The sequence below is a fragment of the Bradyrhizobium forestalis genome, from assembly GCF_002795245.1.
Lineage (GTDB): Bacteria > Pseudomonadota > Alphaproteobacteria > Rhizobiales > Xanthobacteraceae > Bradyrhizobium > Bradyrhizobium forestalis.
The window spans coordinates 1-57,671 of the sequence record NZ_PGVG01000019.1; the positions used below are offsets into that span (position 1 = coordinate 1).

The window sequence follows — 57,671 nt, forward strand, 5'->3', positions numbered from 1 at the left end:
GAAACCATCGCGCCGTTGAGCGATGATCCAACCGTCAGCCTCCCGGCTATTGCCAGCTGACCAGTCCGGCTCTTGCCGGCGAACGCGGTGTCCCACCGCCAGTTACACCACGCTCAGGGACACGATCCTCAACACACGCGATGATTCTGGACGTGCATAACCGGGATTGCTTCGGCCACTCGCAATGCGCGTGTGGCAGGGTCATTCTAATTGCGTTACGTGAATAGGGAGCTCAGTGATGGCCCTGTAATTTTGTCACTTGGATTTTTAATAAACACAAGGCGAACTACGCGCAGGCTCGACAGAACCTGATCGATCACATCTCACGCTACAGTCACACTAAGGGCCTCGATTCCGTGTGGTTCATCCAAGGAGCGTCGACAGCTGTGGCGTTAGATGCCACATCCGATGATACATGGACAAAAACGACAGACTTATTGTCAGAGGCTGGAGAGCGGTCAGCATGAAGGATGGTTGTCAAAAGAGGTCTGGGACTGCAACCCCCGCATCTAAGCCTTCACGCCTCACAAACTCTAATCGCAACGCAAAGCAAGAAAATGAGTTCATGGGACAGACTTAGCCCCGGCCAGTTCTTGGCTCGAGTGGCATTTTCAGTCGCTATCACGGCCGCCGTTGTCGTCGGGACTTTCGTCGCAACCCGCTACATGGTGGGCTTTTATCGATGATCACCACGCCCAGTGCTCAAGCATTCCGGCCCGCGAGTGTTACGGAGACTCAATTCCGAGTGACTTAAAAACAGGATCTCCAATATTGCCAATGGTTCGGGACATGGAGTGTAGGCGATGGGAAGGAACCTGACGATCTCGGGCGTATCGGAGAGATCGAAATCGACGAGTCGGCTGCGATCGCAGTCGAGCAGATTGGCGACGAGATCCCCGTCATCATCGCGAGTGTTGTGGGCGTTCATTGTCAGGTAACGGCGGATCAGGCGCTTGAACTTTCTCGCGTCCTGGCTGTTGCCGCGAAGAATGCGGAGAAGTTCCGTGTCACCGGCTGACTTGACAGATTTGCCGATCGGCGGACAGAAATCGCCGATTAGCCTTACGGTTTCGCCGATAGCTTAAAGCCAGCGGCGATATTGTCTCGAGAAACCTGGATTGCACGCCTTGGCAGGTCAGCGGATGCCCTGGACGCTGAGGCAGATGGCTGTTGCGTAGAACAGCGCGACCCACTCGCCCTGGACAAGAACACCTGCGCAGATCAGGTCGGCGAACACGAGGACCGGAAGCGAGGCCCGGCAACGGAGGCTAACCCAGCCGGACCTCGCCGCCGCTGATCCCGGAGGGGATCGAGATGAAGTATCGCATAGAAAGCGTGCCGTTTTCCCTCTTACTTACGGATCGTTTCGCCGGAAAGCGCCGCTTGAGGTCGGCTAGGCTTCGGCAGTATCCGCCTCAACACGGACACCACGCATCCGAAGTCCCAGCAGCGCCAGCCTCGGCTGGGGCTTGGGCGCACACGGCGGCGGAGCTAGGCGGCCACGGGCGCGAGCTATGATCCGCAAGCCAAATCATGTTCGAGCTGATTCTGATAATGGCGGCAATCGGCCTCGCGACGGTCGAATCAATCGTCGGCTGGTTCGAGACCAAGGCCGTGCTTGAGCGAAGGCAACTCTCAGGCCAGTCAGCACGGCCTGACCCGTCACAGGACAGCGGATCATCATTTCTGACATATCGAACTCGTGCTGCAACTAAGCCTATGCCATATATTTATGACAGCGCGCAGAGATGAGAAAGAGCGGCGTAGTATGTTCCTGCTGCGGCGCCGGTTTTCGTCGCTTCGAATTATCATCACAGCCCGGGAAGAAGGCGAGTATCGCTGCCCGGCCTGTGATAGCTCGCTAGAGATTCTCGAGCGTAGCAAGCTGGTCTGCTACCGGCTCACCATTGAGCCGTCCACCAGGGCTATGCGCGATTAGGACAAGGGCGCGTGCTTGCGTTTTGGTGGCTCGAGCCCTGCTATCCTGCTCGCACTATTGGCGTCCCTAGAGAGCTGTTAACAGAGGCCGCTTCAGCTGGCTTGCGCTCAGGGCTTGCCCACCGTTCGCCCTGGTCGCGGACAAAGCTGGTGGCTCGGCATTCGCGGTTCCGGCACTTGCGCACGCGACCCTCACACCTCGGATTTCCGTTTTTGGCTGCGTCCGTCGCCGCTCGGTCGCGGGTGCGATATCAGGCAGTGCAATCACTATGATGGTGCGGCGAATGCCACTATCGGTCGGATAAGCAGTGAGGTGCGACCAGTAAGTCATTGATTGTTCTCAACCCGGGGCTGACTCTTAATCAGCGGGTCCCAGGTTCGAGCCCTGGTGCGCCCACCAAAGGAAAATCCTTGTTTTCCAAGACGCGCGATATAGATCGAGAACAAAACGAGGCTCGTGTGACGCTTTTTTTGTGGTCGTATGCTCGCGGTAGTAGAAAACTGTCTTTCGGCAGCAGTCTGGTGAAAGAGATACCTATCGATGGTTTCTTGACTGTCGTCTCGCGAACGTGTGTGTGGGTGAGAGTTTTTAGGCACGCCGCAACAAACGAACCGTTTGTTGAGAATCTAGAAAAACGAGTTTCTCAGACGCAATGAAAAAGAGTTGGTCTTGGACTCGCAAGCACGTTTCCTCTCTGAGAGTATTGAGCGTCAATCAATGGTGATTGAGAGAGGGAAACGCTGATGATTTGCAGTACTCTCGTCGATGAGGCGGGAAGTTTTTGTGCGCTGGCGATTCCCTATCGCGCGATGCGCGCGTCACTCTGTTGACAATCTCAATCCCGCCTTCCTGCGCTGACGCCGCAGATCGCGAATACATCTCTCGCTTGTAGCCTGGCATCGGATCCTAGCAATCGCGTCCTTGCTCGTCTCGAGCAGGGGCGAATGCGAAGCGCTGCCTGCTTCAAACTCCGCCGACCATTCATCGCAAGCCAATTCATGTGAGGTGACAGCATGACTACGAACAACGCCCCTATCAAATTTGCCTACTGGGTCCCGAACGTCTCCGGGGGGCTTGTCATTTCCTCGATCGAGCAGCGAACGAGCTGGGACATCGACTATAATCGGAAGCTCGCGCAGATCGCGGAGAAGGCCGGCTTCGACTACGCTTTGAGCCAGATTCGCTTCACCGCAGGTTATGGCGCCGATAACCAGCACGAATCTGTCAGCTTCTCGCATGCGCTGCTCGCCGCGACCGAAAAGCTCAAGGTGATTGCCGCGCTCCTTCCCGGGCCCTGGAACCCAGCCCTTGCTGCAAAGCAGATCGCAACGATCAGCCAGCTGACCAATGCCCGCGTGGCGGTCAACATCGTCTCGGGGTGGTTCCGTGGCGAATTTCACGCCATCGGCGAGCCCTGGCTCGATCACGACGAGCGCTACCGCCGCTCGGAAGAGTTCATCAACGCGCTGCGCGGGACCTGGACGCAGGAGAGCTTCACCTTCAAGGGCGACTTCTATCGGTTCAACGACTACTCGCTGAAGCCGAAGCCGCTCGAACCGCTGCCGGAGATCTTCCAGGGTGGCTCCTCGCGCGCGGCCCGCGACATGGCGGCCCGGGTGTCTGATTGGTATTTTACCAACGGCAATACGCCGGACGGTCTGACGGCACAGGTCAATGATATCAAGGCCAAGGAAAAGACCTTCGGCAAGAATTGGCGCACGAAGATTGGAATCAATGCATTCGGCATTGTCAGGCAAACCGAAAAGGAAGCCAAAGACGTTCTGCAGGAGATTCTTGACAAGGCGATTCCGGAAGCGGTTGGCGGTTTCCACCACGAAGTCCAGAATGCCGGCAATGCCAGCCCCGAGCGTGAAGGGAATTGGGCCAAATCCACCTTCCAGGATCTCGTTCAATACAACGATGGCTTCCGCACCAACCTGATCGGCACGCCGCAACAGGTCGCCGAACGCGTCATTGAACTAAAGCGTGCCGGTGCCGACCTGATCCTGCTCGGCTTCCTGCATTTCCAGGAGGAGGTCGAATACTTCGGTAAGCACGTGATCCCGCTGGTCCGCGAGCTTGAAGCAAGCCGATCGCCGCGCGTTCAGGCGGCGGAATAGCAGGGGGGCGGGGCGACACATGAGCCTGGTTGCGACATCGGGCGGCGACGCCCTAGTCCTGGCGCGCACGCACGAGCGCGCTGCCGAGGCCGCCCGGGAGGCGGAGGCGGCGCCTCCCGCGGCCGAGGCGGCGCTGGTGGGCGGCGCCCCCGTGCCAGTCCTGCAACTTGAGGGAATCTCGCTGAGCTTTGGCGGGATCACTGCGCTCGACGGCATTGATCTTGCGGTTGCGAACGGCGAGATCCGCGCCATCATCGGCCCCAACGGTGCCGGCAAAAGTTCTCTGCTCAACGTCGTCAGCGGGCTCTACCGTCCCGATCGGGGCATGGTGCGGCTCGGTAGCGAACGGTTCGCCCATGTGCCGACCTCGCGCCTTGCGGCGCTTGGCGTGGCGCGCACGTTCCAGAACCTTGCCCTGTTCAAGGGTCTGCCGGTGCTTGACAACGTCATCACGGGCTTTGTGCACCGGAGGCGGGCCGGCTTCGTGCGGCAAATTCTGTCGACGCCGCAGGCGCGTCGCGAGGAGGCCGAAAGTCGCGCGGCTTCCGAGGACGTGATCGCGTTTCTTCACCTCGACGCGGTCAAGCATCAACTCGCGGGCGGGCTCCCATACGGCGTCCAGAAGCGGGTGGAGCTGGCGAGAGCGCTTGTCGCGCGTCCGCAGCTGTTGCTGCTCGACGAGCCGCTCGCCGGCGTGACGCTGGGCGAGAAGCAGGAATTGGCGGCGCACATAAGCAATACGCGCGACGCGTATGGCACCACCATCGTCCTGATCGAGCACGATATCGGCGTCGTCATGGGTCTCTCCGATCGGATCGCGGTTCTCGACTACGGCCGCAAGATTGCCGACGGCACACCGGATGAGGTGCGGTCGGACCAGGCGGTCATCGACGCCTATCTCGGCGTGGCTCATGAGGGTGAGACGGAGCTCGTGGTCTGATGTTCGACTACCAGTTCTTCATCGAGGTTCTCGTCGGCGGGCTGTTGTCCGGCGTCATGTACTCGCTGGTCGCGATCGGCTTCGTGCTGATCTACAAGACATCAGGCGTCCTCAACTTCGCGCAAGGCGCGATGCTCTTGTTCGCGGCGCTCACCTTTGTGAGCCTGGTCGAGCGCGGCGTGCCGTTCTGGTTGGCCCTCTCCGCCACACTGGTGATTATGGTCGTGCTCGGCATCACCGTCGAACGCACAGTGCTGCGGCCGCTCGTCAACCAGTCGCCGATGACATTGTTCATGGCGACGCTTGGCCTGTCCTATATCATCGAGGGCGCCGCGCAGCTGTTATGGGGCACACAGGTCCACGGCCTCGATCTCGGCATCGACGACGTTCCGTTCGAGGTCGGTGGCGTCCTGATCAGTCAGTTCGACCTGTTCGCGGCGGCGATCGCGGGCACGCTGGTCACAACCTTTGCGCTGTTCTTCCGTTACACCCGAACAGGCCTGGCGTTCCGCGCGGTCGCGGACGACCAGTTCGCCGCGTTGGCGGTCGGACTCCGCCTGCCTCGCGTGTGGGCGGCGGTGTGGACCGCGGCCGGAATCGTCGCGCTGGTCGCGGGCTTGTTGTGGGGGGCGCGCCTTGGCGTGCAGTTCTCACTATCGCTCGTCGTGCTCAAGGCGCTGCCAGTGCTGGTGCTTGGCGGCTTCGATTCGGTCGCGGGCGCCATCGTCGGAGGCCTCCTGATCGGTGCAATCGAGAAGCTGGCCGAGGTCTACGTCGGCCCGTTGTTCGGCGGCGGCATCGTGGCCTGGGCGGCCTATGTGGTCGCGCTCGGGTTCCTCTTGGTGCGTCCGTCCGGGCTGTTCGGCCAGAAACTGGTGGAAAGGGTCTGAGCCGATGACGACAGCTGCTCACCCTGTTGCCGGGCGCCGGCTCACAGCTAATCATCTCGGCATCGCGGTTCTTCTGACCGCAGCCTATGGCGTCATTCCCTTCGCAGGCTCCGATTACCTGCTCGATGCCGTCCTGACGCCGTTCCTTGCGCTCGCGCTTGCCGCCTTGGGCCTCAATCTGCTCACCGGCTATGCCGGCCAGGTGTCGCTCGGGTCGGCCGCCTTTCTCGCGGTCGGCGCCTATGCCGCCTACAATTTCAACCTGCGTGTGCACGAATTGCCGTTCCTGGTGAGCCTTGTGGCCGCGGGCCGTGTGGCGGCGGCAGTCGGGGTGGGTTTCGGCCTGCCCAGCCTTCGGCTGCGGGGCTTCTACCTCGCGGTCTCGACGCTCGCGGCGCAGTTCTTCGTGCAGTGGGCGCTCACCAAGTTCGGCTGGTTTTCGAACGACAGTCCCTCCGGCGTGATCGACGCGCCACCGCTGGCAGTGGCGGGCATCACCTTTTCGGGCGCGGTCGGGCGCTACCTCTTCTCACTCACCGTCGTCGTCATCTCGACGCTGCTCGCGATCCGGCTGCTGCGCTCACAGGTCGGGCGGAATTTCATTGCGTTGCGCGACAATGAGACGGCGGCCAAGGTTATCGGCGTGCCGCTGCTCCGCACCAAGCTGCTCGCGTTTGGGGTGTCCTCGTTTATCGTCGGGATCGCTGGGGTATTGTGGGCCTTCGCCTACTTGCGCACGGTGGAGCCCGCCGGGTTCAACCTGGATCGTTCGTTCGGGATTCTCTTCATCATTATCATCGGCGGGCTGGCCTCGATCCGGGGTGCGGTTCTCGGTGCGGCATTCATGGTCGTATTTCCGCTCCTGCTTTCGCGCCTTGGCGCTGCGCTTCTCGGCGACATCTTCAATTCCGGTGTGCTCGAGATGAGCCAGCGCATCGTGATCGGTGCGCTCATCATTGGCCTGTTGATCGCGGAACCGCGCGGCTTGATCGCGCTGGTCGACCGCCTCGCGGAGCCGATCTTGCGGCGGTTTTCTCGTCCGCTTTCCCGCTCCACCCAGTCTTGAAAAGTCTCTCGAACCAAAGGACAAACGTCATGCGTCTATCAAGATCTCTTCGGGCTGCGGCGCTCGCCGCCGCCATTGCCGTCGGAACTGTGCTGCCGGGCCACGCCGATGAGCAGTTCTTCCCGTTGCAGAGCTACCGGGTCGGTCCGTACGCAGCGGGCGGCACCGGCTTCTTCGGCGGCTTCATTGACTATCTGAACCTCATCAATATCCGCGACGGCGGCGTCAACGGCGTCAAGCTGACCTGGGAGGAGGGCGAGACGCAGTATGAGGTCGAGCGCGGCGTCGAAGTCTATGAACGGTTGAAAAGCCATACGGGCGTCGCCGCCTGGAATCCGCTTTCCGTCGGCATCGCCTATGCGATGATCGATCGCATCACCAAGGACAAGGTACCGCTGATCACCGTCAACCACGGCCGCACCGATTCGACCGACGGCCGCGTATTCCCTTACGTGTTTCCCTTGCTGCTCAATCCATACAGCGAGACGTCCGGCATCGTGAACTACGTTGCCTCGCGCGAGGGGGGCGCCGACAAGCTCAAGGGCAAGAAGATCGTCGTGCTCTATCACGGCTCGCCGTACGGCAAGGAGACGATCCCGATCTATAAGCTGCTCGCCGACAAGTATGGCTTCTCTCTCGAGCAGATCGAGGTGCCGCATCCCGGCAACGAACAGCAGTCGCAGTGGCTCTCGATTCGGCGCGCCAAGCCGGACTATGTGGTGCTGCGTGGCTGGGGCGTGATGAACCCGGTGGCGCTGAAGACGGCGCAGAAGGTCGGCTTCCCGGTCGATCACATCATCGGCAATGTCTGGTCGAATTCGGAAGAGGACGTCATTCCCGCAGGCGATGCGGCCAAGGGCTATGTCGCGATCACGACGCAGGCGTCCGGCGCCGAATACCCGGTCCTGCAGGAGGTCATCAAGACCGTGTACGGTGCAGGCAAGGGAAATCTCGAGGACAAGAAGCGGATCGGCAGCGTCTATCACAACCTCGGCATCGTCAACGGCATCCTCAATGTTGAGGCGATCCGGATCGCGCAGCAGAAGTTCGGCAAAAGGACGCTCACCGGCGACGAGGTGCGCTGGGGCTTCGAACATCTGCAGCTCGACCCCGCGCGGGTCGAGGCGCTGGGTGCCAAGGGCCTGTTCCATTCCATCAACGTGACCTGGGACAATCACGAGGGTGATGGTCGCGTGACCTTCCAGCAGTGGGAGGGCACCAAGTGGAAGGTGGTGTCGGATTGGATCGCACCCGACTGGGCGTTCCTGCGCCCAATCATCGAGAAATCGGCGGCGGCTTATGCCGCTGAGCACAATATCAAGATCCGTACGTCCGACGACCCACCGGTCAGCCAGTAGCAGCATTCGAGACGGCTTGGGAGCGGGCAACGCCCGCTCTCGTCCTAGAAAACCCGGAGCATCGCAATGAGCGATCTTCTTGTGCTTGAAGGTCTGGCTGCGACCTACAACCATGCCATTCGCGCGCTGTCGGACGTCTCGCTCACGGTGCGACGAGGCGAGATCGTTGCGCTGCTTGGCGCCAATGGCGCCGGTAAGTCGACGACGCTGAAAGCGGTCTCCAATCTGTTGCATGCTGAGCGTGGCCAGCTCACTCGTGGCCGCATCGTGTTCGACGGGCGCGATGCGACTTCGCTCCCCTCGGCCAAACTGGTTCGTCTGGGCCTGGTCCCGGTGCTGGAGGGCCGCCACTGCTTTCGTGCGCTTAACGTCGAGGAGAACCTCGTCGCCGGCGGCATTGGAGGCGGTTTGTCGCGACGCGAAATCGCGGCAGGGCTTGAGCGAGTCTACACATTGTTTCCGCGTCTGAAAGAGCGCCGGCGGTCCGCCTCGGGCCTCACCTCGGGTGGCGAGCAGCAGATGTCGGCGATCGGTCGCGCCTTGATGGCGCGCCCGCGACTGTTGGTGCTGGACGAGCCGTCGATGGGCCTGGCCCCCCTCGTGGTCGAGACGATCTTCAGCACCTTGAAGGGGCTTAACCGTGAGGAGGGATTGTCGATCCTGGTCGCCGAGCAGAACTCGACGGTGGCACTGCGCTACGCTGACCGCGCCGCCGTGCTCGACGCCGGATCGACGGTGCTGGCGGGCGACGCCGCGGACTTGCGCGGGCGCGCCGAGATCAAGGCGCTCTATCTCGGAAGTCCCGGGGAGAGCGCAGCCCATCTTGCCGCATTGCGCCGCCCGTCGCCCGCCGATCATGCGGCCGCTTGAAAACAGCTTCATCCGATAGAAAGAGGAGAATACCCATGAGCAAGGACAATCTCGCGCGTGTCGCGCAGGACGACATCTATTCTCGTCTCGACAGTGCGATCGAAACAACGGTCAAGCTCCATGCCGAGCGCAACGACCTCGAAGGCCGATTTCCGAGAGAAAACCTGCAGGCGCTGGCGGCAGCGGGTTGGACGGGAGTTCTCAATGAGCTGCGTTTCGGCGGGCTTGGGTTGAGTCATGGAGACTTCGCGGAGGCAGCCTATCGTATCGGCCAGCATGATGCTTCGACAGGGCTCGTCTATGTCATGCATGTCGGCGCGGCCCAGACCATCAACCTGTTCGGCAATGACGATCAAAAGGAGCGTTGGCTCAAGGCGAAGGGCGGCACTCTGCTCGGCACCTATTCGACCAGTGAGCGGGCCTCCGGTGGGCATTGGTGGTACAATTTCTCGGAAGCCGGACGCGATGGCGAAAACTACGTTCTCAATGCCGAGAAGTCCTTCACGACAAGCTCAGGCCAGGCCGGCTTTTACGTGGTCCAGACGCGCTCTCCCGGCGCCAAGGACCCGACCGACATCTCTTTCTTCATCGTCGATGGCAAGGCGGCTGGAATCTTGCCCGGCCGCTGGGACGCGCTGGGCGTCAAGGGAAACCACTCCGGACCGATCCGCTATGCGGGCGTCAAGATTCCGAGTCGCGACCGTCTGGGCGCCGAGGGACAGGGTAAAGAGATCATCTATGACGGCGTCTCTCCGGTCTATCTCATCGGCCTCGGCGCGGTGTGGGAGGGTGTGGCGCGCGGTGCCCTCAATGCGGCTGTCGCGCACACATCGAGTTTCGTTCACAAGGACAAGAACAAGAACCTGTCGGACTATCAGGCTATCCGCCAGGAGCTCGGGGCGGCAAAGGTGCTCGTGGAGACCTTGCGTCCGTGGCGCAACGAACTCGCCGCCAAGCTGGATGAGCTGTGGCGCGCCGGCAAGCCGCAGAGCGAAATTCTGATTCCTCTGACGGAATTCAAGGTTCATGCTGCAGAAGTTGCCAATAAGGTGGCCGCCGCGGCGCTGACCGTGACCGGCGGTTACGGCTATCGACGTGGGCCGATCGAACGGTCGTTTCGGGATGCCCGTGCCGCCATCGCGATGGGTCCCTCCAATGTGATCGCGCGGGACTGGATCGGAAAGGCGCTGGTCGGGTTGCCGCTTGAGCTGTTCTATGAGGGTGGCGAATAGATCGGGCATTTCGACAGAAGGAGAGCAATTTGCAGGCCTTGCCGCGCCAACGGAGGTAAGCGATCAACCATGGAGGGTCAAGAATTGCTCGAGAATGCCCGATTCTGAGCGTGCCCGCCGCTTGACCCTGGCTTCGATGCTGGGCGCGGCGATCGCCCAGCGTAGATCTCGAATTCCATTGGCAAGGTCAACGCCTTATGGTGATTTGCCTGTGACCAAGTGATTTCTTGAATGGGGCAATCCATTTGCATATCTTATTCAGCTCCTCCTTCCTCAGCCTTGAGATGCCGCACGCGACTCGCGTTTCGCGCTCCGCGTCTGACTATCGTCGGTCGCGACTTGATCGACAGCATGACAGTCGACATTTCCGGTCTGTCGGATGAGGCACTCGATCTAGGAAGCCTCGTCGAAGTGATCGGACCTCATCAGACGCTTGTGATGCTGGCGGCTGACGCAGGCACTATCTCTTGCGAGCTTCTCACTGGCCTCGGTCATCGCTTCCGCAGAGATTATCGTTGACGCTTTTGCCCAAACAACACTCTTCGAGTTCATCAAGCATAACATTGGACCGAAAGAATGAAAGTCACTGCCTTAGGCGCGGGCGTTATCGGCGTCACAACCGCATCAGCTTGCGAAGCTCGGGCACGAAGTCGTTGTCGTCGTTAGGCAATCGGGTCCCGCACTGGAGACCAGTTTTGCGAACGCCGGCGAGGTCTCCTTCGACTACTGTTCGCCGTGGGGTGCCCCCGGGATCCCTGTGAAGGCCGTCAAGTGGATGCTCATGGGCCACGCGCCATTGATCCTTCGTCCGAAGCTTGATGCAGCCATGCTCTCTTGGCTTTTCCATATGCTAGCGGTTGCCAGTCGGCCAAGCCTTTACGCCAGACGGGCTCGATTGTCTGGGTCGCCAAGAGTTCGCGTAGCCTGTCGGCGGGTACAGGGCCTTTGCGTTCGCCGCCCTGTGCATAGAACCATGCTTCGTCGCTCGTCGCTCGTCGCTCGTCGGTCGTGTCGCTCATTATTGCCCCAGCTTCCTGTGTCTTTGGGACCCAACGGCCTCATTGGTAATCATTCGTCGGAAGCCGATCTTTCGCCTCGCCCGAAGCGAATACCGAAATAGGGACATTATAGTGCGTGTTTTAATGGACCGCAAAGCCGTCTGTTCTGCCTATGAAGGCAACGGCTCTGGTAGCTTGGAATCTCCGGCGGCCGCGCGTGAGGCGCGGGTTGTCCCAGAGGCATTGGCGGTGGACGCTGGTGTGGACCGTTCCTATGTGGGACGGATCGAGCGCGGGCTCGAAAACCCGACGGTCGAAACTTTGGACCGGCTGGCCACAGCCTTACAGGCTGTCGTCGCTGAACTGTTGCTCGCGCCCAAGGTTGGCGAAAAGCCGCCAGCGCCCCTCCGAAAAGGACGCAAGAAGAAGTGATCTGTCTAACTATTCTGTCGCGTCTTCTCTCAGAGCATTCGATGTCGCGCGTTGTTGTTCTCGGCCGCTCTATGGCGGGGCGGCGGGAGGTCACGCCGGCACTACGCAACGCATTGACAGTGAAGACCGTTGTTGCACTCACAAAGGCGAATGAGCGTGCAGTAAAGAACTGGTTTTCCGCTAAGAATGGGACGACAGGAGAACATCTCGTAGACTTGGTTCGCAGTTCTGATGAAGTGCTAGAGGCCGTGCTTTTAATGTCTGGTCGCCGCGATCTTGTGCTTGCCAAGAAGTTCGGTGACACAAGGGAGACATCTGTGCTACGTCCACGGGAGTGTCGGCAGATTGGTAAGCGCTTGTAGAAAGGTTATGCGCACGGCGACGGCCACCGTGTAGCGGCTCGCCTTCGTTACGTAGCGGAACCACGTGATCCGCGAAATGCCGCATGAACATGAGACCCTCGTGTGCGGATTCCCATGATCGCGCGCAGCTATTCCAATCTGATGCCGCGCAGCATTCCAATCTGATCGCGCGCATGTGAAGCCCCGATCGTTAAAGGCAATTGGCACTATCGGTAGCCCGTGGTCAAGCGGCGGCCGAAGAGATGGAATTTGCTGAGGAAACGACAAATCCGGCTCTTGGGCAAGAGGTCCTTGAATGCGTGTACAATGCCAGCGTTAGCGCTCGAACATCCTGACAAGATCAAGATCGTACCGGAGATCGGGCGACGTGGCGACGACCGGGTTGTGAGGACGGTCCTCGTCACCGCTATTCGGTGCGATGCAAGTCTCCATCATGAGTTGCATGATGCGCTGCCCTGAACATGCACAAGAAGCTGAAGAAAATGGTCATGACCTCATTCCTTCCGATGCGAGAACGAAACTCGTCCTTGCTGCCCTGACCATCGGTGCCTTCGCGGTCGGCCTGGATACTTTTGTCACCATTGGCGCACTTGGCGTGATCTCTCGTGACCTAACTATTACAACTGGCGCGGCGGGCCGGATCATCTCGATATAAGCAATCTGCTACGCCCTCTTTGCTCCGCTGAATGCCTGGATGTTCAAAGCCGTTACCCGTCGCGATGTCCAGATCCTGTCCCTCACCATCTTCATCGTCGGCAATCTGGTCTGTGCGATCGCACCCGATTTCATAATCCTTGCGGCAGGCCGAGCCGTTTCCGCTTATGGCGCGGCGATGTTCACCCCGGCAGCTACCGCGCTGGCTACCGAACTCCTGCCGCCCGCGCGCAGGGGGGCGCGTTGTCCCTCATCTTCGGTGGCATGACCGTTTCACAGGTTACCGGCGTTCCGGCCACCAGCTGGATCGCAGATGCGATAGGCTGGCGCTATGCCTTCGTCCTCGTTGTCGTCGCTGGGCTTCTCACTTTGCTGGTCTTCACCTCCATGACGTCTGCGATACCTGCTCAGGCGCCGGAGAATGGAAAAGGTCTTACCTCGAAAGACTTCCCCAACATCATCTATGGTGTCCTTTCCGTGACACTGTTCGTTGTCGTTTCCGAATTCGTCGTCTATTCCTACATCAGCGTCTTCATCACGGGTTCACTGCTTCACGGAGTTCCGCTGCTCTCATCCGCGCTCGTTGCTTATGGTTTCGAAGCGTTGATCGGAAACGCGGCCTGCGGCGTTCTGACCGATCGCTTGGGCTCCTACAAGGTCCTCATCGGGGCAGTCACCGCACAATTAATCTTACTGGTAGGACTAGTTGCATTCGGGCGACACGGTTTCCTCACGCTGCTCATCGCCTTGCTCTGGGGGAACGTGAGTTACATGTATCTTGTCCCCATCCAACACCGACTCCTAGGTTTAGCCGGGGAAAGGTCGAGGCTAGTCCTGGCGATGAACAGCTCGACCATCTTTGCAGGCATCGCTATCGGCGCGTTTTCGGCGGAATTATCGTCGAGACCAACGGGGTTAAATCCCTTGCCGGGGCGTCCATACTGATTGGCCTTGTCGGCCTCGGGCTTGCGGTTGTCTTCGTGCGCGAGGCAGAACCGGCGGAAGCCGCGCGTAGGGCATGAATAGGATGCTGGAAGACAACTCGCGGACGTGGGGCGGCACAACAGTTTTGCCGTTGCGAACAAAAGATATCGGAACGCAGACAGCCTAAGGAGGTGCCTAACACGCCGGCGATGACATTAGCTGGGGTCGAAGAATGCCAGTCGTATCGGATCTCGTTAGGCACTCGCCGCCACCATGTTGTCATTTGCCGAGAGTAGGCATTCGAAGTCGTGAAATCCAATCCACACGGATGATGAAGAGGCCTTAGAATATCGGCCTCCTCTTGAACGCGCCGCAGAGACCCCAGGAGATCGGTCTGTCACTGCCGCGCCGACCGAGTTTGCGGGTCTGATGTGCTCTGCAGCACGTTGGAGCTCGTCGAGCATCTCACGCAAAAAGTTGTTTTGAGTGGATCTCGAAACCATTCACCCCTCTGGGGCGATGAATTCAGAGTGGATCGCAGCTGCCGTGTTAACGGCTGCGTCGACAGGCAGGTTTCCAAATGCGGGCTGGCAAAGAAGATAGTTAGCACCGGCCTCTTCCAGATGATGAAGAACGGTCTGCCGCACAGAAGCTTGCGTTCCTACGACGCACAATTCACTTTCGATTGCGGCCTCGAAAGTCGGAGGAAGATTGGCGGGCAGGGATAGGTCGTTCAACTCGTATAAGAACTTAAAGCTGGTGAGCCAGCGTTCGTAAGCTGGTGCGGCGAGCGAATAGGCCTCTGCTTCAGAACGACCAATCACGATCATGCGGAGCAAAGCAATAAACCGGTCCCCACCTTCAGCCAGGCGCTTGGTTTTCTCATGAGCGCGAAACACGTCGCTGACTTTGCGAACAACAGAAGACGGCCCCACGCACGCAAGGTTTGCGCCATTTGCTGCTGCCCAACTGGCGGACTCTAGCCGATTTGTAGCGACCCATGTCGGAGGGTGCGGACGCTGGTGGGGCGAAAGGGTCAGAGGAACACCGTCGAGGACAAAATGCTGCCCCCGATAGTTTAGAACTCCGCCATTCATCGCATTAAGAAGGATTTGGGAAGCTTCTTCGTAACGACTGGGAGCCACATCCGCGTTCACCCCGAAATAAGTTAGTTCCATCGGGAGGGAGCCACGCCCAATACCCACTTCAAGTCTGCCATTACTCAAGTGATCCAACATGCAGATCTCCTCGAACGCACGCAGCGGGTGATAGAGGTTGAGTAGCATGACCAATTGGCCGACGCGAAGCCGCCGGGTGCGCTGTATCACGCTGGATAAAAACAGGTTGGGCGAGGGGCTTCGTCCATGGGGTGTACAGTGATGCTCCGCGAGATGATACGCATAGAATCCGAGGCGATCGTAGGTCTCGGCCAAGACCAGACGGTCTGCATATTGATCGGCAATACTGCGCCCATCTTCATCAAAATGATCGAAGATGCCGCAAGTCAGATTTGAACCAAGGATGTTAGTCACTAGACTATCTCCAGTGTGTGAGGTTGAGGACCGCTGGCTGTCGAAAGCTGAAGCGGCTTGGCGAATGCGTTGCTTTTGATGCAGGGCCGAGTTCATGCCGCCTGCGGCGATAGCTCTGCGGATCCAGAGCGTACGTCCGACAGCAGATCGAAGAGGCGGCCTGGCGAGGAGCCGGGCGGGCGCGCCAAACCTTCTTGCTCACGTGCCCGACGGTTGGATGAACATGACGGACTTAAGAGCTGTCTGCTCCCCGACGAATCTTGTCGACGGCCTCAAGAAATGCGTCCATCTGGTTCCTTGTACCGATGCTAACGCGAATACAATCTTCTAGACCGTCATCCGGAAAGAAGGCGACAAGGATCCCCTGACGCTCCAAAGCGCTCTGCCACCATTTGCCGTCCCGACCCGCAGGCACACGGGCGAGGAGAAAATTCGCGTGCGAGGGTATTACAGAGAACCCGAACTCGGAGAGCGCGCCCGAGACTCGCTGCCGTTCATGCTTGATGTGGTTGTGGTTCTCGTCATAAGCGCGACGATTGGAAAGGACGCTCATGCCAACGGCGTGCCCAATCACATTCATGTTGAACATATTCTGGATGTTACGAAGCCTCCCAATCAGCTCGGGATGTCCGAACGCGAAGCCAATGCGAATGCCCGCGGTTGCATAGCTCTTGGAGAACGTACGCAGAATCAGAAGATTTGAATATCGGTTCACCAGGTGCAGCCCGTTCTCAGGCGCGAAGTCGATATACGCCTCGTCCAGCACGACCAATCGGTCATACTTCGCGACGAGGCGCTCGATCTCAGCGACTGGCACGAAGGCGCCCGTCGGATTGTTCGGATTTGCCAACAGAATGAATTTGGCATGTCTTGCAGGTCCGAAGAGAAAGCTGTCGATCGGCAGGCTGTCAAGTTCGTTGCCGCGGACTTCAATAAACTGCGCCCCTTGTAACGAGGCTAGCTTACGGTTGAACGAGAACCCCGGCGACAACATTGCGATGCTGTCACCCGGAGCAAGAAGAGCTCTATAAATCAGGCTAAGAAGTTCAGATGATCCATTACCAGCCATGACGCGATCCGCGGACATGCCATAGGCGGCGGCCGCTGCTTCCCTCAAGGTGATATTGTCATGCTCTGGATACAGGTATTGCCGCTCTAGCGCTGCAATTGCACTTCGCATCACAATGCTTGGCAACGGAAATGGATTCTCATTTGCATTTAGCCTCATCAAACAAGCAGCCGGCGCTGGCCGGCCCGCCGGGAGAGCGTCCAATTCGCGAGCGATCGGAGTAAGCGATGACAGCAGGCTCGGTATTTTTGCGTCTGTCATGATTGTCTTTCGTTCTCCGGTGAAGAGTTTTGCGCGAGTGGCGCGCCAACGGCGCCGAAAGCTGGCGGGCTGGGATGTTCGAACTAAGCAGTCTTAGTGGGGTCGAGCGCATCGGGTCAGGCGCCAGCAAAGGTGAGCTGAAGTCACCCGTGCGGGTGGGCGATCTCGATGCTGTGAGCAGGACGAAACTCAACTGATCTGAACGACCAAGACGCGTTTGCTGTCCGTCGTCTTGAGCTCAGAAGCTATTATTTTCCGCATCACACAGCTCCGTTGCAAAAGGATCCAGAGATCCAGTTCTTCAACGAGCGACGTTCCAAGCTGGCGGACCCCTTTGATGGCGCTATCGATGTATGTTAGCCACGAACGAATGGGTCCGCAGGTCTTGTCGGGCGAAGTCTCTCGTTCAAAGACTGGGGCCGTATCGATCATCCTCGCGCTGTCCAGTACAATCCTCTATCCTTCGCTCAAGCAGTTTCCGACCAATCATCCTCGTGGTGCCGAATCTCATCCGTTCTCCCGGCACTCCGTCGAGAAGTGAGCCTCTGAACCCTAAGCCGCGGCCTAGCTGGAGTTGGTGTGGTGATGCACCACCGCCTCGTTGTCTTAGATCGTACAATTTGACGCCACGTACGATTCAAGCCCCTAGTGCGCCTTGCAGTCAATTTCCTGGACTCAACCGGATCGAAGGCGTTGGAGTGTATACTGGCGCGTGCGCGACGCCTGCTTCAGCAGAACCAGCACCAACTTGGACCGAAAGTCTACTTTGCACGGGCTGGAGGTGGGATCTGTTGAAAGAGCAGGACACACCGACCTTACGTAAGCGGCATGACGCCCCCACCTAGCCATCCTTCGGCTTGCGCGCAATACAGCCTGGCATGAGCGGTTCGCTGGAGGTGGAACGATGGCAAATGCCATGCTTGATGTCAGACAGGAAGGCGATTCTTATCGTCGCGTCGAGGTAATCACCGGGGAGCGCCGGCGGCGATGATGGACGGGCGAGGAGAAGGCCCGGATCGCGGCGGAGAGCTTTGAGGAAGGTGCGAACATCTCCGAGGTGGCGCGACGCAATGGCGTTTTCCGCGGGCTGCTCACGGTGTGGCGACGCCAGGTTGCGACGGTGGTAGTCGGCAAGGCGTCGAGCTTCGTGCCGATCCAAATTGGGGCCGAGAGCGACGGCGAGACGGCCGGCGAGGCCGAGCGCAGTTCGCCAGCACAGACGAGGCCTTTGGAGATCGCCGCGCCGCCGGCGAAGGCCTGCGGAGTGATCGAAATCGAACTGAGTGGGGCGCGCATCCGGGTTGAGCCGGGCGTGGAGCTGGCGACGCTTTTGACGGTGCTGTCGGCGCTTCGGGGCATCCGTTGATTGCGCGCGGTCTGGCCTCAAGGTGGTGCTGGCGACACAGCCGGTCGATTTCCGCACGTCGGTGCACACGCTGTCGGCGCTGGTGAGCGAAGCGCTGCGTGCGAACCCGTATTGTGGCGACGTCTTCGTGTTCCGCAGCAAACGCATGGACAGAGTGAAGCTTTTAGCGTGGGACGGCAGCGGCATGGTGCTGGTGACGAAGTGGTTGCACCAGGGGCGTTTCACCTGGCCGCCGATCCGCGACGGTGTGGTGCATCTAAGTGCGACGCAGCTCGCGATGCTGCTCGACGGACTCGAGTGGACGCGTGTCTCTCCCAAGCCTGCGAAGCAGTCGGCCGTTGTTGGCTGAGAGGTGAGGATTTCGCTGGAGCATGGAGTGGGCGCATGTATCGTTCGATCATGGCGATTCGCCCCGATGCTCTCCCGACCGATCCGGCGGCTCTGACCGAGATGGTGCTCGCGCTTGACGACGAGAACGACGAGCGGCTTGCCACGCTCGTGGCCGAGCAACTCGCGCTTGAGCTTGACGACCTTGAGACCGGCGCCACCCCGCCTGCGGGAAGCCGTCTGACACGCAAGAAGGCGCGCCGCAACATCGGCGCGCTGCCCAAGCACCTGCTGTGCTGTGAGCAGGTGCTGGAGCCGGAGGCGACCGCCTGCCCGTGCTGCCAGGGCCAGCTCCACAAGATCGACGAGGACGTCAGCGAGATGCTGGACGTGATCCCGGCGATCCTGCGCGTGCTGCGGACGATCCGTCCCAAATACGCCTGCCGCGGCTGCACCGATGGCGTGGTCCAGGTGAAGGCGTTGCCACGCCTGATCGAGAGCGGCATGGCCTCAACCGCGCTCGTGACTCACGTGGTGGTCTCCAAGTTCGCCTGGTATTTGCTGCTGTACCGGCAGGTGCAGATTCTGGCCGGCCAGGGCATCCATCTTAACCGATCGACGCTTGCCGGCTGGGTGAAGCGTTGCGGCCTGGTGGCTCAAGAGCCTCTATGAGCTCCAGCTGCGCACAATCCAGGCCTCGCCGCGCGTGTTCTGCGACGAGACTCCGATGCCGGTGCTCGATCCCGGACGACATCGCACTCGCATCTGCAGTTCTGGGCGCATGCCATGGATGACCGGCCATGGGGTGGCCCTTCGCCGCCGGCGGTCGCCTACGTGTTCGCCGACGGCCGCGGCACCGAGGAGATCGCCGGACATTTGACGGATTTTTCCGGCATTCTGCAGGTGGACGGTTATGCCGCCTACAAGGCGCTGGCCCGCGACCATGGCGGCGCGATCCAGCTCGCCTTTTGTCTCGCCCATGCCAGACACAAATTCGTCGAGGTGTTCAAAACGACGCAGTCGCCGTTTGCGCGCGAGGTGATCGAACGCCTGCTGGCGGTCTATGCGATCGAAGCCGCGATCCGCGGCAACAGTGCGGAGCAGCGGCTGGCCACCCGCCGCACCAGGAGCGCAGCGTTGATGGTGGCGCTCAAGGCGCGACTGACCGAGATCGTGGGCCAGCCCTTCTCCCAGTCGAAGCTGGCAGAGGCGATCAACTATGCGCTCAATCACTGGGATGGCCTGACGCTGTTTCTCCGCGACGGCCGCGTCGAGGTCGATTCCAACACGGTCGAGCGTTCCATGCGCCCGATTGCCATGGGAAGACGCAACTCGTTGTTCAGCGGCAGCGAGGGCGGCGCCGAGAGCTGGGCGATCCTGGCGTCACTCGTGAACACGGCAAAGCTCCATGAACTCGATCCGCAGGCCTACCTGGCCGACCGCATCTTGTCCGGGCAAACCAAGAGCCATCAGCTGCACGAGCTGCTCGCCTGGAACTGGAAGGCGGCGCGCGCCAGCGCACCGCACAGGCCGCGGCATGAGCCCGTGTCGTCATAAAGGAGCGTCGGCGATGGCGGTAGCTGCGATGCCATTAAGAAGCTCGAGCGATGGCTCCAGGCTCGCGTTGATCGGCATCCTGTCGCCACCAGCATTCCCACGCTCGATGGCTACGTCGCCGCGATCGTGACCGGACCGGTGTCGATGAGCCTGCTCGACTGGATCTGCCCGCTGCTCGCCATCGATGCCGATGCTTTCAACCACGTCGGCACCCCGGACTTCGCGGCGATTTCCGCCGTCGCGCTGCATCATAACGAGATCCGCCAGACCCTTTCGACCACGCCTCGCCAGTTCGCGCCGATGCACCGGCGCGAAGCCAACGGCGATATCGATGCGCGTCCCTGGTGCCAGGGCTTCTATGTCGCGATGCGGCTCAGGCTGTCGGCGTGGGCGCCGTTGCTGGACAGCAGCAACGTCAATCACGGCCTGCTGCTGCCCGTCCTGCTGCACTGTCGCGACGATCAGGGCCGTCCGCTGCTCGGACCGCCGCGAAGCGGCCGCGAAACCGAGGACTTTCTCCGCAACGCCCACCTCGATATTCGAGCGGCCGTCGAGGCGCTGCGCCAATACTGGATGCCGATCCGCTACGCACGCGCCCGCTGATCACTGCGGATGTGGGAGCGCATACCGGTTACGACCTTACGTTTGGCGCCGAAGTTTAGGTCGGCAACACGCTGGTTCACGCCAAGACGGGCAATTCGTGGCCCATGTGAAGACGATGCTCTGCAACGGCTTAACGATCACACACTTGTAACCGTCATCCTCCAGATGGAGGTGGCAATTAAACAGCATCGAGCGCACGGGGCTCGACCGGCTGTCGCCGCGACTTCCCCGCATTACACGCTAAGGGCGTTCATCTCGGGACAGAAATGGCGGGTTACACCACCAAACCAAGCGCGCTCCGCGGGGGGCCACTGTCGAGCCGGTCATCGCCAGATCAGATCGAGTGCGGCACGGGCAATTAACGATGGTATCGCGAAGGAGACGCCATCGACGCGGTCCTCGAGTGCTGGCTATCACTTCCGGGCCTCGCCGTGGGGGAAACTTGTGTTGCGCCCAAGTTTCTCTCCTGGCTCGGCTCGTCCGAGGTTCTTGATTCATACGGACGACTACCTGTTTTAGTCGACAACTCCGAACCGATTACTGCGATCTTGTGTGACACAAGAAGGCCCGAAGCAGATTGGAGGCGATGATGGCTTGAGTAGCCAAGTCGGGCTTGAAAGGTAGATACTACCGTTGGTGTCCAATCCTATACATTCAATCTGCCTAGATTTGACTGCTTGTGCGGGCATCGAGCTCCTTCAGCTTGAAATGCTGGATTTTGCCCAACTCCGTCTTCGGCAACCCATCTGTAAAGATGATTTCGCGTGGCGCCTTAAAGCCTGCGAGCTGCGCCTTCACAAAGGCGATCAGCAGGTCCGCCTCAATCCGGGCCCCGGGCTGCTTGACTACATAGGCGACGGGCACTTCGTCCCAACGAGGGTCGGGCCGGCCGATAACGGCGCACTCCGCGACATCGGGGTGCCCCGTAAGCACCCGCTCTACCTCCGCCGGATAAATGTTTTCTCCGCCGGAAATGATCATATTCTTCTTGCGATCCAGTACCCAAAAATATCCATCCGCATCGTGGCGACCGACATCGCCAGTATAATACCAGCCGTTGCGCAAAACCTCGCGGGTTGCATGTTGGTTGTTCCAATATTCGCAGAAGAGATTGGGCCCGCGTACTGCAATCTCGCCTGCAGTGCCTGGCGGCAGCCTATCGCCGGCATCATTCATGATTGCCACTTCGCAGCACAGGCCCGGCAGTCCGGTCGAACCATCACGTGTGAGATCGCCGCCTCGCCGTGTATAGAGAGCAATTGGACTGGTTTCCGTCGAGCCATAAACCTGCAGCACCGTTACGCCGCGTTCGGCCAATTGTTTGATGACGTGCCTTGGCACCATGGTTGAGCCGGTGGAGATGGCCTTCAGTGAGGATACGTTGACCATCGGCCACCCGGGATGACCGGCCAGAGCTTGGATCGTCGCTGGCACCAATACAGTTAACGTGGGTTGATCGCGCTCAAACGCTGCAAGCGTTGCCTCTGGCGTAAACCGCCCGTGGAGCGTCACGGTTGCGCCGTAATGCAGCGCTGGCGTGGTCAGAATGTTGAGGCCGCCGACGTGAAACAAAGGCAACACGGACAGGATATGATCGCTGGGGCCGAGCCCATGCATGTGCCGACTCATGACGCCATTCCAAAGCAAGGCTTCCTGGCGCAGCACAGCGCCCTTGGGTCGTCCCGTAGTTCCCGACGTATAGACGATCAGGAGTGGGCAGGACAGATCGACATACGCGTTGCGGTCATCACCGCGCGCTTCCTCGAGCAGCTCACACCATTTGCTTCCGCCGACTGGGTCAAAGTCGAATCCTATAATGGTTGCCGAGGGCAACTGCTCCGCTAGCGTCGGGAGGAGTCTCTCAAAGGCCGGTTCAAGCACAAGGACTTTGATACCAGCATCGGACAGGATGAAGAGCTGCTCGGCGATCGCAAGCCGCCAATTTAACGGTACGAGAATTGCGCCGAGCCGGGCGCAGGCATACAGCAGAACGAGATAGTCAGGCCGATTGAGGCTAAGGATCGCAATGCGGTCACCTCTCTCGACGCCGAGCCGGGCTTTCAAGGCTCGCGCGGCCTGTTCGATACGGCCGACGAGAGCGCCATAGGTCAACGTGGTCCCCTCAAAATGGATTGCGGCTTTGTCGGCCTCGAACGCCGCGTTGCGCTCAACCAGAGTGCTAAGATTTATCATCAGTCGCTCGCCGTTTTCGTCGTTGACTTCGTCGTCGTTCCGACGTGCCCAAATGGAAAGTCAGATCGTGGTTCGTGGAGTTCGATTGCGTTGTCATCGGTTGATTGAGGAGCGGCTCCCAGGCGGTCGCGGGCCCGCTACGCCAAGCCATCCAAAATCCGATTTGGAACGCCACCAGACCAATCCCCTTGCTCCCCGATGACGGCCGGCGGCAGATACCTGCGGCAACCCGGGGGGTAACGTCTACTGAATAGGCCGCCTCGCTACGGGAGTGGGGCGTCCATAATCAGAAGTGTTTCTCGATGTGCACGCGAATTGCGTTTGCGTCGACATCGATCCAGTTTAGCTCGCGGGCCAATTCAACCATCTTTCGGTAAGCTGTTGCCCAGGAGTTATCGTCATGCGGGGTGCCTGGCAGAACGGGAATAAGATCAACAGGTACCAGTGCATTGTCCCTGTCCGCGATGACAATCCCTCTTAAAGCAGGCGATCCTACAGGCGCTTCAGTCTTGAATACGAGCTTAAGCTTACGGAAATCGAAGGGATCGTGCAGGTGTAGGCCACGTTTACGTCGGTATTCGATGATCATTGCGATACGTTTCGAAAGAGTTGGCCGGACCGTCAATGTAGGTCGAGGCGATTGCTGCCACGCGCACAGGCCGATGCCGGTCTTGCCGAACGGGAGCTAATCGAGTCGGAGCGGAGGATTCTGCGTGCATCAATGCGTTCCGGGCCTAACGGCAGGCCGGTGCGATAGCAGCGCAAGGGTTGCTGCCTTGACATCGGACTGTCGCATCAAACTCTCGCCGACGAGGAAAGTTGAGACGCCTACCCGTGAGAGCCGCTGCAGATCGGAATTCGCAAAGATGCCGCTTTCGCAGACGGTTAAACGGTCTCGTGGAACCAGCGGCGCCAGCGCTTCTGTGATCGTTAGGGTTGTCACAAAGGTACGCAGGTTACGGTTGTTAATGCCAATCATGGGCGAATGAAGCCTTAGCGCGCGCTCGAGCTCCTCCCGATCATGGATCTCGATTAGGACGTCCATACCATATGAGTGTGCGGCGGCTTCGATATCGCGGGCAGCGCCGTCGTCGAGAGCCGCCATGATGATCAGGATGCAATCAGATCCATAGGCGCGCGCTTCGATTACCTGATAGGTATCGAAGATGAAGTCCTTTCGCAGTATCGGCAGACTTGTTGCAGCTCGCGCCGCCATCATAAAATCGAGATGTCCCTGAAAGGACTTCCCATCCGTCAGGACCGAGAGGCAGGCGGCTCCGCCGGCTTCATAGGCTTTCGCCAGCAAGGACGGATCGAAGTCGGCGCGAATGAGGCCTCTAGAGGGGGATGCCCTCTTTATCTCGGCAATTAGTGCGTACTCGCGCTCAACATGCTTGTTGCGGATCGCGCTGACAAATCCGCGTGGCGCCGGAGCACGCCGTGCGAGCGCCTCGACCTCTGATAGCGGAACTGCTCCCTTGGCGTAGATGATCTCCTCGCGCTTATAGGCCTCGATCCTGCTCAGAAAGTCCGACATTGGCTATCCCGTCGTCAAGCGTTTGACACTTCGATCAGACGCTTCAGTCGGGCCGCTGCGGCGCCCGTATCGAGTGATTGCTCTCCAATGGCGACGCCCTCCTTTAGGGTCTTGACGTGGCCGGCGACCACCAGCCCTGCTGCGGCGTTGAAAATCGCGATGTCCCGATACGGGCCTCGTATGCCTTCCAGCACGCGTTGTAGCGCCACTGCGCCAGCGTCGGCATCGCCGCCCTTTAGACTTTCTCCGCCACAACGAGTGAGGCCTGCTTGCTCCGGCGTCACCTCGAATGTGCGGATACTGCCATCGCTAAGTGCGGCGACTAGAGTAGGACCGGTAAGAGTCAGCTCGTCGAGCCCATCCAAACCATGCACGACCCAGGCCGACTCAGCGCCAAGAGTCTTCAGCACTTCCGCGAAAGGCTGCACCCACCGTCGCGAAAAAACCCCCACAAGCTGCCGCGTGATCCCTGCCGGATTGGCTAGCGGGCCCAGCATATTGAAGATGGTACGAGTCGCAAGCTCGGCCCGTGTCGAGCGGACGTGCTTCATCACGGGATGATGGATGGGCGAATACATAAATCCAATTCCAGCTTCGCGCACACACCGGCCAACGCGATCAGGATCCAGATCAAGCTTCACGCCGAGCGACGCGAGGACGTCGGCGGAACCTGAGCGCGATGAGGCCGCTCCGTTGCAATGTTTTGCAACTGGAACGCCAGCGCCTGCGACAATGAAAGCGGCACATGTGGACACGTTCACGGTGCCAGAACCATCCCCTCCGGTGCCGACAATGTCGATTGCCTCGGCGGGCGCGCTCACCCGGAGCATCTGGCTGCGCATGGCCGAAACCGCTCCCGTGATCTCCTCGACGGTTTCGCCCCGCACCCGCAGCGCCATCAGGAGCCCGCCAAGCTGTGAAGGCGTGGCCTCGCCAGACATGATTATTTGGAATGCTGATGCTGCTTCTTCGTGGGTCAATCCGGCGCCGGTGGCGACTTTCCCAATGCTAGACTTGAGGGAGTCCATGGTGAGTGCGAGCCCAATCTTGGTTGCTGCTGGTCGCGGAAGTTGCTGGGTGATCTGGTCGTCGGGTGGACGAAGGGTGTCGTCTGCCCTTCATCTCGCGACAAAAAGTCGAACCTCCCTCAGGAACTCACGACGAATACATCTATTCGCCGTGTTCCAGGCCATCGCAGCCGCGGGGAAAGACGGTGCCTTCGGCTGCGGCCGTTTCGTTCTTGCGCGGCGTACCGTCCGCCCGTGGCCCATGACAGTGTCCTGCCGCTCGCGTCATAAGTCAGAAGTCGATGCACACGGGGCCTTCCTCTATGCTGCTCTTTATAGGCCCAATCGCGCTAGTACCGTCGGGGCCAAATAGATCGAGGTTGGCGCCACGATAGCGTACAGGCTACAACCTGACGCAACGTGCGTTTCAAGCCCTGCGATGGCGTTCTAGCGGCTTATTCTGCCGGACGGTCGTCCACGCTCGCAAAGCGACAATCATCTGCCGACGCCAACCATGGACATGTAGAAGGATCACGCGAATTGACAGTCGCGAAGGCGAAGCGGCGATCTACCGGAATACCATCGCACGATGGCGATCGTTCCGATCAGCCAATTTCGAGAATGACATCAGGACCTACAATGCAGGGCCTGCGTCGAGCTCAGTGAAGCGTTGAGCGCCTCTCCACTTGGGCGATCGGCGCGATCGTTGATTCGCCGAACGACGCTTCAAATTCGACGTAGTAGGCATTGGCGTCGCGTTTGAGGTGACGCGAATAAGCTGTATCGGGCCGCGGAAATTCCACCGTCGCACTCACTTATCACTAGAGCGCAGTGCAGCTCTCCTAATGACGATCCAGGTCTGAAGGCAAGAGCCATCAGCGCTACGGCTGCAGGCCAACGTCAATCGGGGCAGCAAGCTCCCTGACGGGCGGGGAGGGAACTTAACTCCGCCAAAGACGTGTCCATATCGTCTCAGTGCGAGCGACTGTCAGGCCGGCTTTCTCGAGAGCATCCAAGATGTTCTCCGCAGCCACTCGCGGACTGCCCTGATGTTCTTTGTTGAGGTCATCCGATAACGCGCCGGCGATGAGTGCAACCGCTTTGTTGCGCCGCGGGCAGTCGTAATCGGCATACTCGCCGCAAGCACTACACGCCCTCACCGGTCGGCCAGTCCAGGGATCGTGCAAGGCGCTTTGGCACCATTTATTCGAGTGACATTTTGGGCACAGCATAGACGCAGATTCCTTGACTGTTGAGCTTCGCGCGATGTCGTAGTCGGCTGCACGACTGCTTTGGGCTCTACGTCTGCATCAGGGTTGGGCACAAGCCAGCCTGCAGGCGCCAGAGACGAGCAACACGATCGAGGCGTGCGCCGTAGAAACCCGACATATGGGAGGAAGCCGTTTCAAACTGGGCCGTGCGAAGCCGACTCAAGTCGAGGTTCGTGGCTGATTAAGCCTGGTGAGTGTTCGCTCTGCCGTCGAGCCGGGCGCAACGCCATACCTAATCCCTTAAAGTGCGCCCAGACCCAAGTCTTGCGGATTATACGCCGACGGTGTGTGTGGAGCTCTCCGACGCAGGGCCTCCTTCGTGAGTGGGAGCGAGCACGGCGCTTTGGCCGCGCGTCTGGGAATGCGAATGGCACGCCGGCTCTGGTGTAGCGGAGGAACATCGTGTCTTGCCTTCATCCGATCTCGATCTCCGGTGCCGCCACTACATTCTGAAGACGCCGTAATGGGGCGCCGCGATGGGCGCATTGAGCGAGGCGCTAAGAACGATAGCAAGGGCGGTCCTGGTGTCCACCGGATCAAGAATTCCGTCGTCCCATATTTCGGATGTCGCATAGTAGGCGTTCGACCGCTCCCGATACTCTTCCACAATGGGCTGACGAATGGCCGTCAGCTCCTCTTCCGAAAGTCGCCTACCCCGGCACGCCAATTGCTTTGCCTTGACATGTGTGAGCACGCCCACCGCTTGTTCGGCGCCCATTGCTGAGATCTGAGAGTTCGGCCAGGAAAACAAAAAGCGTGGGTCAAAGGCCCGTCCTGCCATAGCGTAGGTGCCGGCTCCATGGGAGCTGCTGCAAATGAGCGTGAATTTGGGCACAGACGCTCCAGCCACCGCCATGATCAACTTAGCGCCATCCTTGGTTATGCCTCGCCTTTCGTAGTCTCGGCCAACCATGAAACCGGTGGTATTCTGCAGGAAGAGAAGGGGTGTTCGGTTCTTGTCGCACAACTGAATGAAATGAGCACCTTTCAGTGCGCTTTCGCTTAGGAGCACACCATTGTTCGCCAGGACACCGATTTGATAGCCGTGGAGCTGTGCAAAGCCGCACACCAGAGTCTCGCCGTAGCAAGGCTGATATTCGTGGAAGCGACTGCCATCCACCAGACGGGCAATGACCTCTCGCATCTCGAGCTGCGCGCGTGGATCCCTTGGAAGGATACCATACAGTTCTGACACGTCGTAGGCCGGCGGCTCCGGGGCGGCCCGGTTGATCAGGGTCTTCGCGGGCTGATGGAAGCGAGCGATGAGGTCACGAGCGATCGCAATCGCATGTGCCTCGGACCTGGCGAGATAGTCGCACGTCCCCGATACGCGGGTGTGCACGCGGCCGCCACCAAGCTCTTCGGCAGTAACTACCGCGCCGGTGGCAGCCTTGACAACCGGGGGGCCGCCGAGAAAAATCGCTCCCGTGCCCTCGACGATAATGTTGTAGTCACTGAGTGCCGGAACGTAGGCGCCCCCCGCGGTGCAATGACCCATTGCGATAGCGACCTGCGGCACTCCCATCTTCGAGAGTATGGACTGGTTCCGAAAGATTCGTCCGGCATGGTATTTATCCGCAAAGAACTCGGCTTGCATCGGTAGGAAACCGCCAGCGCAATCACACAAATGAATCACAGGCAGGTGATTCTCGATCGCTATGTCCAAAGCTCGCACGATCTTCTTGACCGAATGCGGATACCAGGCCCCCCCTTTCACACTGGGATCATCCGCGTGAACGATAACCTCGCGACCAGCAACGATTCCTAGGCCAACGACTTGGGCCGCACTCGGCACCTCACCGTCGTACGCCCTGTTGCCAGCCAGCGTCGAGAGCTCCAGGAACGGCGTATCAGGATCGAGTAATGCCTCGATCCGATCACGAACGAACATCTTGTTCTGCTGCTGCAGCCGCTCGATTTCTCGCGCTGGCCGGTCGAAGCGGATGGCATGCTGGAGCGCCTTCAACTCGGTTGCAAGCCGCTTATTGTGAAGTTCGTTGGCGCGAAACCCTTCCGATCTCGGGTCTACCAGAGAGGCGATCCGCTGCATTCTAAATTCCTTCCTCTACAAGGCTAACAAGTACAGCGTCACGCTCGAAGCTTTCGCCTTCTTTGAAATGAATGCGGCTGACGACGCCATGCTTTGGAGCGCGTATGATGGTTTCCAACTTCATGCTCTCGATAGTCATCAAGGCTGCGCCGCCGGCCACGGACTGTCCCGGCACAATGTTGATGGTTAACACCATCCCAGGAATTGGCGCACGGGCCATCAGCTGATTTGTTTCCGGGCTAGCCGAAGCAGGGGCCCGCATGGGATCGCGATAACGCAAACTGCGCGCCAGGCCCCGCATATGCAAATGGACAGTCTCACCATCAACAACGAATCTAACTGGCTCGGACTCACCTGCTATAGTGAGGGTACCGCGACGCTCAGTTTGGCGGGAGAACCTCAGTGAGGCAATCACCTCATTCTCCAAGCGAAGGCGATATCCGTCTTCGTGGCGTACAAGCCATACCGGATATTCTACGCCATTGACTTCAAAGCAGTGTTTCACCTCAATTTCTCCAGCTTCCTAGCGCCGCGTGAAGCTCGGGTACAGCATCCGCGGAGTCTCGGACCTGTCTTGTCAGCAGAGCGGCTGCTGCCAAGAAGGGCGGCAGTGCGCCCCCCGAGCCACTCTCTGCAAGCAACGGATTCGCGTCGAGATATCCCGTATGAACTTGGCCGCGTAGAAATCCCTCATCCGCGAGGATGCGCGCCAGGGAGCTCGCGTTTGTTTCACAGCCGAGAAGTACCAATTCCCGGATAGCGCGACCTGCCTTCTGCACAGCTTCCAAGCGTGTGGGCGAATGCACGATAATCTTCGCGAGCAAGGGATCGAATGCGGTCGTAATTCTCTGACCTTCCGAGATGCCACTGTCGATCCGTATGTCGTCGCCCTCCGGATACTCGAGCATAAGTATCTTGCCGGTTGTGGGTGCGTACCCTCGTTCCGGCGCTTCTGCACACAACCGGACTTCGATCGCATGACCACTTTGCAAGATGTCGGATTGCGAAAATCCGAGTTTACAGCCGGCGGCGGCATAGATTTGTTCGGCAACAAGATCGATGCCGGTGATCATCTCGGTCACTGGATGCTCGACCTGTAAGCGCGTGTTCATCTCAAGAAAATAGAACTCTGTTCCGTCAAAAATGAACTCAACAGTTCCGGCATTATGATAGTTGGCTGCACGCGTGATTCCGACCGCGGCGTCGCACAATCGTTGACGCATATCGGAGGTTAACGCTGGCGAGGGCGTTTCCTCGATGATCTTTTGGAATCGTCGTTGGACCGAGCACTCCCGCTCGAAAAGATGCAAAACGTGTCCGAACGTGTCGCCGAGCACCTGAACTTCGAGATGCCGCGGATGTTCGATGTATCGTTCGACATAAAGCCGACTGCATCCGAAGTATCGCTGAGCCTCACTGCGAGCTTGCGCAATCGCGTCCTCCAGCGATCCGAGATCGCGCACAATCCGCATTCCCTTACCACCGCCGCCCGCCGAAGGTTTGACGAGCAAAGGGGCCCCGACTGCTCGCGCGCGAGATAAGAATGTCCCTGGATCGTCTTCTTCAACTGCGCAAGGTGCGACCGGAAATCCGTTCCGCTGGACGAAGTCGCGAGCGCGAATTTTATCGCCCATGAGTTCTATGCTTTCGGGAGCCGGACCGATGAAGGTGATGCCAGCCTTTATAACCGCGCGGGCGCACTCGACATTCTCTGATAGAAAGCCATAGCCAGGGTGAAGGGCGCCGGCCCGCGCTTTGTGAGTAGCAGCGATGATCTGGGCGATATCGAGATATGCCGCAATGGGTGTACGCCCGCTGAGTGGTATAGCGGCGTCGGCCATCGAGACCGCGGGAGTGTCCGCATCGATCTCGTGGTACACGATTGCAGAGCGAAGCCCGAGCTTGCGTAGGGTCTTGATGATACGTACAGCAATCTCACCTCTATTAGCGATCAAAACTGTATCAAAGGGCAATTGCTTCATTTTCCACATCTTCGTCAAAAGCCAAGCCGACTTAGCCCTCGTTTAACGGCGCTGTCGTCAGGTGCGACGGCGGCCTGCCCATGGGGTGCCGGCTTGGAAGAGTTGAATTGCTTCGGAGCCTGCGGGCCGAGGGACTCGGGGAGTTCCGATGGTCGAATTCGAGCTGCAAAAGGTCGTAACGCGCAGCTCTCTCAAGCCGCAGGTCGCCATTGATGCTTGATTACAGACGGCCCGGCCTGCTTACTTATGGAACTGTTGATCAACTGCGCGCGCTCCTGTTCGTTGGCATGGTCATCAGCCTCCTTGGCGATCAGCACGATGATCGCGGAAGGATGGTCTCCTCTCGCTTCTTCGCTGAAACCGAGCGCCACATGCGCAAGCTCCTTCTCGTTGGAGCCAAAGATCCGACAAGCGCGGCGTGAAATCTCACCGGTAGGCGCTGCAGGCGAAGAGCCGCGTCCGTCCGCTGGCTGATGTATTTGACGAAAGTCTCTAATCCCCAGCGCATCAAGCCAGGAAACCGGTGGGCATTGAAGGTGCGACGGACCTTTCGTGGAAGTTCTCCGGGACAGGCTGGGGCGGAAAGTGCGCAAAAGATTGTGAGACATTCGCGATTCTCATTAGCCGAAAGCCGTTGGGTGGCCAGACACGGTCGCGCCTGCGTTAAGATCCTACAATCTGACGCCACGTGCGGTTCAAGCGTTATGTCGAGATCGGTACATTCCACCAACGACAGGGTGGATAGAACGACAGAAGGCGTCATCGGTGGCCGCTGAGAGGCCCAAGTCGAGCGGTGCGGAGATATGAAGAAGCGAGTTCGCTGCGCTTGAATGCTTTGCGCGGCTCACCGAATACCAAGCTATCATAGAAAGTGATCGACAGACGGCGACAAGTCGGCAATGTGGAGCGCGGCCTGCGGGCTCTTACACAGGACACGTGTCGCATTGTCTTCTTCCATTAGATGCTGTTCGTCTGCATGAGCGTGAAGAGAATGTTCTGCGACGGCAAACACTGGCCGCGTCGTGCTGAAGCGGTCCTGCGGTCGCGAGGTTTCGGGGCTCTACAGATGTGCGGTCGACAATCAAGCTCCTTGCTGCCAGTGTGTCATCCACGTCTCCTCGTTGGAAGGCAATACACGGGACTTTGCAACACTGTTAGCCAGCCGTGACGAAATCAAGCCGAGCTGTCGTCTAGGAATGCTCCGCGGTTACACGACAGACCGATCGCTCACGTGTAAGAGCTTGTGGTGCTGGCCGCGGCGATCTTCCGAAAAGGATGATGCGGCCCGTCATGAATTCTTGAACAGCCGATTGATCCGCCTTTCGTCTTCCTGCCTATGGCACGGGTGCCGCCCCGCGTGAGGCTTAGGCGAAACGAAAAGCCGATCTTGACTGTACGACGGGTGGACTCGTTACATCCATTGCCGGTTGTCAACGCGGGCGACGTGCATCGGATACGATGCATACAAATGAACTAGAAGGGTCCTTGAGATCCCTTGATTCCGATCCTGTTGCGATTTCCGTTGCGGTGGAGCGATGCAGCTATATCCAGTGCGCGAGCGTTGTTTATCAAGGAGCGATACAAAATTGGTGATGGGGACCGTGAAGTGGTTCAATGCAATCAAAGGCTATGGATTCATCAAGCCAGATGAAGGCGGTTCTGACGTGTTCGTGCACATATCTGCGGTCAACAAAGCGGCGCTGAGCGAACTGCCAGAGGGAGGCAAGATTAGCTCGAGGCAAAACATCGGCAGAAAACCTGCGCATTGGTTAAGCTCTGCTGTCGTGAGCCTCGATGCCACGAACGTTGCGCCTGCACTACCATGGCAAGTCGTCGCGAAGGTATGAAAAGCTAAAAGCCAGCCTGCAGTGCCGCGTGCTTGACGCCTGACACCTTGCGCGGGACGGGGCATAAACAAGCCAGGCGCACGAGACATCCGCTCATTTGGTTCATCCGGACAGCTGGCCAGGATCTTGAAGACCCCTACCTGGAACTTCACGCCCCGCTGAGGAGCAAGCAGCGTCAGATGTGGCCGCAGGGACAGCGACATCGTGCCAGACCTGCCTGATCGCTCAAGTGTCGCGCGCAGCCTGTGCTGCCCCGCTGAAACATCTTTCATTCAATCGCACCGATAAGAAGACGGTAGCGATGGAAAAGCGCGCTTAGGAGGCGTGCAGCCAAGGCCGAAGTCGCTCATCTAAAAGCCTAGAAGGAAAGAGAGCGAGGGTCGCTCGCGCGAATGCCGAACCAGACTCCAAGAGGGCCACTCGGAGCGGGATCGGCCAGTTTTCCCGACCAGCGGCGTTGCGCCGACCAGGGACGACGACAGCGTTCGTGTTAACGAAGTAGTCGCGATGAGGTTGGCATGCAGGATGGCCTTCAAAGTCGTCGTGCCGACGGCTGTTCGTCCGCACACTCGCGCCACACGTCGGGTTTGCTTCCGGATGCGCGATCACCATGATCGCCAAGGCCGCTCTCGATCGCGTTGGAATCGAAGGTTGCGCCCACCGCGGCGCCCATATCTTCCGCTATAGCCTCGCTACAGAGCTTCTCCGATCTGGGGCGACCTTGTCGGAAATCGGACATTTGCTGCGGCACGAGAACCACGACACCACCTGGTTTACGCGAAGGTCGACATCGATGCGCTGAGAACATTGAGCCTGCCCTGGCCGGGAGGCGTGCAATGACCGATCAGCGCTCCGAACTCTATAAGTACCTGAGCATCCGCAAGGGGTTGGGATACAAGTACGAGCACCAGACCCGTCGGCTCGCCGACTTCGTCGCCTTCATGGAGAAGCGCAAAGCCAGCATCATCACGATGAAGCTGGCAATGGAATGGGCAACGCTGCCGCCCGATCGTCATGCATCCTGGGCGTTGCGATTGAGCGACGTGCGCGGGTTCGCGCGCCATGTCGCCAACTTCGATCCGAGAACGGAGGTGCCGCCCGTCGGCATGCTGCCTGGATGGAAGCGCGCCAAGCCCTATGTCTACAGCGACGCGGAGATCGATGCGTTGCTGATGGCGGCGCTGGCTCTGCCGCCAGCGGACGGGCTGCGCCGATGGACCTGCCATACCCTGTTCGGGCTGATCACGGTGACAGCATGCGCATATGAGCGTGATGACGTCGACCTCGACGCCGGCGTGCTGACGGTCCGGCTGACCAAGTTCGGCAAGTCGCGGCTCGTGCCATTGCATCCGACGACGAGAACCGCGCTGCGCGACTACGCCGATCGGCGCGATGCGCTGCTCGGATCACGCTGCGGCTCGACCTTCTTCGTTGCCGAACAGGGAGGCCGCTTGCTGCACCAGTACGTTCATCGCTTCTTGCGATTGTCCAGAGAGATCGGGCTGCGGCGCCCAGGTGATCGTACCGGGCCACGCGTGCACGACTTCCGTCATCGTTTCGCCATCCGGACGCTGCTCGACTGGTATCGCGAAGGCAAGGACGTCGAGCAGCAACTCCCAGCTCTCTCCACTTACCTCGGCCACGTCTGCGCGCGCGATACCTGCTGGTATCTCTCGGCCTGTCCCGAGTTGATGGAAGAAGCGGCGCGGCGTCTCGATCGGCGATGGGAGGTGACGCCATGAAGCCCGCCCGCAACGTCGCCACGTTGATCGAGCGCTTCTTCACCGATCGCCTCATGCGCCAGCGCAATGTTAGCGCCCACACGATCGGCTCCTACAGGGACACGTTCCGGCTGCTGTTCATGTTCGCACAGGAGCGGCTGCGGTAGTTCCCATCGGCCCTGACGCTCGCCGATCTGGATGCAACGTTCATCGGCGCGTTCCTCACCGATCTCGAGGTAAGCGCGGCGCCAGCGCGAAGACGCCTAACCTGCGTCTGACGGCCATCAGATCCTTCTTCAGGTTCGTGTCCTTCGAGGAACCGGCACACAGTGCGCTGATCCAGCGCGTGCTCGCCATACCGAGCAAACGCCACGACAAGCGACAGGTGCACTTCCTGACGCGCCCCGAGATCGAGGCGGTTCTCGCCGTGCCCGATCGAACGACGTGGCTTGGTCGCCGCGATCACACCTTGCTGCTGGTCGCTGCTCAGACGGGCTTGCGCCTCTCGGAGCTGACTGCACACGTACGATGCGTCGATAAAGGGCAGAAGGAGCGAACCACTCCGCTGACCACACTGGCTCGGTGTGCGCTCCAGGCATGGCTCAAGGAACCGTTGCGGAAAGGAGCAACGGCGTTGTTCCCCGACGTGCACGGGGGCCGGCTCAGTGCCGACAGCGTCCAGTCCCTGCTGGGAAAGCATGTTCGTGTCGCTCACAAGAGTTGCCTGTCTTTGAAGGCCAAGAGCGTGTCACCGCACGTGCTGAGGCGCAGCGCTGCGATGGAACTGCTGCAGGCCGGCGTCGACTGCTCCGTGATCGTGCTGTGGCTCGGTCATGAATCGGTCGAGACGACGCAGACGTACCTGCACGCCCACCTCGCCCTGAAGGAAGCTGCCCTGGCGAAGCTCAAGCCGTACGAGCGCGGCAAGCGAACCCGCTTCCAGCCGAACGACCGCCTGCTCGCCTTCCTCGAGGCGTTGTGAACGACCGAATGGAATGGGGCTGCCCTGCACGCGATCGACGGTGCCAGAGTGACAACGGCGTGCCACACCAAATCCGTTCGGCATAGTTCGGCGGCGGCATAAACCGCCAAGCTCAACGACATCGATCCACAGGCTTGGTTCGCCGACGTGCTGGCCCGCCTGCCGGATCATCCTGCCAAGCGCATTCACGAAGTCATGCCCTGGAATTGGCGACCTCAGAACGTCGCTCACGCCGCATAAGCGCGGTCAGCCACCCGCTCAAGACGACCTGACCAGGGGCCGTCACCGGACGCGTACCGCTGATCTCAAGTTCGGCCGAGTTTATGAAGGCGCACCGGAGAGCGCGGCGCCGAACTGCGCGCTCTCGCCGGCTCGCCCTATCGTTTCAGCGAATTTAGTTTTCCGTTTGATTTGCCGTCAGCTTACGGACAGCCAAGCTGCTTATCTGCGGAGTCAGGTCTAATGACCTGAACACAATGCAACAGCCATAGGAGTGTGGTCGTCATGGACGGTCGAATTAACAATTGGTCGGATGTTCCATCCGATGATGAGTATCGTTACGCAAGCTCCTCGGAGCACAGGAATGCCGACGATTTCGCGGACGCGCTCGGTAGAATGGGATTGCAGGATTCGGGTGCCAGCTCATCCTCGCAGCCGAGTTATTACCTCACTTCAAGACCTCCCGTTATTGAGATCAACCAAGCCCAATTCCGGGAACGGGTGAGGAGCTTTCATGGTGACGAAATCAATCATATCGCCAACAATCCGCAGGAATACTCAGAATTTGTGTCCGAAAGAGCTAGGCGCACCGCGGATGTCGCTACAAATTTCGGGATCCGAAGGGATTCTGATGCCGCCCGATATTACAGCTACCAACTAGGGAATAGGAGCGTCGGCCTCCAAAGAACGGAAGCCGGATTTCCTATGGCGACTGAGTTCACCAGCCAAGGGTGGCGAGAGCAGTTCCCCGGACGAACTCACGTCACATCAATCGTGGATTTTCAAGTTGCTCATCCGCTCGTCGGCAACGCCGGCGATATTCTGCTCGAGCACCAACTACGGCGAGACGGCGAACGGCCGCTGGTGAACTGGCGTCCTGCTAATGACGAAGCGAGAGCCCGTGCAGAACAAATGGGCTTCGTTGATGTAGATGGCAATGATATGGTACTTGATCCCACCCAGTCCAGACAGTGGAGATATAGGGATGGTGACTGGCAGCGCGCAACCAATTCTCCGGCGTATCTCTCCAAAGTCAAAACGCGGAGCGATGATGAACCTTCATCAGACTCCGACTCGGATGGAGACTTTATGTGACCTGAGATCTCCACCAATCCATTGAGGTGGAGCAGGAGCGCAGACCAACCGACACCTGCGGCTTACGATCGAGCCCTGGACGGAATGAAGCCGAAGCCAACTCGGCTCAATCCGTGAGGTGCACTGTACTGATCGCACCGCGGCGGTTTACGAGAGTTGGTGCCTATAATAGTACAAAAGAAAACCCCAGGTTCCAGCCGGGGTTTTCGACTGCCGCCCGGGCGGGAGGAGCGGATTGCTTATGGCAGGCGCGAGCGTCATTGTGTCCTCGCCATCAAAATGGCTCGGGATCTTTCCGGGTTCACTGGGTGAGGAGGGCTTCGTTGGCCGTTTTCTAGGCGGTAATCTCGAGAAGTGTCGGGCCAACTCATCGACAACGAGACCATCCACCCGGCTCGCCGGCAGCGGACGCATGGCAATGATCAAAAAAGGAGCAGATGCCAGCACGCCCACCTCATTCTGCTTTAGTGTCCTGAACCAGAAATTCGCGACGTTGCGATGCCTAGCGTTCGCGGCAACTCGCAGATGGTCGGGATGGTGATGGCCGTAGGTTTCGCGAAGCGTCTTTTCGCTCATACCTAGGAAGCCGGCGGCCTCCCACATCGGCGCCGCACGCTGCATCAACCACGTTGCCGCGGTGTGCCGCAGCGTATGGGGCGTCACGTTGCCAAGAGACACATCGGGCTTTGCCAATCGAACCGCTGAAGCGAAGCCCGTCTTTACAGAAGCAACGGGCTGGCCGTTCCATTCCACGAAGTGGCTCTTTGAGATTCCCAGCCGCGACCACCGCCGCAAGTGCGTGAGGAGCCGCCGCGGCAAAGGCACGGGCGTTTGGCGTTTGGTGGTCGCGCGCTTGCCTATCGCCAGTCGGTAGAAGATGCCGCTGACCACGCGAGCCTCCGAAGTCCAGATGCGTCCGGCGTTGGCTGCGCTTCCTTCCATCACGCCCGTCGGCATGGCCGCGCTGCTGCCGGGAGCCTCCGCGACTTTCTCGGTCGTCTCGAACAAGGATAAGCTCGGCGCTTCGATCGACGGCACCTTCCTGCCGGATCTTTCGGCCCGCCAGAAGTTTCTGAAGTCGCACATTGTGTTTCGGCATGGAATAAGGACCCCGTTTTCGGGGTGATCGGCATCCAATCGGGACCCCGGGATAAGGGTCCACAGTGGCTTCCATCGAGTCATGGAAGCCGAGGTTGGGATGCTGGTGGTGGAGACGATTGGTAAGATCCGTCGCGCCTACTTTGTTGATGGTCGTCCGATCAAGGCGATCTGCCGAGAACTCGGCGTATCGCGGAAGGTGGTTCGCAAGGTCATTCGTTCTCAGGCGACGAAGTTCCGGTATGAGCGCGAGACGCAGCCGCTCCCGAAGATGGGTGCCTGGAGTGCCGAGCTTGACCGGTTGCTGGCAGGGAATGAGAGCAAGTCGGCGCGGGAACGGCTGACGCTGATCCGGCTATTCGAAGAGCTTCGCGGCCTGGGTTACGCCGGCGGCTATGATGCGGTTCGTCGATACGCACGACGGTGGAGCAAGGAACGCGGCACCTCGACAGCGTCGGCCTATGTGCCGCTCAGCTTTGCACCAGGCGAAGCCTACCAGTTCGACTGGAGCCACGAGGTCGTCCTGCTGAGCGGCACCACGGTGATGGTGAAGGCTGCTCATGTCCGGCTCTGTCACAGCCGCATGCTGTTCGTGCGGGCCTATCCGCGAGAGACGCAGGAGATGGTGTTCGACGCCCACGACCGGGCGTTCGCCCTGTTCAAAGGCACCTGCACCCGCGGCATCTACGACAACATGAAGACCGCTGTAGAGACGATCTTCGTCGGTAAAGGCCGTCTCTACAATCGCCGCTTCCTGCAGATGTGCAGCCACTATCTGGTCGATCCGGTTGCCTGCACGCCAGCGTCGGGCTGGGAGAAGGGGCAGGTCGAGAACCAGGTCGGGCTGGTCCGCGAACGCTTCTTCACGCCGCGGCTGCGGTTCAAACATCTCGACGAGTTAAACGCCTGGCTACTCGACAAATGCATCGCCTACGCCAAGGCTCATCGCCATCCGGAGTTGGCCGATCAGACGATCTGGGACGTGTTCGAAGCCGAACGCCCCAAACTCGTCCCCTATGCCGGCCGCTTCGACGGCTTCCATGCGGTGACGGCATCGGTCTCCAAGACCTGCCTGGTGCGCTTCGACAACAACAAGTACTCGGTCGCAGCCAGCGCGGTCGGACGGCCGGTCGAGGTTCAAGCCTATGCCGATCGCATCGTGATCCGTCAGGATGGACGCATCGTTGCCGAGCACCCGCGATCCTTTGGCCGGGGCGATACCGTCTACGACCCCTGGCATTATGTGCCGGTGCTCGCCCGCAAACCCGGCGCCTTGCGCAACGGTGCTCCCTTCAAGGACTGGGTGCTGCCGGCCGCGATCGAGCGAATCCGGCGCAAGCTTGCCAGCACCGATGATGGCAATCGGCAGATGGTCGACATCCTCAACGCGGTGCTGACTGACGGTTTGTCCGCGGTGGAAGCGGCCTGTGCCGAAGCGCTCAGTCACAGCGTCCATTCCGCCGATGTCGTGCTCAATATCCTGGCCCGTCAACGTGAACCCGCCCCACCGGCCAACATCATGACGCCGGCCGCACTGACGCTCCGTCATGCACCGATCGCCGATTGTGCCCGCTACGACAACCTCCGGAGGACCATCTGATGGAACGAACCCAAATCTTCGACCTCATGGGCGACTCAAGCTCTACGGCATGAAGGCTGCCTTCGACGAGATCATGGCAACTGCCGTCAAGCGCCAGCATGAACCTCAGCGCATTGTCGGCGACCTGCTCAACGCCGAGATCAACGAGAAGCAGGCCAGGTCGATCAAATACCAGCTCACCATTGCCAAGCTGCCGCTTGCCAAGGACATCGCCGACTTCCAGTTCGACGGTACGCCGATCAATCAGACTCTCGTCAATGATCTCGCTGGCGGCGGCTTTATCGCCCAGCAACGCAACGTCGTGCTGGTTGGCGGCACCGGCACAGGCAAGACCCATCTGGCCATCGCCATTGCCAGAAGTTGCATCCGCGATGGTGCCAGAGGACGCTTCTACAACGTCGTCGATCTCGTCAACCGGCTCGAGACCGAGACCCGCAACGGACGGCAGGGACGGCTCGCTGAGCATCTGACCCGCATGGACTTCATCGTTCTCGACGAGCTGGGCTATCTGCCGTTCGCGCAATCGGGCGGTCAGCTCCTGTTCCATCTCATCAGCCGGCTCTACGAGCGCACCTCCATCATTGTCACCACCAATCTTGCGTTCGGCGAATGGCCCAGCGTGTTCGGCGATGCCAAAATGACCACCGCGCTACTCGACCGATTGACCCATCACTGCGACATCGTTGAGACCGGCAACGACAGTTGGCGATTCAAAAGCCGCGACGATGTTCAAACAACCCGCGCTCGCGCCGTCTCCGCAACCCCGACCAGCTCCGACGACCCGAGCGCTACCAACAGAGCGCGCCGATCAAAGGGGTCCCTTTTGGATGCCGATAGGGGGTCCCAGTCGAACGCCGATTGACACCCAAATGGGCCAAACGAAAACAAAGGGATAGTGCTCCCAAACCCCCGCTATCACCGGCGGAGAAAGCTGCCCTTGATGCCTTCAAACAAGAACGCGAGTCGGGCAGCAGGTTGATCCGGAAGGGCGAGAACCCACCGCACAAGAAGCGATCCGGCAAGCGCAACTTCGCCAAAGTAAAATCCGCAAAAGCCAGTCCATCGGTCATCAAGCCGAGCCAATCGCGACCCACCCCAGGGTTGACAGAGATCCAGCAGTCACAGCGCTTCGGTCGATCGAGAAAGGTCACCGTCGAGTTTGCTTCGAAGGGGAAGCCCAAACCTGGATGAGCCCTGCCACCCTCAGCCGGCAGCGATCTCGGAGCACCGCTGGCGAGCGTAGTCCCACGCCGAAAACTTCGCGGAGGCATCCGCTGGATTGTCGGGAATGATGAAGGGATCTTCGCCGAACAACGTGTAGCTCTCGAAGAGGGCGTCGGCCGTCATCCCTGGCTTGAAGGCGTCGATCAGGTATTCGTCCACGATCGATCGACACGCGGCGATGGCTTCTTCAGGAGTACCGAAGACACCGTGTTTCACGCGCTCGGATTCGTCCTGGTAGTGGAAGTTGTCGTCGATCAGGACCTGGTAGCCCATGTTCGTCTCTCGATTTAGGCCAGAGCCGTTGCCTCAGGGTTAGAATACGATCCGCGTGCCTAGCGGTCGCCCCGGCGAGCTATGATGGCACTATCAGCGTGTCCTTTAACTTGAGGTCTGATGGCGACCTGCGATGGCCTTGGACTCTGAAAACAGCGAATGAGTGAAGCTTGCCGAAGGGGGCGGCTTCCTCGACGCTCACTCGATCCCTGAACTGCTGCATCGATCCGCCTCTGGGAAAGAGATCAAGGATCAGGAGCGCCGAGAATGTGACGCTCGAAACCTGATACGCCACCAATTGTCCCCCGAATTGAATGAGTGCCTGCGTATTCGTTAGGTCGTCGAAGCTCCGCTTGCATTCGGTGATCAGAGTGTAGCCCTTATAGGCGAATTGTACGTCAGCTCGCCCGCCGCCGACTTCCTGAGGTTGGCGGGTGCACAGCCTGCTCAGACTCGAGAGACGGATAGCGGTTATGTAATCCGCCTCGATGGCAGCCTCGAGCGGCTTGTCGGTTGCTTCGGTGAAGAGATACTTCGCCTCGCCGGACTGAGCGTTATCGCATTTGGCCACAAATTTCAGCGTGATGAGCAGAATTTGTATGAACAGATTCCTCGCAGGTAGTTGCCCGCGGAAATCTTCGTTCTTCGAAAGCTTCGCTATCATCGAATGCAAGAGTTCTTCGACGATAGGATCCGTATCATGGAGGCTGAATTCGCGTTCCACGCCAGCGATGGCTTCATGTAATTCCAGCCTGTCGGTGGCTGAAGGTCCCTCCAATGTTGCGCTCGCGGCGAGTGTGGAGGGCGCACCCGCCGCGTCAAAAGCCTGCCGCGTTATGGCGCCCTCGAGCTGCGTCTGGACTTGGCCACGGAAGCCCTTCGCTTGTTCGTACCATGGCGACCGCGCCTTGCTGGCCAGCCATTCGTCAAGCATTGCCAGCCTGGATTTTTCCTTGATGAAAGCCGTTTGAATCGTGGGGCCGGTTATCGCCTCGATGCCTCCATCCGTCGCCCGTCGAAAAATTGTCCTGCTCGCCGACAAAATATGGAAAAGCTGCTCTTCGATCACACGGATGCCCTCGAGCCAGGCGTCGCGAGCGAGACTTCCTGCCAGTTCCGTCAGCTTGAGCGCAAGCGCTGCCCAATGCGCCGCTTCCGTTGTGCGAAGACCTATCCACGATTGGTCGGGCGGCCGATGATCCTCCACCAGGTGGATGGACAGGTAGTCGAACAGTCGCTGTTCAACCGCTTTGAGTCCGTCTTGCACTTCGGCAATGGCGGTGCCGTTCGCGAAATCCACCAGGACTCCGACGGTTGCAAAGAACAGGCCGGCGTCTGCGCGATCCTCGCTATTGATCGAGGCGTTTCGGAACCAATGTCGGCTGTCCTGGAACAGTGCAAGAGCCTCGGGTCGCTCCCGGGAGCCAAGAGCCTGCGCGAGGAGCACCAGTCCTAACCCGAACGCCGCCTCATCGGCGGCCTCGTGCACTGAGTAGAACGCCTGCAGCAGGTCGACAAAAGCCTGATCCGGTCGTTGGGAAGCCACCACGCCGGCCACTGCTGCCGCATGGCGCAAGAACTGCGGATCGTCGGTGAGGGAGACGGCGAGCAAGTCTCCTTGGAGCCAATGAATCCGGGCGGCGTGTCCCTGCGCTAAATAGAGTGCCCCCTTAAGTGCCGCTGCCCGGGTTCCGTAGTGCTTCTGGGTCGTGAAGGCCGAACGGCGAAACGTTGAAAATGTGATCTCGGCGACGGCTTCCGGAATGGCCAAGCCGCCGCAGACTAAGGCGACGATCTCTTGCGCGGCGCCGGGGTCATGGAGACGATCAATCAGAATCTCTGCCGCCTTTGAGGCCGCGCTCGGCATGGGAACAGCGCAAATGCACTGAAAAAGATCAGCAGCTAGTGGACCGTCTCCAAGCTCCTCAACGACGTATTTCCAGTCAATTGCTTCGTCTCCGGAGACGACCGGAGACTTTCCGATCCGGAGAGCGTCAACCAACGCCCGGGTGTTCGGCGTATTCACGCGCGTCTCTCCAGTTAGAACAGATGGTCGTCGCCCTTGGCATACTCCATTCCCCTGCAAGGGACATCCTGGATCTTCGGTCGCATCACCGCTCCAACGATGATCTGCATATCCGGATTGGCCTCCAGTACGCTTGTGAGGTTCGCGAGTAGGGAGGCGAAATCGTCCTCAGACATCTCCTGGGCGGCAGGCGAGTCGAGGACGACGAAGCCAGGATGACGTCCGACGCCCGTCCACTTTGCGGTCTCGATGGCGGCTAACGCCGCTGCAGTTCGGAACCGCAGCTTCTCGCCCTCGTTCAATTTCGTGAAAGTCGTCTCAGTGTTACCCTGTCGAATGCCGATCTTGTTGAGCTTCACCTCCACGCTCTGCAGGTTTTCGACGCCGAGGGCGGCAGCGATGCTATAAAGGCGTTCGGAAAAGTGCCGCAGCATGCTCGTCTGCATGCCCTCGAAGCACTCCTTGGTGACCTCGAACGCGCTCTTTAGCACCCGTGCGTCGGTAGAAGCGACCAATTTTGGCTCTTCCGGCAACTGCTCCTGCAATTCCTGGATTCTCGCATCGAGTCCGACCAGTCGAGTCGCCACCTCATGGCCGCGGTCGTCTGCCCGGAGAATGTCTGACGCCTTCCGCTGCCTTTCTTCGGCTGCGTGCAGACGCGCCTTTGCTGACGTCAAAGCGCTTTCCTTTGTTGCGCGGATCTGCTCGAGCGAACTCAGAGCCGACGCGGAGCCTGTGACCTCTCGCTTGAGAGCTGCAATCCTTTCCGCGGAGTCGTCGTCGGGCACGACTGGTTCCTGTCCACAGAGGCTACAATGGTGCTGTTCAGTAGCCGCCTCGTTCACCCGAACGGCCGCATCGCAGCTAGGGCAGCTCTTCGGACGCAGGCTTCTAAACAGGTGACCGGCGCCGACCTCGTCCTTGACCTGCTGGAGCAAGTTTTTGGCTTCAGCAGAGGCGCTTTTCGCCTCCAAAATCTGACCGCGAAGCTCTATTAGCTCTCGTTCGCAACGGACCTTTTCCTCGAGCGCCGCGGCTATCTCTTCGTCGGCGGCCTTTTTCTCGATCAACGCAAGATCGCGGTCGGGAAGAGCTTTTTTGTCCGCAATCGCAGAGGTGCGTTCGGTCTCGAGCTGTGCGATACGTGTAAGGAGCTTCGTCCTCGGTGCTTTTGTCGCCTCGCCGATGCGCGCCGTGTCGGCTTCCACCTTCTTCAACGATGCCTGCAGTTCGGTATACGTTGAAATCCACGGCAAGCCGATAAAGAGTTGCAGCAGCCGCATGGCCAGGCCATCAGCGGTCTCTTCCCCGAAAAGGGCGTCGCTGGCCCCGGTGAGGAACAGGGCGGATCCCATTGACGGCCAACCATGGTGCTTGAAGCCTTCGGTTCTCTTCTGGAAGGCTCGGAATTTTTCGAATCCTAGCTCCTGCATGAAGAAGTCCGACATGACCTCTTCGAAGGCGTCGGGATCTTGCTTCGTCGAAAGGATGAGCCATTCCCCTGATTCCTGGCGTTCGAGAGATGCCAAGAATGCGATGTTTTCATCCCCTTTGCCGTCGCCCTTCTTTGAAGTGACGCGATGAAGAACGCCGTCTACGGAGAACTCCACCCGCAGCATAGACAGCCAATTCCAAACGTCGGGCTTCATCGAGCCGGGGAATTTGCCCTTTATGGCTGCTTTGAAGGTGTTGAGAACCGAGCTTTTACCTTTGGAGTTCTTGTCTGAGGTGATGATCCAAAGTCCCCGGTCGAGATCCTTCCAGGTGTAATCGAACGGACGGTCCGGCAGGTCCGCTTGGTGCTGGTCCTTCAGTCCTGACTTCACGCCGCTCAATCGTACCGATCGAAGCAATATGGTCTTTCGGCGCGGGACGATCGAATTGACCTCGACCCCGTGGCGCTCGAGGACGTCGTCTATAGTCTGTTCATCGCAACCTGACTTATCTGCGATCAGACTGCGCCATTCCGCGACCGTGGTCTGCGGGATCTCGATGTCCTTATTCATCACGCCCCCGTCAAATCCTTGAGCCGTCGGAGCACCCGATCCTTGATGCCGGGGATCTCCGCACTCCATTGTGTGCCATCATACTCTGGCACCGCATATTGCATGTCCTTCAGCGCGGAACCGCTTTTGTCGCCAGCGACAGAGAGTGCGAGGTGAGTCCGATCTTCGTACCATTTGATAGTCGGCTGCTCTTGGACTGCGTCCCGCAGAAATCCGGCAGCCCGTTGGTAGATGAGGAAGTCGTGTTGAATTCCTGTCGGGATGCTCTTCTTCATCGGCTTGACGAGATTTCGAGCCGACAGGATGGCGAGTGCGTCCTCGATCCGGTCAAAAGCGCCGTATCTCCAGCGGAGCACTTTGATGGTCCGGACATCGGGTTCGTCCCGATCGAAGATCTTCTGGATCTCCGAAATCAGGTTTGCATCCTTCGACTTTTCGTACGCGTTCAACAATTGATCCGCCAAGTAGTCCGGATACCGCACCCAGAAATCGATCGCCATCAACCGCTTTTCGCCCTCGAAGATGCCAATTACACCGGGTGGTGCTTCGGTCGGCTCGGGCGTGCGAGCTCCCATATGCAGTATGAAGAGCAGGCGCAGCGCGTCGCGATATCGGAAACCGGTTTCCACGTTAGCTCTGCCAGTCCAGATGGTTAAGTGCTGCAACTATCCGAGCGCCGCGCCTGGATTTCAACCGCCGCGAGCGGGCCGTTGGTTTGATTCCACGTCTTTTTCGCCTACCGCAGCGCGGTGAGGATGGCAGGCAGGGCAGCGCTGATATCGACCTACACGGCGAACTTTGAAGCGTTGAAGACCCCCCTCGGTTTTTTCGCGCTCAAAAAACGACGAAAAAATCGAGCCAAAATTCGTCAGGCGTGTCAGCGGGATGTGAGATCGAGTCGTTTTCAAAACGAAATCGAGTCGTTCTTAAAGCGGAAATCGAGTCGTTTTCAAAGTGTCCGCATACCCTCCTCCTCCTTCTTCTTCTTGAAAATATTGGTGGGCCCGGCAGGACTCGAACCTGCAACCAGACCGTTATGAGCGGCCGGCTCTAACCATTGAGCTACAGGCCCAGTCCTGGCGACCACCGAAAAGCAGCCAGCAAGGTTGCAGGGGATCGTTTATCGGGTGGCTGGCATCCTTGCAATGCCAATTAGAACAAGTGCGAGGCTAAGTCTCACCGCGGACCAGAACAGGCAGATCGGCCAGGCGAGCATCTCGCCTTCCTACAGCAGGAGCGCCGGCAGTTTCGCCGAGACACGGTGAGCACGGCCGCTCACCGCGTCCTTTGCTCCCGTCGCAGATGGTGAGGTCGACGTCCGCGGCAATCGCATCCACGGGGGTCCGAGCGGCCTCGCCTGGCAAAGCATGAAGCTGCCGAAAAGCCAGTGGTTAGCTGCTGTATTGTCGTGTCGCTCGGATACCTGCGCTCCACGCGTATAGCAGGGCTCGTCATTCAATTCATATCCGCCGATCGCGCGGAGCTTGAGTTCACCGGGTTGTGTGAGGCGATGGTGCGCGCGTTCCGCCAATGCCGGTCGATCGCGAGTTCTCGGAGATCAGAGAAAGCTCCGCCGACCTCGAAAAGCTCGGTCGTCGCGGCGAGAGACGACAACTGTGCCTGTGCTGCCGCGAGCTCAGACGCATCAAGCTGTTGCGGGTCCTGTTAGCGGCCTGTCGAGTGTTCTCGCGAGCTCGTCGACGCCGGCGAGGACTGCTGCACGCGCACCAAAAGCAGCGCTGAAAAAGCTTGCCGATGACCTGTTGCACCAGGGATCGTTCCGCGGCAGGTCGGCAACGGCGTGCGTGAACGTGCGGGTTCGCGCCTTAATCCACTCCGTCGTATCGCTAGCGACGCGCCGCGCAATTCCAGCGAGGGTCGCAAGCAAGACCAGCTGAACATATGCCGTTCCAAAAAACCGGCTCTCCGTCCTAAATCTGGGACCAAGAATTCGGTCCTCGGGGATAGCTACATTCTTGAAATCAGTTGTACCGCTCGCGGTGGCCGAAGCCATACCAATCGTCGTGGATGCTGACGCCGGGCTGATTGGTGTCGACGAGTACGGCGATCCGCTTGCCGCTCTGGTCAGCCGCTACGATCAAGTTATCGGCGTATAGCGTGCCAGTTCGTAATACTTCGTGCCATCGAGCCGCAGTCCGCCTCCGTCCGAGGTCACCGCCGTCCGGTAGCGATCGGCGGCGCCGGCGCCCAACTCGGTCGTGGCGCCCCCGATCAGCGCACTGTTAGCGATGGCTTTGATCTCATTTCGTCGTCGGCTCTCATTCTCCTGGAGGAATGCCGCAATGAATTCGCAACGAATTGGACGAAACGATCGTGAACAGAACGCGATCGGCGGGCTTGCGGTGTCAAGAAAGTCAATGACTTAGAAGATGTTCACTGCGTTCGGGACGCAGGGGTCGCAGGTTCGAATCCTGCCACTCCGACCATTCTTTCAAAAGTCGACGTTTTCCAGAGACTTGGCGGGCCGGCCCGCCAGCGCCTCGGGACGCCTTTTTGCAACGATTTTCGGGGTGGGTCCACGGCTGATTTGGCCCAAGCAGGGCGGCTTGCCGCGGCGGCATGGCTCAGGCTTTGCGCGGAGATCAAACCCAATCAACCCAAGACACGTCGGCTCAGTGCCGAATAAGCCTACCCCCAGCAGGGTGGGCTATCGCATTTGAAGACTCTTCGTCTGCGGCCATCCTTCGAGACGCCCGCCTGTGGCGGGCCCTCAGGATGAGGACGCAGCGTGCGGCAGCAGTTTCAACGGGCACCGACGTTGCTTAGCCTCATCCTAGGAGACCGCTGGAAGCGGTCGTCTCGAAGGACGAGGCGCGCACTCAGGTGCCTCCAGCAGCTCGTAGCTCGTAGGATGGGTAGAGCCCTTGCGAAACCCATCATCATTTGAATCTCTTTGAGATGATTGCGATGGGTCCGCTTCGCTCTCCCATCCTACGCACTAGGTCGACTTTTGAGCCTTCTTGACGACCTTGAGAAGGGTCTCGTCGATCCGGCTCTGCCATCCGCGCCCGGTAGCCTTGAAATGCTCCAATACACCCGGGCTCAATCGCAGCGACACCAGCTTCTTCGTAGGGGCCTTATTGGGACCTCGGCCCCTGCGTATCCCAGGGAAGACTTCGTCGAACGATTTGGCTTTGGCCAAATCGCTTTCGGTCCACTCTGGATTATTGCTGACCGCGCGCATATCGCTCGCGGTGTAGCGCTTCTTAGCGGCGGTTCGCTTCATAGAGTTCTTTTTCCTTCTTGCTGGCGGGGCGCTGGCCCTGTTCAGCATGTCCGCTCATGGCAATCCCTACCGCCGCGCCACCAGCATCCCGACCAGAAACGCCACCATCAGCGACGGCAGCGGCGCTTCGGAATAGCTCCGCGACAACGCAACGAGGCGCGCTGTCACAACGCATGTCGCGCCGCCGCAGAGGCTCGTCCTCGTGAGGCCGCTCAGATCGACTCCACGAACGCCGTCAACGATCGTTCGATCGGTTGGATGTTTCCCTGCGCAGGCAACGCTGCGTAAATGTCGCCGCCGAGATCGGCGGGCAGCTTGCATCCGGACTCCCGGATGATGAGAACGTTGTTCTTTCCCTTCAGCCCGATGAAGTAGCCTGCTTCGAACACGACGTTGTCCCGGGGCACCGCGGCGATGCCGGGCGGCGGATCGGCGAGATCGTCATCCTTGGTGAAGAGGAATATGCCGCCGATCGATCTCGCAGCCGCCTGCTCGATCTGGTCCAGGATGGTCCGCCCCGGAATGAAGTCCGATTGCCAGTCCAGCACCTCGGCGCCGAGGCTTTTCAGGTAGGTCTTGATCGATTGCGCGGTCGGGCTGGAGGTGCTCGCGTAGCCGAGGAAAACGTCCTTGCGCTCCCTCAGCTTGCTCAGCCAGTAATTGAACGGCACCAGGAATTCGTCCGTGTGCAGCCAATCGACGTCCGCGTTGCCGTCAAATCCGCCGACGAAGCCGGCAAAGTTGAGGTCGAATACGACGCGGCGCTTGATGTCGCGCTGCGCCAGGACCAGCATCGGTAATCCGAGCGTCCGGGTGAGCGCGCCCTCATAATGGTTGAATTCGGTCGGCAGGAGGACCGGCTGCGAATTCGCGTCATTGAAATTCCAGCGTGCCATTCCGAGCAGCGCGGCGCCGACGCAGCGTCGCGCGATTTCATCCGCGTCGCGAGGGTGCCAGGATCGCGAAGATGCCAGCCCTGGCTTTCCTCTCGGATTGGTGAAGACCTCCGGGACGAAATTGTGCTTTTCGATCTCGTCGACGATGGCCCATTTCAGGCGATTGAGGTTCGGAGGCAACCAGGGATCCGCAGGCAGGCTCACATAAATTCGACGCGTGACCGACATTGGCTATCCAGACAATCAAATGCATCCAAAAGCTGCATGGCCGAAATATATCTACCAGTCTGACAGGGTGCCCCGTTCAAGTCAAAGGGGTTGCTTGCAAGTCAACGCAGTTGCATGTGGACGCGACGGGGCGGTCAGCTCAGGAGGTCTGGTGCGGTCCGGATTCGACGCGTCCTGATCTTCACCGCCGCGCCACCAGCCCCCCACCAGGAACGCCACCAGCAGCGAGGGCAGCGGCGCCTCGCGCACCATGCGGCGGACGATGTCCGGCCAGTACCTCGTAGGATGGGTAGAGCCCTTGCGAAACCCATCACTTGAATCTCATTGAGGTGATTTCGATGGGTTTCGCTTCGCTCGACCCATCCTACGTCCTTCCGGAAGACTCGATCGCGGCGATCTGGTCAGAGTCTCAGAAGGTGCTTCGCCAAATTGCGAACGATAGCTCCGCGCGAAATCCCCCATATGCCAAAATCCGCAGGCAAGTGCGCAGGCTTTGACGGTGCCGCTGCCCGCCAGCAATTGTTGTCGGACAAGCCATAACCGCCTCAGGCGTAGATATCGATGGAGGCTCATTCCCCGGAACCGCTGAACAGCATCGTGCATGGTTCGTACCGAGACGCCAACTTGGCGCGCCAGCTCCTCGCTGTAGACCGGTCGGCTAATGCACCCGGACAAGACAGCCTGAATGTCCCGGAAGATCCTGAATTGGCGAATGGAGTTCGCCCGAGAGGTCCACTTCGCATCAACAATTTCGGCGAACGCGGTATCGATCGCGGCAAGAAGCGACTCACGGATCGCAAACGAAATCTCGTTCGCATCGAAAGCGCCGATGTTCCCGGAATTGAACAGGATCTGATTCACCAGTTCGCGCAGACGATGCTGTGCACTGGCGTCCGTTTCAAATACCTTCCAGTTGGGTCCTGTTTCGGGCCATCCACGATCTTGCATGTCCTTCGCGAAGACGATTGACGTGTACTGGCGCGCGGTTCGTTCAACCGTGGTGTAAACCGAGCCGCCCCCGCCGATCGTGATGACCGACCGATCTCGCTCCACGCCGTTGAACCGAATGGGCGCCCCGTCATCCATCGAGAAAGCTACGGCGGTGCAATTCGGGCCGAGCTGGCCTTCCACTATTCGTGGAAAGGATTGCGTGTAATTGATGTCGCAACCCGGCAGGTTCAGAATGACCTGCGCGGCGGAGATTTTCCGCACGAACGGCGTAAATTCTACGTCCAGGTTTCGCACCGAGCTGCGAAACTCGTCGACATCGCTGAAGCGTAAGAGCTTAGGCGCAAGTATCGGTAGACCTCCCTGCCCATCGGGCCTCTGAGTGAGTGCACCTCGATATGATCGGTGTCATTTCATAGCTCGAAGACCGCACTCGAGCCACCGCAACATTTGATCCCCGGAGTAATACGGTGCGCCCCGGAGTATTACGGGCCGCGTTGCCGTAAGACGGAATAGGCATCTCCAGCGCCTGCAGAATTTCGACACCGATTCTTCTGATGTCTTCGGTTTCATGCAACCAGTTGCCGCTGAGCATACAGCCTCTGTTAACAACTTGAGCATGAGAGTTACTGCACGAGAACGGGCGTCAGTACGGCGGATCGACGCTACGCAATCTAATTCATGGTTGTGCGCAAGACCGTCCAAGCTGGGCTTCCCGAGGAGACGAAGTACGCCTGCCCCGTTCATCAGTGTGTAGTCTGTTCAGTTTTCTTGCTGATCGCTTTGGATGCGAAATGGGCATGAAGCCCAGAGATTGCAACGCTCATGTGTACGGTTTTGAAATTCCGTCGGCTTCGCCAATGCCCACCCAATAGGGCAAAGCGGTGGCACTATGGGCCATCAACTGTTTTGACGCAGGCCGCTGCGCTCGTCTCGATCGTTGAAGCTCGACAGATTCGGTCAACTGAGGATCTGCGCCGAGCGATCTTCGTTCTCGATCTCGCGAATGCCTGCATCCGATCGTTCATCGACCAATTGCCGAGCGGGACCATGACAAGTCAGTTGCTGTCTCAGTCCGAAAGGCTTGAACGGCTCCTCGCGGCTGCGCGCAGCGCGCAGCATACCTCCACCGAGAGTTACTCATTTGAATCCAGTGCCTCTGCTTCAGGGGATTGCGATGAGATGGAATAATCGAAAGGCAGCCCGCGTTCACTTTGAACATAGGCACCTGGTCAACATCATGGCCGTCGATGGGACGTGGCGTCGAAGTTGCGTCCTCCTCGACGTCTCCACAACAGGCGCCAAGCTCGAAGTAGAGGGGGCTACCGACGCGCTTAAGACTCAGGAGTTTCTCCTGGTTCTGTCCTCCACCGGTCTGGCATTTCGACGGTGCGAGTTGGTCTGGGGCAACGGAACGCAGGTTGGCGTCCACTTCATCACGGAAAAAGCAAGAAAGAGGGCGCTTCCAGCCAGGAGAGATATTCTCGCTCCGGCGCGATGGGCAGGGAGTTGCCCATCTTGAATGACCAGTATTTCACATGCAGCTAGTCTCTTCGCGGACGGTTTCCTTCATCGACGTCTCGTCGCTTGCAATTTGCGAAGCCAAAGAGGCGCTCTTTCACGACGAGAGCAATGGCTTCATTCTCTATCTCACGGGCGGGAGCCCCTCGTCAGCCTCGGAAGAGCGATTGCTATTCCTGGAATTGCGTGAGGCATTGGTGTGGTTGAACGAGCCCCCCGAGGATCAGGGATCGTTTTGGGAGTGAAGGCACGGGTCCAGCCCCTCAATGGAGACGGCTCTCATGTTTGTGCAGGTTCTGGCTGATGAAGCGGCCAGGTTGTCTGGTCTTTGCCGGATGCTCGATCGAAGATTTCGTGTTGAAGGTGAACGACTGGATCTGGACGCAAAGCTCTCGGAACTGCCTGACGCACTGGTTGTCCGGGCGGATCTCCGGACCATCGAAAACATCGCCGCTCTCAAGACGAGAAGTGCTTGGATGGCCAGGATCCCCAAGCGCATATTCCTTGTCGAGCAGCCATCTCACGCCTGCCTCTCGCAGGCTTATGCCCTGGGAGCCACGCTCGCCGTGATGGGCCCAGTCAACCCGTCAAAGTTATTTGCGGCGCTGGCCGATCGAGCAAGACCAGGCGAGACTGCTTCGCCAGCCGGCGGGACGGACAATGCGGTCGATGTTGCGACTGCCGCCATCGGATCGATGTTCACTGCAGTGTCTTTGGGCGAGCCGATTGATGTCATCGGGGCAAGGCAAACTGGGAGGAGGATCGCTGATCGGATCACGGAGCGCGGCTTCACTGAATGGCTCACGGCCGTGCGGCGCCACCACGAAGGAACCTACCAGCACTGCCTCCTTGTTACCGGTGTGGCCATCGACTTCGGGCTAAGCCTGGGATTGAGGAGAGACGATCTTGAGAGGCTGTACACTGCCGCCATGTTTCACGACATCGGCAAGGCAGCTATTCCGCTGGCGATCCTGGACAAACCCGGGCGGCTGGACGCCGAGGAGCGGGCGCTCGTCGAAACGCATCCGGTGAAGGGATATGACTTTCTAAAAGCTCAGGCTGGAATCCCGGCTGAAATTCTGGACGCGGTTCGACATCATCACGAATATCTCGATGGCAGCGGATATCCGGATGCGCTCTGTGCCGAGAGCATCACCGATATCGTCAGAATGTTGACGATTGCCGACATTTTCGCCGCCCTCATTGAGCACCGGCACTACAAGCCGACCATGCCCCGGGCGGAAGCGTACGGCATTCTCGCCAGGATGCAGGGCAAACTCGAAAAGGCTCTCGTGATTGCATTCAAGGACGTCGCGCTTACTCGGTAGCCGCGGTTGCTGGCATGCGCTGACGAGGCTCGTTGGGACGTCGGCAGCGACATCGAGGCACTGCGAGAGCCGGGACCGCTTGCCGTCAGTCGAGGCTACCGCCGCGCCACCAGCACCCCCACCAGAAACGCCACCAGCAGCGAGGGCAGCGGCGCCTCGCGCACCATGCCGCGGACGATGTCCGGCCAGTGCTGCTCCGGGACCAGTCTTGGCGATCGCACGTGGGGCGCCGGCTCGATGCCCCAGCTTGATGCGAGCTCGGCGATCTCGCTTTGCGCGAGGCGCACGCCGTCGCGGACGCGGAAGACGGCGGCGTCGGACCGTTCGCGCGGCGCGAGCAGCATCAGCGTCTCGACGGCCGTGCGCAGCGTCATCTCGCCGTAGCCTTGCAGTCGCACCGACTCCTCGGGGTCGGATGTCATGCGAAATCCCTCACGGCGCGAAGTGGCGCGCGATGGTGAAAGCCGCCGCCGCGCACAGGACCAGCGTGGATACCGCGCCGGCCACGCCGCGCGCGAGATGGGCTCGCGTCAGGTGCCTGGTCATGATCTTGCTCCATGCTCTCATGGAAATGGCCGCCGTGGAGCTTGGTTCCTTGCGCCACGCGCGAATCGCCGCGTTCGTGGTGCGTAGGATGGCTAGAGCCCTTGCGGAACCCATCACTTTCGTCGGGGCGAAGGGTTTCGCTTCGCTCTACCCATCCTACGAGCCGCCCAATCGTCGGGCGACCTACTTCCGCAGCAGCTCGCTCAACGCCGCCGTCGCCTCGGCGCAGCGGATGTCGTCGATCTCGCGCGACAGGCTGAGCGCGCTCGATCTCAGCTCTTCGAGCTTCCAGTTGTCAGGATGCTGGTTTTCGAGCTGACCGAGACGCTTGTTCAGATCGTCCAGTCTTGATTGAAGCTGCCCGATGCTGGCGGCCCCATTCACTTTCCAAACGCGTTGTGCACGCATCGTCATTCCCCTGATAGTCTCACGGCCTTGTGAGAGCGGTTCGTGGCCGGAATGGGAGTTTGTTTTGTCCGGCTTCAGACCGTGGGGAACCGTTGCAGATCGGCAACGAAGTTCCGGGAGTTGTCGGCTTGCACGCGCCAGCGCCGCACGATTGTACCCGCGAGGCACGAAATTTGATTGTGCCATCGGCATGAAGGGTCGAGACGGCCTGTGCGCGCGGTGCATCGCTGGATAGGCTTCAGGCCCGACGCACGCGGAAACGTAAGGAATGATTCGTGACGAGATTTGTGACCATCGCAGCCGGCCAGCTTGGCCCGATCGCGAGGAGCGAGACCAGGACCGAGGTGGTGGCGCGGCTGATGGCGTTGATGCGCCAGGCGCGGGCTTGCGGATGCGACCTGATCGTCTATCCCGAGCTGGCGCTGACCACGTTCTTTCCGCGCTGGTACTTCGAGGACCAGGCCGAGATCGACAGCTTCTTCGAGCGCGAGATGCCGGGGCTGGAGACGCAAGCCCTGTTCGACCTCGCCCGTGAGCTCGGTATCGGGTTCTGCCTCGGCTACGCCGAGCTGACGACCGAGGCCGGCATCGTCAGGCGCTACAATACCTCCATTCTCGTCGACAAGAGCGGCGCGATCGTCGGGAAGTATCGCAAGGTCCATCTGCCCGGCCATGCCGAGCACGAGCCGTGGCGCGCGTTCCAACATCTGGAAAAGCGCTATTTCGAGCCGGGCAGCGGCTTTGGCGTCGTCGATGCCTTCGGTGGCGTGATGGGCATGGCGATCTGCAACGACCGCCGTTGGAGCGAGACCTATCGCGTGATGGGCCTGCAGGGCGTCGAGATGGTGCTGATCGGCTACAACACGCCGGTGCACAATCCGCCCGCGCCCGAGCATGACGATCTCTCGTTGTTTCACAATCATCTGGTGATGCAGGCCGGCGCCTATCAGAACGGCACCTTCGTGGTCGGCGTCGCCAAGGCCGGCCTCGAGGAGGGCGTCGATCAGATCGGCGGCAGCTGCATCGTCGCGCCCTCGGGCGAGATCATCGCGGCCTGCACCACCAAGGGCGACGAGATCGCGCTGGCGCGCTGCGATCTCGATCTCTGCAATTCCTACAAGCGCACCACCTTCAATTTCGACGTCCATCGCCAGCCGCGGGCCTACGGGATGATCGTCGAGCGGAAGGGCGTGACGACGATGGCGGATGGGGCGCCGGTCCCGCGGAGGGGGTGACGCTCCCGTTGCCCGGGTGAGCGCCGCGATACCCGGGGAGTCACTCGCAAAGATCCCGGATGTCGCGGAGCCTGTCATCGGGCGGCGCTTCGCGCCGACCCGTTGGCTCATCCGGGCTACGGGTCCGGTGTCTGTGTCGCCCTCTGTCAACCCATTTGCGCCAAAATATTCCGCTTTACCGAAATTCGGAAATGGCGTATGTGTCGCCCATCCCGGCTCATTCTTGAGGGGCGATCATGTGGTCGTCATTGTCGCGAGCTGGGCTTGCGGTGGACGCAGCAGCGTCGTGTGCGAGATGTCAAGGGCAGGGCGGATTGCTCTCCGTGAGCCCAAAGGCTTCGTGCGGACGAGCGGCGCTGCTAGGCTTCGTCTCGTCTGTAAGTTTCTGGCTTTGTCGACAGGGTCGGGAAAACTGCGGCGAAATGGCGGGCCGTGCGTACGGCAAAACCGTGTGGTCCTGGCCGTCGTTGCTACGGTCAAGCTCTTGGCGAATGCGGCAGTCGCGTCAACCGGCGCGGGTGCCGGTGAATTTCGTGAGGGCGAGGGAGGCCAGAAGGAACTCGGCTCCCGGGAGAGCACGGCATAAGCCGTCCGACCATCGCGCAGGGAAGGCCGAGTGATGGCCACACCTGTATGCTGCTGTGCGGTCTCCTTTGCGCTAGTTTCGCGCAGCGGACCGCGGGTGCGAGGTCAGCACCCGGTCTTCCCTGCGCCCTCTTGGACCAGAGGGCGGCGAGATCAAGCAAAGCTCGGGCGAATTGAGCCGCGAGGATGAATACGCACGTCTGCGACCACACATTCGCTGTCATCGCCCGGCTTGACCGGGCGCCCAGTACTCCGAGACGTTTGTGATTGAACCGAGAGGCCGCAGCGTACTCGATTCCCCGCCCCAGTGCGCGATTGCGCACAAGGCGGAGAATGACAGTGATACTTGGGGAACGCGCCGTCGCCTCACACTCCGTCATTGCGCGCGCGCCACGCCGCTCACGTGCCCCGGACGCAGCGCAGCGTCCCCGGCGATGCGAAGCATCGTCCGGTGCGGTGCGCTGCAGAGCCGGGGCCCATCCATCTGCGCCGTACCATGTGGCCCTGGGTCCCGGCTCTGCGCCGCAACGCTTGACGCGTTGCAGCTTGTCCGGGACACGAGAATGACGTCACCGTCATTGCTCCCAATCACAACCACGTGTCTTTATTCGGAAAAGTTCATTCCCTATTATCCCGCAATGCAAAAGACCGCCCGCCGATCCCAGTCTGCCCGTCCGCCCGGCCGCCCCCGGGAATTCGACATGGACACCGCGCTCGACAGGGCCGTGCGCGTGTTTCGCGAGCGCGGCTATCATGCCACCTCGATCGGTGATCTCACCGCGGCGATGCGGCTCGCTACGGGAAGCATCTACAAGGCGTTTCGCGACAAGCATGCGGTGTTCCTCGCCGCCTTCGAGCGCTATACGGCGCTGCGCCAGGAGCAGACCCGCAGCGCGGCGGCGCGTGGTGCAAATGGCCGCGAGCAAGTCCGCAATGTGCTGCTGTCCTATGTCGAGCATTCCCAGGGCTCCGAGGGTCGGCGCGGCTGCCTCGTGGTCGGCAGCGCGGTCGAGCTGTCCGCGCTCGATCCGGTCGTCGGCGCCCGCGTCAACGCGCAGCTCAAGAGCAACGAGAGCTTCATCGCCGGCCTCATTCGCGAAGGCCAGGCCGACGGCTCGATTCCCCGCCATGTCGCGGCCGACGACACCGCGCGGCTGATGATCTGCATCACGCAAGGGCTGCGCGTCGTCGGCAAGGCGCGCCTGCCGCTCGACGGCGAGCGGCTCGTCGGCGTCGCGATGAAGCTGCTCGCCTGAATTTTTTGTCATAATAGGGAATAATCATTCCCTATACTATATCTGGAGTCGATGCGAATGACGATGAATGCCACGATCGAGACCGCGCCCGCACCCGACGCGGTGTCGCAGCGCCTGACCTTCGTGCTTGCCGCGGCCTGTGGCATGGTCGCCGCCAACATCTACTATGCCCAGCCGCTGATCGCCCCGATCAGCGCCGCGCTCGGCCTGTCGCATGCAGCCAGCGGACTGATCGTCACCATGACGCAGATCGGCTACGGCACCGGACTGCTGCTCATCGTGCCGCTCGGCGATCTCGTCGAGAACCGCGCCCTGATCTGCTCGGTGATCGCGCTTGGCGCCGCCGCGCTACTCGCCGCCGCATTCGCGACCCATGCGCTGCCGTTCCTGATCGCAGCGCTGTTCATCGGGCTCGGCTCGGTCGCGGTGCAGATCATCATTCCCTATGCGGCGCATCTGGCGCCGGAAGCCATCCGCGGCCGCGTCGTCGGCAACGTCTCGACCGGCCTGATGCTCGGCATCATGCTGGCGCGTCCGGTGTCGAGCTTCGTCACGGCCGTGCTGTCGTGGCACGCGATGTTCTTCTGCTCCGCCGCGCTGATGATCGTGCTCACGGCCATGCTCTGGATGACGCTGCCGAGGCGCAAGCCGGTCACGCGGATGCACTATGGCGAATTGTTGCTGTCGATGCCGCATCTGGTGCGGGCCACGCCGCTGCTGCGGCGTCGCGCGCTCTACCAGGCGAGCCTGTTCGGCGCCTTCACACTGTTCTGGACGGTGGCGCCGCTACAGCTCGCCGGCGAATTCGGCTTCTCCCAGCGCGGTATCGCGCTGTTTGCGCT

General features: G+C 59.8%; 42 protein-coding genes, 1 tRNA gene and 10 pseudogenes (1 of these 53 running past the window's edge). 29 read left to right on the forward strand and 24 right to left on the reverse strand.

Features of this window, described 5'->3' with window-relative positions:
• Nucleotides 1-2,952 precede the first annotated feature (2,952 nt).
• From sfnG to CVM73_RS41510, 9 genes and pseudogenes are all read left to right on the forward strand, one after another.
• Nucleotides 2,953-4,059, forward strand: coding sequence for a dimethylsulfone monooxygenase SfnG (sfnG, locus tag CVM73_RS21795; RefSeq protein WP_100233933.1), 1,107 nt, complete (start codon nt 2,953-2,955; stop codon nt 4,057-4,059).
• 19 nt (nt 4,060-4,078) lie between these two features.
• On the forward strand, nt 4,079-4,999 hold the full coding sequence (locus tag CVM73_RS21800) for an ABC transporter ATP-binding protein (RefSeq protein WP_100233934.1): 921 nt from the start codon (nt 4,079-4,081) through the stop codon (nt 4,997-4,999).
• On the forward strand, nt 4,999-5,889 hold the full coding sequence (locus tag CVM73_RS21805; RefSeq protein WP_100233935.1) for a branched-chain amino acid ABC transporter permease: 891 nt from the start codon (nt 4,999-5,001) through the stop codon (nt 5,887-5,889). The genes CVM73_RS21800 and CVM73_RS21805 overlap by 1 nt, the downstream gene beginning before the upstream one ends.
• Nucleotides 5,890-5,893: 4 nt before the next feature.
• Nucleotides 5,894-6,955 (forward strand): branched-chain amino acid ABC transporter permease, encoded by a 1,062-nt coding sequence (locus tag CVM73_RS21810; protein ID WP_100233936.1) that lies wholly within the window; start codon nt 5,894-5,896, stop codon nt 6,953-6,955.
• A 29-nt stretch (nt 6,956-6,984) separates the two neighbouring features.
• Nucleotides 6,985-8,313, forward strand: coding sequence for an ABC transporter substrate-binding protein (locus CVM73_RS21815; RefSeq protein WP_100233937.1), 1,329 nt, complete (start codon nt 6,985-6,987; stop codon nt 8,311-8,313).
• A gap of 66 nt (nt 8,314-8,379) precedes the next feature.
• Nucleotides 8,380-9,183, forward strand: coding sequence for an ABC transporter ATP-binding protein (locus CVM73_RS21820; protein ID WP_100233938.1), 804 nt, complete (start codon nt 8,380-8,382; stop codon nt 9,181-9,183).
• Between the two features lie 35 nt (nt 9,184-9,218).
• A complete protein-coding gene (locus tag CVM73_RS21825) occupies nt 9,219-10,415 on the forward strand; it encodes an acyl-CoA dehydrogenase family protein (protein ID WP_100233939.1) in 1,197 nt (398 codons plus the stop codon).
• Nucleotides 10,416-10,646: 231 nt separating this feature from the next.
• On the forward strand, nt 10,647-10,934 hold the full coding sequence (locus CVM73_RS21830) for an alanine racemase C-terminal domain-containing protein (RefSeq protein WP_100233940.1): 288 nt from the start codon (nt 10,647-10,649) through the stop codon (nt 10,932-10,934).
• Between the two features lie 57 nt (nt 10,935-10,991).
• Nucleotides 10,992-11,269, forward strand: a pseudogene (locus CVM73_RS41510) (FAD-dependent oxidoreductase); the annotation flags it as partial.
• Here the strand turns inward: CVM73_RS41510 and CVM73_RS41800 are convergent.
• A complete protein-coding gene (locus CVM73_RS41800) occupies nt 11,195-11,434 on the reverse strand; it encodes a DUF4339 domain-containing protein (protein WP_100233941.1) in 240 nt (79 codons plus the stop codon). The pseudogene CVM73_RS41510 and the gene CVM73_RS41800 overlap by 75 nt on opposite strands.
• Before the next feature lie 151 nt (nt 11,435-11,585).
• On the opposite strand from CVM73_RS41800, the pseudogene CVM73_RS21845 reads away from it, so the two are divergent.
• The 3 genes and pseudogenes from CVM73_RS21845 (at nt 11,586) to CVM73_RS21850 (ending at nt 13,806) form a co-directional block, all read left to right on the forward strand.
• Nucleotides 11,586-11,845 (forward strand): annotated as a pseudogene (locus tag CVM73_RS21845) (helix-turn-helix domain-containing protein).
• Between the two features lie 804 nt (nt 11,846-12,649).
• Entirely contained in the window at nt 12,650-12,862 is a 213-nt protein-coding gene (locus CVM73_RS41150) for a hypothetical protein (protein WP_245452400.1), read from the forward strand.
• A 39-nt stretch (nt 12,863-12,901) separates the two neighbouring features.
• Nucleotides 12,902-13,806 (forward strand): annotated as a pseudogene (locus CVM73_RS21850) (MFS transporter).
• 482 nt (nt 13,807-14,288) lie between these two features.
• Here the strand turns inward: CVM73_RS21850 and CVM73_RS21855 are convergent.
• Both CVM73_RS21855 and hisC read right to left on the reverse strand, forming a co-directional pair.
• A complete protein-coding gene (locus CVM73_RS21855; RefSeq protein ID WP_167406977.1) occupies nt 14,289-15,317 on the reverse strand; it encodes an LLM class flavin-dependent oxidoreductase in 1,029 nt (342 codons plus the stop codon).
• 232 nt (nt 15,318-15,549) lie between these two features.
• On the reverse strand, nt 15,550-16,647 hold the full coding sequence (hisC, locus tag CVM73_RS21860) for a histidinol-phosphate transaminase (protein ID WP_100233943.1): 1,098 nt from the start codon (nt 16,645-16,647) through the stop codon (nt 15,550-15,552).
• Between the two features lie 1,003 nt (nt 16,648-17,650).
• On the opposite strand from hisC, the pseudogene CVM73_RS21870 reads away from it, so the two are divergent.
• The 4 genes and pseudogenes from CVM73_RS21870 to CVM73_RS21885 form a co-directional block, all read left to right on the forward strand.
• Nucleotides 17,651-18,013: pseudogene (locus tag CVM73_RS21870) on the forward strand (transposase); the annotation flags it as partial.
• Nucleotides 18,014-18,035: 22 nt separating this feature from the next.
• Complete coding sequence (gene tnpB, locus CVM73_RS21875) at nt 18,036-18,362, forward strand: IS66 family insertion sequence element accessory protein TnpB (protein WP_100233946.1); 327 nt, start codon at nt 18,036-18,038, stop codon at nt 18,360-18,362.
• Between the two features lie 50 nt (nt 18,363-18,412).
• A pseudogene (gene tnpC / locus CVM73_RS21880) lies at nt 18,413-19,897 on the forward strand (IS66 family transposase).
• 93 nt (nt 19,898-19,990) lie between these two features.
• Nucleotides 19,991-20,500, forward strand: coding sequence for a UPF0149 family protein (locus CVM73_RS21885; RefSeq protein ID WP_245452407.1), 510 nt, complete (start codon nt 19,991-19,993; stop codon nt 20,498-20,500).
• Nucleotides 20,501-21,163: 663 nt separating this feature from the next.
• Here the strand turns inward: CVM73_RS21885 and CVM73_RS21890 are convergent.
• From CVM73_RS21890 to CVM73_RS39305, 8 genes are all read right to left on the reverse strand, one after another.
• Nucleotides 21,164-22,690: a class I adenylate-forming enzyme family protein gene (locus tag CVM73_RS21890; RefSeq protein ID WP_100234039.1), complete on the reverse strand. Its 1,527-nt coding sequence runs from the start codon at nt 22,688-22,690 to the stop codon at nt 21,164-21,166.
• A 289-nt stretch (nt 22,691-22,979) separates the two neighbouring features.
• Nucleotides 22,980-23,282: a hypothetical protein gene (locus CVM73_RS21895; RefSeq protein ID WP_100233947.1), complete on the reverse strand. Its 303-nt coding sequence runs from the start codon at nt 23,280-23,282 to the stop codon at nt 22,980-22,982.
• Nucleotides 23,283-23,411: 129 nt separating this feature from the next.
• Nucleotides 23,412-24,230, reverse strand: coding sequence for an indole-3-glycerol phosphate synthase TrpC (gene trpC, locus CVM73_RS21900; RefSeq protein ID WP_100233948.1), 819 nt, complete (start codon nt 24,228-24,230; stop codon nt 23,412-23,414).
• Nucleotides 24,231-24,244: 14 nt separating this feature from the next.
• Nucleotides 24,245-25,258, reverse strand: coding sequence for an anthranilate phosphoribosyltransferase (gene trpD, locus CVM73_RS21905; RefSeq protein ID WP_100233949.1), 1,014 nt, complete (start codon nt 25,256-25,258; stop codon nt 24,245-24,247).
• A gap of 1,692 nt (nt 25,259-26,950) precedes the next feature.
• Nucleotides 26,951-28,558, reverse strand: a complete 1,608-nt coding sequence (locus CVM73_RS21910; protein ID WP_100233950.1) for an acyl-CoA carboxylase subunit beta — start codon at nt 28,556-28,558, stop codon at nt 26,951-26,953.
• Nucleotide 28,559: 1 nt separating this feature from the next.
• Nucleotides 28,560-29,063 carry an acyl-CoA carboxylase biotin carboxyl carrier protein subunit gene (locus CVM73_RS21915; RefSeq protein WP_100233951.1) on the reverse strand — a complete coding sequence of 168 codons (504 nt, stop codon included), beginning with the start codon at nt 29,061-29,063 and terminating at the stop codon, nt 28,560-28,562.
• Between the two features lies 1 nt (nt 29,064).
• Nucleotides 29,065-30,540 carry an acetyl-CoA carboxylase biotin carboxylase subunit gene (locus CVM73_RS21920; RefSeq protein WP_100234040.1) on the reverse strand — a complete coding sequence of 492 codons (1,476 nt, stop codon included), beginning with the start codon at nt 30,538-30,540 and terminating at the stop codon, nt 29,065-29,067.
• Nucleotides 30,541-30,731: 191 nt separating this feature from the next.
• The gene (locus CVM73_RS39305) at nt 30,732-30,911 is read right to left on the reverse strand and encodes a hypothetical protein (RefSeq protein WP_146006643.1); all 180 of its coding nucleotides are present in this window, start codon (nt 30,909-30,911) and stop codon (nt 30,732-30,734) included.
• 1,215 nt (nt 30,912-32,126) lie between these two features.
• Here CVM73_RS39305 and CVM73_RS21930 point away from each other — a divergent pair.
• The 5 genes and pseudogenes from CVM73_RS21930 (at nt 32,127) to CVM73_RS41520 (ending at nt 36,404) form a co-directional block, all read left to right on the forward strand.
• Nucleotides 32,127-32,387 carry a cold-shock protein gene (locus tag CVM73_RS21930; protein WP_100234041.1) on the forward strand — a complete coding sequence of 87 codons (261 nt, stop codon included), beginning with the start codon at nt 32,127-32,129 and terminating at the stop codon, nt 32,385-32,387.
• Between the two features lie 836 nt (nt 32,388-33,223).
• A complete protein-coding gene (locus CVM73_RS21940) occupies nt 33,224-34,129 on the forward strand; it encodes a tyrosine-type recombinase/integrase (RefSeq protein ID WP_100233953.1) in 906 nt (301 codons plus the stop codon).
• Nucleotides 34,126-35,090, forward strand: a pseudogene (locus CVM73_RS21945) (tyrosine-type recombinase/integrase). Before CVM73_RS21940 ends, CVM73_RS21945 begins: the two are co-directional and overlap by 4 nt.
• Before the next feature lie 102 nt (nt 35,091-35,192).
• A pseudogene (locus CVM73_RS21950) lies at nt 35,193-35,330 on the forward strand (transposase domain-containing protein); the annotation flags it as partial.
• 264 nt (nt 35,331-35,594) lie between these two features.
• Nucleotides 35,595-36,404: an effector protein NopP gene (locus CVM73_RS41520; RefSeq protein ID WP_283809937.1), complete on the forward strand. Its 810-nt coding sequence runs from the start codon at nt 35,595-35,597 to the stop codon at nt 36,402-36,404.
• Nucleotides 36,405-36,551: 147 nt separating this feature from the next.
• Here CVM73_RS41520 and CVM73_RS41650 read toward each other — a convergent pair whose 3' ends face one another.
• Entirely contained in the window at nt 36,552-37,412 is an 861-nt protein-coding gene (locus CVM73_RS41650; protein WP_347338468.1) for a tyrosine-type recombinase/integrase, read from the reverse strand.
• 190 nt (nt 37,413-37,602) lie between these two features.
• Here CVM73_RS41650 and istA point away from each other — a divergent pair.
• Nucleotides 37,603-39,093 (forward strand): annotated as a pseudogene (istA, locus tag CVM73_RS21970) (IS21 family transposase); the annotation flags it as partial.
• A gap of 8 nt (nt 39,094-39,101) precedes the next feature.
• Nucleotides 39,102-39,823: pseudogene (gene istB, locus CVM73_RS21975) on the forward strand (IS21-like element helper ATPase IstB); the annotation flags it as partial.
• Nucleotides 39,824-40,305: 482 nt separating this feature from the next.
• Here the strand turns inward: istB and CVM73_RS21980 are convergent.
• From CVM73_RS21980 to CVM73_RS41810, 6 genes and pseudogenes are all read right to left on the reverse strand, one after another.
• Nucleotides 40,306-40,599 (reverse strand): hypothetical protein, encoded by a 294-nt coding sequence (locus CVM73_RS21980; protein ID WP_100233957.1) that lies wholly within the window; start codon nt 40,597-40,599, stop codon nt 40,306-40,308.
• A gap of 79 nt (nt 40,600-40,678) precedes the next feature.
• Nucleotides 40,679-42,625 (reverse strand): hypothetical protein, encoded by a 1,947-nt coding sequence (locus CVM73_RS21985; protein WP_146006644.1) that lies wholly within the window; start codon nt 42,623-42,625, stop codon nt 40,679-40,681.
• A gap of 14 nt (nt 42,626-42,639) precedes the next feature.
• The gene (locus CVM73_RS21990; protein WP_100233959.1) at nt 42,640-44,631 is read right to left on the reverse strand and encodes a coiled-coil domain-containing protein; all 1,992 of its coding nucleotides are present in this window, start codon (nt 44,629-44,631) and stop codon (nt 42,640-42,642) included.
• Entirely contained in the window at nt 44,631-45,260 is a 630-nt protein-coding gene (locus CVM73_RS21995) for a hypothetical protein (protein ID WP_100234043.1), read from the reverse strand. The genes CVM73_RS21990 and CVM73_RS21995 overlap by 1 nt, the downstream gene beginning before the upstream one ends.
• A 367-nt stretch (nt 45,261-45,627) precedes the next feature.
• A tRNA-Ile gene (locus CVM73_RS22000) sits at nt 45,628-45,703 on the reverse strand.
• 383 nt (nt 45,704-46,086) lie between these two features.
• Nucleotides 46,087-46,260: pseudogene (locus CVM73_RS41810) on the reverse strand (hypothetical protein); the annotation flags it as partial.
• Between the two features lie 347 nt (nt 46,261-46,607).
• Between CVM73_RS41810 and CVM73_RS39775 the strand changes: the two are divergent.
• Nucleotides 46,608-46,748 (forward strand): hypothetical protein, encoded by a 141-nt coding sequence (locus CVM73_RS39775; RefSeq protein WP_157336773.1) that lies wholly within the window; start codon nt 46,608-46,610, stop codon nt 46,746-46,748.
• Between the two features lie 842 nt (nt 46,749-47,590).
• Here the strand turns inward: CVM73_RS39775 and CVM73_RS22010 are convergent.
• The 4 genes from CVM73_RS22010 to CVM73_RS39780 form a co-directional block, all read right to left on the reverse strand.
• Nucleotides 47,591-47,878, reverse strand: coding sequence for a BrnA antitoxin family protein (locus CVM73_RS22010; RefSeq protein ID WP_100234044.1), 288 nt, complete (start codon nt 47,876-47,878; stop codon nt 47,591-47,593).
• Nucleotides 47,879-48,090: 212 nt separating this feature from the next.
• On the reverse strand, nt 48,091-49,002 hold the full coding sequence (locus CVM73_RS22015; protein ID WP_100233961.1) for a nucleotide-binding protein: 912 nt from the start codon (nt 49,000-49,002) through the stop codon (nt 48,091-48,093).
• 321 nt (nt 49,003-49,323) lie between these two features.
• Nucleotides 49,324-50,247 carry a helix-turn-helix domain-containing protein gene (locus tag CVM73_RS22020; RefSeq protein WP_245452401.1) on the reverse strand — a complete coding sequence of 308 codons (924 nt, stop codon included), beginning with the start codon at nt 50,245-50,247 and terminating at the stop codon, nt 49,324-49,326.
• 663 nt (nt 50,248-50,910) lie between these two features.
• A complete protein-coding gene (locus CVM73_RS39780) occupies nt 50,911-51,072 on the reverse strand; it encodes a hypothetical protein (RefSeq protein ID WP_158237597.1) in 162 nt (53 codons plus the stop codon).
• 55 nt (nt 51,073-51,127) lie between these two features.
• On the opposite strand from CVM73_RS39780, the gene CVM73_RS22025 reads away from it, so the two are divergent.
• A complete protein-coding gene (locus CVM73_RS22025) occupies nt 51,128-51,472 on the forward strand; it encodes a PilZ domain-containing protein (RefSeq protein ID WP_100233963.1) in 345 nt (114 codons plus the stop codon).
• Between the two features lie 280 nt (nt 51,473-51,752).
• Entirely contained in the window at nt 51,753-52,799 is a 1,047-nt protein-coding gene (locus CVM73_RS22035; protein ID WP_100234045.1) for an HD-GYP domain-containing protein, read from the forward strand.
• Nucleotides 52,800-52,894: 95 nt separating this feature from the next.
• On the opposite strand, the gene CVM73_RS22040 is transcribed toward CVM73_RS22035, so the two are convergent.
• Together CVM73_RS22040 and CVM73_RS22045 are read right to left on the reverse strand one after the other, a co-directional pair.
• Nucleotides 52,895-53,221, reverse strand: coding sequence for a hypothetical protein (locus CVM73_RS22040; protein WP_100233965.1), 327 nt, complete (start codon nt 53,219-53,221; stop codon nt 52,895-52,897).
• A gap of 307 nt (nt 53,222-53,528) precedes the next feature.
• Complete coding sequence (locus CVM73_RS22045; protein WP_100233966.1) at nt 53,529-53,753, reverse strand: hypothetical protein; 225 nt, start codon at nt 53,751-53,753, stop codon at nt 53,529-53,531.
• A 275-nt stretch (nt 53,754-54,028) separates the two neighbouring features.
• Between CVM73_RS22045 and CVM73_RS22050 the strand changes: the two genes are divergently transcribed.
• The 3 genes from CVM73_RS22050 to CVM73_RS22065 form a co-directional block, all read left to right on the forward strand.
• Entirely contained in the window at nt 54,029-54,988 is a 960-nt protein-coding gene (locus CVM73_RS22050; RefSeq protein WP_100233967.1) for an N-carbamoyl-D-amino-acid hydrolase, read from the forward strand.
• A gap of 1,223 nt (nt 54,989-56,211) precedes the next feature.
• On the forward strand, nt 56,212-56,829 hold the full coding sequence (locus tag CVM73_RS22060; protein ID WP_100233968.1) for a TetR/AcrR family transcriptional regulator: 618 nt from the start codon (nt 56,212-56,214) through the stop codon (nt 56,827-56,829).
• A 57-nt stretch (nt 56,830-56,886) separates the two neighbouring features.
• On the forward strand, nt 56,887-57,671 hold the 5' portion of the coding sequence (locus CVM73_RS22065) for an MFS transporter (protein ID WP_100233969.1). Its footprint extends 409 nt past the window's final position; the window shows 785 of its 1,194 coding nt (coding positions 1-785); the start codon lies at nt 56,887-56,889; the stop codon falls past the right edge of the window.

Bases quoted from the DNA above. Each gene is read 5' to 3' on its own strand.
- CVM73_RS22010 (WP_100234044.1), bottom strand. From the start codon at position 47,878: ATGAAGCGAACCGCCGCTAAGAAGCGCTACACCGCGAGCGATATGCGC.
- CVM73_RS21940 (WP_100233953.1), top strand. From the start codon at position 33,224: ATGACCGATCAGCGCTCCGAACTCTATAAGTACCTGAGCATCCGCAAG.
- CVM73_RS21805 (WP_100233935.1), top strand. From the start codon at position 4,999: ATGTTCGACTACCAGTTCTTCATCGAGGTTCTCGTCGGCGGGCTGTTG.
- CVM73_RS22015 (WP_100233961.1), bottom strand. From the start codon at position 49,002: ATGTCGGTCACGCGTCGAATTTATGTGAGCCTGCCTGCGGATCCCTGG.
- CVM73_RS21910 (WP_100233950.1), bottom strand. From the start codon at position 28,558: ATGCAGCGGATCGCCTCTCTGGTAGACCCGAGATCGGAAGGGTTTCGC.
- CVM73_RS41800 (WP_100233941.1), bottom strand. From the start codon at position 11,434: ATGAGCGACACGACCGACGAGCGACGAGCGACGAGCGACGAAGCATGG.
- CVM73_RS21800 (WP_100233934.1), top strand. From the start codon at position 4,079: ATGAGCCTGGTTGCGACATCGGGCGGCGACGCCCTAGTCCTGGCGCGC.
- CVM73_RS22040 (WP_100233965.1), bottom strand. From the start codon at position 53,221: ATGACATCCGACCCCGAGGAGTCGGTGCGACTGCAAGGCTACGGCGAG.
- hisC (WP_100233943.1), bottom strand. From the start codon at position 16,647: ATGACAGACGCAAAAATACCGAGCCTGCTGTCATCGCTTACTCCGATC.
- CVM73_RS21980 (WP_100233957.1), bottom strand. From the start codon at position 40,599: ATGGGCTACCAGGTCCTGATCGACGACAACTTCCACTACCAGGACGAA.
- CVM73_RS21920 (WP_100234040.1), bottom strand. From the start codon at position 30,540: ATGAAGCAATTGCCCTTTGATACAGTTTTGATCGCTAATAGAGGTGAG.
- CVM73_RS21810 (WP_100233936.1), top strand. From the start codon at position 5,894: ATGACGACAGCTGCTCACCCTGTTGCCGGGCGCCGGCTCACAGCTAAT.
- CVM73_RS41520 (WP_283809937.1), top strand. From the start codon at position 35,595: ATGGACGGTCGAATTAACAATTGGTCGGATGTTCCATCCGATGATGAG.
- trpC (WP_100233948.1), bottom strand. From the start codon at position 24,230: ATGTCGGACTTTCTGAGCAGGATCGAGGCCTATAAGCGCGAGGAGATC.
- CVM73_RS21825 (WP_100233939.1), top strand. From the start codon at position 9,219: ATGAGCAAGGACAATCTCGCGCGTGTCGCGCAGGACGACATCTATTCT.
- CVM73_RS21830 (WP_100233940.1), top strand. From the start codon at position 10,647: ATGGGGCAATCCATTTGCATATCTTATTCAGCTCCTCCTTCCTCAGCC.
- CVM73_RS22025 (WP_100233963.1), top strand. From the start codon at position 51,128: ATGAGATGGAATAATCGAAAGGCAGCCCGCGTTCACTTTGAACATAGG.
- CVM73_RS41150 (WP_245452400.1), top strand. From the start codon at position 12,650: ATGATGCGCTGCCCTGAACATGCACAAGAAGCTGAAGAAAATGGTCAT.
- trpD (WP_100233949.1), bottom strand. From the start codon at position 25,258: ATGGACTCCCTCAAGTCTAGCATTGGGAAAGTCGCCACCGGCGCCGGA.
- CVM73_RS22035 (WP_100234045.1), top strand. From the start codon at position 51,753: ATGTTTGTGCAGGTTCTGGCTGATGAAGCGGCCAGGTTGTCTGGTCTT.
- CVM73_RS39780 (WP_158237597.1), bottom strand. From the start codon at position 51,072: ATGCTGCGCGCTGCGCGCAGCCGCGAGGAGCCGTTCAAGCCTTTCGGA.
- CVM73_RS21990 (WP_100233959.1), bottom strand. From the start codon at position 44,631: ATGAATAAGGACATCGAGATCCCGCAGACCACGGTCGCGGAATGGCGC.
- CVM73_RS21820 (WP_100233938.1), top strand. From the start codon at position 8,380: ATGAGCGATCTTCTTGTGCTTGAAGGTCTGGCTGCGACCTACAACCAT.
- CVM73_RS21815 (WP_100233937.1), top strand. From the start codon at position 6,985: ATGCGTCTATCAAGATCTCTTCGGGCTGCGGCGCTCGCCGCCGCCATT.
- CVM73_RS22045 (WP_100233966.1), bottom strand. From the start codon at position 53,753: ATGCGTGCACAACGCGTTTGGAAAGTGAATGGGGCCGCCAGCATCGGG.
- CVM73_RS21895 (WP_100233947.1), bottom strand. From the start codon at position 23,282: ATGATCATCGAATACCGACGTAAACGTGGCCTACACCTGCACGATCCC.
- sfnG (WP_100233933.1), top strand. From the start codon at position 2,953: ATGACTACGAACAACGCCCCTATCAAATTTGCCTACTGGGTCCCGAAC.
- CVM73_RS22060 (WP_100233968.1), top strand. From the start codon at position 56,212: ATGCAAAAGACCGCCCGCCGATCCCAGTCTGCCCGTCCGCCCGGCCGC.